A 50,246-nucleotide genomic window follows, 5' to 3' on the forward strand; every position below is an offset into this window, starting at 1 on the left:
TGGCCGCATGCAGGCATGCAATGGCGGTGAAGGCGACGATGGCCGTATGCGACACCAGACGCATGCCCAGTCGCTCGACGATCCGCGAATTGGTGAAGGACGACGCCGCCATGAACAGGGCGATCCCGGCAAAAAGCAGCGGGAAGGAAGAACCCGTGTCGAACACCTCGACGAAGATCTGCTGCGCCGAATTGATGAAGCCGAACAGGCAACCCATCACTGCAGTCGCCGCCAGCGTATACCCGAGGCAGGCCCGGTTGGTGGCGGCGATGCGGAACGCGCCGACGACCGCCGAAAAGATGATCGGCGAGCGGTTCTGAGCCGGCAGCGTCTCGGGCAGGCGCAGCCAGACCCACCCCGCCAGCAGGAAGCCGAACAGGCCGAGCGCGAGGAATATCCACTCCCATGGCGCAAAGGCGACGATGGCCTGCCCGAAGCTGGGCGCGATCACGGGGACGGCTATGAACATGATGAAGGCGATCGACATCACGCGGGCCATGTGCCGGCCCGAATAACAGTCGCGCACGATGGAGACGGCCAGCACGCGCGTCGCGGCGGAGCCGATCCCCTGCACGATCCGCGCCGCCATCATCTGGTCGAGCGAGGACGCCATCGCGGCGGCGCAACCGCCGATCGTGTAGACCGCAAGGCCGAACAGCAGCACGGCGCGCCGGCCGAACCGGTCCGACACCGGGCCGTAGAACAATTGCGCCACCCCGAAACCGAGAAGGTAGGCCGTGATGATGAGCTGGCGCTGGTTGTCGTCCGTGATGGACAACGCGTCGCCGATCTGCGGCAGCGCCGGCAGCATGGCATCGATGGCCAGGGCGTTGACGGCCATCAGCGAGGCGACGATGGCGACGAACTCGCGAAATCCCATGCCGGCATGCGGCGACGCAGGGGGCAGCCTGTCGGCTGTTTCCTGTGAACTTGTCATGAGGTTCGATTACCTTTTTCGGCCGGCGCGGAATGGCGCGGACCTGCGTCCTTTTAATCGTAAGTCAGGCATAAGGCCAGCCCGTACAAATCCGCCGGAGCACGCGCGTATCCTCTTTTCAGCGGTTGCGCCCCGGTATATGTGCACAACCAGAAAGCATAGGGACTCTGTGATGAAGCCGCAGGCATATCCCCGGGATGATCTGTCCGCCAGCGGGCCGGCAACGCCATCGCCCACGGTGGCGCGGGTTACGGTGCCGCCGATCCCCGAGGCGCAGGGCTGGCTTGCCGCTTACGATGGCAGCCATGGACCCGTCGTGGACATGAGCCAGGCCGTGCCCGGCTATGCACCTGCCGCTTTTTTCACGGAGCGTTTCGGCGAGGCGGCTGCCCGCGCCGACGATGCGCGCTACGGGCCCATCCTCGGCAATCCCACCCTGCGCGCGGCCTATGCGGAGCATGTCGGCACGCTCTATGGCGCCGACGTCGGGCCGGCCTCCACGGCCATCACGGCCGGTTGCAACCAGGCCTTCTTCACCGCTTCCATGGTGGTGGCCGGCGCGGGTGACTCCATCCTGCTTCCGACGCCCTGGTACTTCAACCACCAGATGACGCTGGCGATGCTCGGCATCGCTCCCACCCCCGTCGAGACGCAGGCCATGGATGGCTTCATCCCGACGGTCGAGGCCGTCGAGGCAGCCATCCTGCCGTCCAGCCGGGCGCTGGTCCTCGTTACGCCGAACAACCCGACAGGGGCCGTCTGCCCACCCGAGCGTATCGAAGCCCTGTTCGAGCTGTGCCGCCGTCGCGGCCTGTACCTGATCCTCGACGAGACCTACCGCGATTTCCTCAAGCCGGACGGCGGCGCGCCGCACGGTCTTTTCGGTCGTCCGGACTGGCAGGACACGCTGATCGCGCTGTACTCGTTCTCGAAATCCTACGCCATTCCCGGCCACCGGCTCGGAGCCATAACAGCGGGACCGGGCGTTCTGGCAGAGGCCGAAAAGGTTCTGGACTGCGTGCAGATCTGCCCGCCCCGTCCCAGCCAGGCGGCGCTTGCGCCCAGCATCGCAGGCACGGCCGAGTGGCGTGCCGGCAAATCACGGGAGATCCGGGACAGGGCCGGCACGTTCCGCAACGCCATGGCGGCGGCCAAGGGTTGGGATATCGTGCAGGCCGGCGCCTATTTCGCCTATGTGCGCCATCCATACGGCGGCAGGGATGCCCGCTCCGTCTCGCGGTTCCTGGCGCAGAGCCTGGGCCTTCTGACCTTGCCGGGCAGCTATTTCGGCCCCGGCCAGGACGGCTATCTGCGCATTGCATTCGCCAATGTCGACGATACCGGCATCGCCGCCTTCGCGGCACGCCTGGCGGCGCATGGCATGGACGGACCACTGGAGGGCGCGACATGAGCGCGAACGACTTGAAGCTGGACGATCTTCGGCAGCGTTTCGGCGGTGCCAACGAAAGCGTCATCCACGATCCGCATTTCGCGGCGATGGCGCGGCAGGTCATCGATGCCGGGGGCACCCGGCAGGCGCCCTATGCCGGCATGCCGACCCTTCTGGACGTGCCGTTCCGGCCGGTGGACTGGACCGGTCCCGACCTGACCGGGCTGGATGTCGCGATGATCGGCGTTCCGATGGATCTGGGCATCACCAACCGCAACGGTTGCCGCTTCGGCCCGCGCGCCATCCGCGCGATGGAGCGCGTCGGCCCGTACAACCACGTCCTGCGTACCATGCCGGCGCGCGAGCTGGCGGTTGCCGATGTGGGCGACATACCCTTCCGCTCGCGCTTCGACCTTGCGGGCTCGCACGAGGATATCGAGGCGACCATCGGCAAGATCGTTGCAGCGGGCGTCATCCCGCTGTCGGTCGGCGGCGATCACTCGATCTCGCTGCCGATCCTGCGCGCCATCGGCCGGGACCGCCCCGTGGGCATGATCCATATAGACGCGCATTGCGACACGTCCGGCCCCTTCGACAATTGCCGGTTCCACCATGGCGGGCCCTTCCGGCAGGCGGTCCTGGATGGCGTTCTGGACCCCGCGCGTACGATCCAGATCGGCATCCGGGGCGCGTCCGAATATCTGTGGGAGTTTTCCTACGCGTCGGGCATGAGCGTCATCCATGCCGAGGAGGTGCAGGCGCTGGGTACCGATGCCATCGTGCAAAGGGCGCGGGCGATCGCCGGCGAAGGGCCGGTCTACCTGTCCTTCGACATCGACAGCCTGGATCCCGCCTTCGCGCCGGGCACGGGCACGCCCGAGATCGGCGGCCTGACCACGCGCGAAGCGCAAGCGATCCTGCGCGGGCTGGCGGGCCTCGACTTTGTCGGCGGCGACGTCGTCGAAGTGGCGCCTCAGTACGATGCCACCACCAATACGGCCCATGCCGGCGCTCAGATGCTGTTCGAGATACTGAGCCTCATGCCCTTCACCCCGGCGCTCGCCGCCAAAAAGGAGACCATCGGATGACGAAGCCCTTTTCCCTGACGCGCCGCAGCCTGATGGCAGGCTCCGCGGCGGCGGCCGCCAGCCTTGCCATGCCCTCCATCGTGCGCGCTCAGGACCGCTCGCTGAAGGTCGGCGTCTATGGCGGGTACTTCAAGGATTCCTTCGACGAGCACATCTTCCCGGCATTCACCGAAGCCACCGGCATCGAGGTGGAATCGATCGCCGAGCCGACGGGCGAGGCCTGGCTGGTACAGCTGCAGCAGGCCGCGCGCGCCGGCATGGCGCCGGCCGACGTTTCGATGATGTCGCAGACGGCGCTGCGCAAGGGCATCGCAACGGAGCTCTGGACGCCGGTGGATACCGCCCGGATCGAGCGATTCAACGAGATTCTACCGCCCTTCGTCGCCGCTTATCCGGATGACCGGGTAGCCGGGGTGGGTGCCGTGTCGTGGTACATCACGCTCGTCTCCAACACGGAATCCTACCCGGAGGCCCCGGAAAGCTGGGCCTTCCTTTGGGACCCGTCGAACGAGGGCAAGCTCGGCCTGCTGGCGCTCGCATCCAACAGCTTCCTGCTCGAGGTGACGGCCAAGACCTTCTTCGGCGGCACCGACAAGCTCGCCACCGACGAGGGCGTCCTGGAGGTGATGCAGAAGCTGGCCGAGTTGAAGCCGAACGTGCAGCTTTGGTACCGCGACGAAGCTCAGTTCGAGCAGGCGCTGAAATCCGGCGAAATCCCGATGGGACAGTATTATCACGACGTCACCGGCCTTGCCGCCAAGGAAGGCTTCCCGGTCCGCTCGACGTTCCCGAAGGAGGGCGGCATCTCGGATTCGGGTTCCTGGGCCATTTCCAGCGCCTCGGAAAAGGTGGACGAAGCGCATGAATTCATGAACTTCACCACCACGCCGGAGATACAGGCGCTCATGGCGCGGCAGATCGGCACCGCCCCGATCATCCGCCGCGAGCTTCTGGACCTGACCGACGAGGAGTTCAACGCGGTGTCGTCGACCATCGACCCGATCGTCCCGCGCTACGAGCTCTATGTCGACAAGGCAGACTGGGTGAACCAGAAGTGGACGGAACTGATCGTAAGCTGATGAGCGGCCTTGTCATCACCAACCTGACGCGCCGCTACGACAGCGTCACCGCAGTCGACGGCGTGGACCTGACGGTCGAGCCGGGCAGCTTCGTCTGCCTGCTCGGCCCTTCGGGCTGCGGCAAGACGACGCTCCTGCGCATGATCGCCGGCCTGGAGACGCCCAGCGAAGGCGCCATCGTCTTCGATGGGCGGGACATGACCCGCCTGCCCGTCCACCAGCGCGACATCGGCATGGTGTTCCAGTCACTCGCCTTGTTCCCGCATCTGTCGGTTGGCGACAACATCGCCTATCCGCTGGCCATCCGCGGCGTCGGCAGGGCCGACCGGGACCGGCGCGTGGCCGAGCTTCTGGATCTCGTCCGGTTGCCGGGCGTCGCCGGCCGGGCGATCACGCAGCTTTCGGGCGGGCAGCGCCAGCGCGTCGCCATCGCCCGCGCGCTTGCCGTCTCGCCGCGCCTGTTCCTGCTGGACGAACCGCTTTCGGCACTCGATGCCAAGCTTCGCGAGGCGATGCAGGTCGAGCTTCGGCAACTCCAGCAGCGGCTGGGCATCACCACCATCGTCGTGACCCACGACCAGCGCGAAGCGATGACCATGGCCGACCGCATCGTGGTGATGCAGGCGGGCCGGGTGCAGCAGGCGGCCCCGCCGGTAGAGGTCTATCGCCACCCCGCCACGCCCTTCGTCGCGGACTTCATCGGACAGACGAACATCGTCACCGTGGAAAGCGGTCCCGGTGGCGCCCGCATGCTGGGCATCGACGTCGGCCAGCGCGCGGCGGGCACCGCCTCCATCCGGCCGGAAGACATCCTCCTGCATGCCGAAGGCCAGGGGCAGGTTGCCGCGACGGTGGACTTCGTCCGCGACATCGGCTCCAGCGTGGAAATCCACCTGACCGCCGCAGGGCAACGCGTCGTGGCGCTCGCCCCCGCCGGCTTTCACCCCTCGGTGGGTGACACGATCTCGCTCGGCGTGCGGCCGGACAGCCCCACCTTCTTCCCGGCGGCAGGCGCCTGATGCGGGCAGGCGCCGCCGGCAGCGGTCCGCTGCGCGACAACCTTCCGCTGATTTTTCCGGCGGCGATGCTGATCGCCTTCTTCATCGTGCCCTTCGCCACGATGATCTCCGTCTCGCTGTTCGAGCGTGCACAGGGCGGCTTCTACGAGCCCAGCCTGACGCTGGAGCATTACCAGCGCTTCTTCACCCTGTTCTTCGGACGCATTCTCGCGTTCTCGCTGGGCCTTTCCGCGCTTGTCGCCGCCCTGAGCATCGCCATCGGCGTTCCCTTCACACGGGCGCTGACGCGCCTCCCGCGCCGGAGGCAGGTGCCGTGGCTCGTTGCGCTGCTGGCCGTGCTGTCGCTATCGGAAGTCATTATCGGCTTCGCCTGGTCGACGCTCCTGTCGCGAACGGCCGGCATCTCCAACCTGTTCGTGTTCCTGGGCCTGGCCGATACGCCCACGGCCTATTCGCCCGGTTTCGTCGCGGTGCTGCTCGGCATGACGTATCAGGCATTTCCCTACGCCGTCCTGGTTCTCTATCCCGCCTTCTCGCGGCTCGACCCATCGCTCGCCGAATCGGCGCAGACCATGGGGGCGACGCCCGTACGCGCCTTCCTGACGGTCGTGCTTCCCGCCCTGCGGCCCGCCATCGTCGCCACCTTCATCCTCATCTTCGTCTTCGCGCTGGGCAGTTACCTGCTGCCGCAGCTCCTTGGGCGTCCCCAGCACTGGACGCTGTCGGTCTTCATCACCGACCAGGCGATCTACCAGTCCAACATGCCCTTCGCGGCGGCGATGGCCGTCTTCCTCGTCATAACCAGCATCGCCCTCGTCTCGCTGACGGCGGCCATCGGGCGCGGACGCGGGGTCGCCAGATGAGGGGCTTGGCCAATCGCCTGCTGTTCATCGCCGTCGGCCTGTTCATGGCGGCGCCCCTCGTCGTCATTGCCGGCGTGTCGTTGAACGAAAAGCGCACGCTGACCTTTCCACCGCAGGGCCTGTCGCTGCGCTGGTATGGCGACATCTTCACCGACGATGGCTGGCGCGCGGCGCTGACGGCCTCCGTCACCGTTGCGGCGCTGGCCGCGGCGTTGAGTGTGCTGATCGCGCTTCCCATCGCCTACGCCCTCTGGCGTCGCACCACGCGCCTAGGCCGCCTGATACAACTACTGGGTGTTTCGCCCTTCGTGCTGCCACCCGTCATCACCGCACTCGGCGCCCTGTCCTTCTGGATCACGGCCGGCTTCTACGGCCGGCACTTCACGGTGGTGATCAGCCACGCAATCTTCTTCACCTCGCTGCCGCTCGTCACGCTGACGCTCGGCTTTGCGACGATCGACAAGGAGATGGTGGAGGCATCGAGATCCATGGGGGCGAACGAGCGCACCGTCCTGTCCACCATCGTGCTGCCGATGATCGCGCCGTATCTGATCTCAGGCTTCGCCTTCGCCTTCGTCCTGTCGCTCAACGAATACATCGTCGCCTACATGACCGTCGGTTTCACGCTCGAGACGATCCCGATCAAGATCTTCAACGCGCTGCGCTACGGTTATACGCCCGTCATGGCCAGCGTGACGGTGTTCTTCGTGCTGATCGCCGTCGCCGTTTACAGCGCTGTTGCACGCTTCGGAGACCTGCCGCGGCTTCTGGGCGCATGGAAGTCGAACGAGCGCTGACCGCCTTGCCTTGAAATGATCCCGATTGCGCGGTTCATGCAACCACAGGGACGCGTGGAATACAGGCTGATGACATGTCGCAAGCTGCCGATGGGCTGAGTTCCCTCATCGAATCGCCACTGACTTCCCTGATGCTCAACATCATCGGCGCGCTTGCCGGCGCAGCGCTCGTGTCGCTCGCCATCAAGACGCTGGCCCGTACGGTGTCGTCCTTCGCCTGGATCAAGGCGAACCGCGAGATCGCCAAGGGCGCCAGTCTTGCCGCGCGGCTGCGCGAACGCGATCCGACGCGCATGCAGATCGCGCTGATCGTGCAGCAATTCTCGGTCTATATCGTCCTGTCGCTTCTCATGATCGGCGCAGCCGTCGCCTGCCTCGCCTCGCAGGGCAGCCGTTTCGACGCCTGGTTTCCGCTGTGCATCGGGCTGATCGCGCTTCTGTTCCAGAAGACGCACGAGGATTACGCGCGCAGTTCCGATCTTTTGCAGATGAAGCATCCGGGCATCGCCCCAATCGAGGCGCGCGTCCATGTTTTCTATCTGGCGTTGACGCCGGAGCAGAAGCACCAGATGGACCATCGCCTCAGCGATCTGCGGGCGAGTTTCGCCAGCCTGCGCACCGGCGGCGCTGCCAACGGCCGGAAGAACTCCCCCGGCGCTCAGCCGGCCTGATCGAGGGCGGCGCGCAACTCGGCAATGAAGGCCGTTGCCTTTGCATCGGAAGGCGCGCGCCAGTCCCCGCGTGGTGACAGGGCGCCGCTGGACGACACTTTCGGCCCGTTCGGCATCGCCGTCCGCTTGAACTGGCTTGTCTGGAAAAAGCGGAGCAGGAAACTTTCGAGCCACCGGGCGATGGTCGGCAGATCGTAAGCGCGCCGCGCCTCGGCCGGGAAATTGGCCGGCCATTGCCCGGCCTCGGCATCGCCCCAGGCCTCGAGCGCCAGAAACGCGACCTTCGACGGAGCCTGCCCGCAGCGCATGATATGGTACAGGAAGAAATCGTGCAGCGCGTAGGGCCCGATCCGGTCCTCCGTGCTCTGCATGCGCCCCGCCGCATCCGCCGGCACCAGCTCGGGCGAAATCTCGGTATCGAGAATATCCGCCAGCACGGCATCGGCCTCCGCGTCGAACTGGCCGCTGGCGATGCACCAGCGGATCAGATGCTGGATCAGCGTCTTGGGGACGCCGGGATTGACGGCGTAATGGCTCATCTGGTCGCCGACGCCATAGGTGCTCCACCCGAGCGCGATTTCCGACAGGTCGCCCGTGCCGATCACGAAGCCGCGGCGCTGGTTGGCGAGGCGGAACAGATAATCCGTCCGCAGGCCCGCCTGGACATTTTCGAACGTCACGTCATAGGCCGGCTCGCCGGCGGCGAACGGGTGGCCCATATCGGCCAGCATCTGCCGCGCGGCCGGGCGGATGTCGATCTCTTCACCGGTCACGCCGAGAGCCTGCATCAGCCGCCACGCATTGGCCTTGGTGGCCTCGCCCGTCGCAAAACCGGGCATGGTGAAGCCCAGGATCCGCTCGCGCGGCAGGCCCATCCGGTCGCAGGCCTTGGCCGCGACGATCAGCGCATGGGTGGAGTCCAGCCCGCCCGACACGCCGATCACCATGGTGTCGCCCTGTGTCGATTCGAAACGCCGGATCAGCCCGTGCACCTGGATATTGAAGGCCTCGTAGCAATCCTGGTCGAGCTGTTCCGGCCGGTTGGGAACAAAGGGAAAGCGGCGGATGGCGCGCTTGAGCGCCATCCTTCGCCCGTGCGGCGCATGGGCGAAGGCGACGCGCCTGAACGCAATCTCCGGATCGCCCGCTGCCCGGACCGCATCGTTGAACGTGCCGTTGCGCAGGCGTTCCTGGCGGATGCGAGCAAGATCGACATCGGCCAGCACGAGGCTCCCTTCCAGGGAGAACCGCTCCGATTCCGCCAGGAGATCGCCGAGTTCGTGCACCATGCCCTGCCCGTCCCAGGCGACATCGTTGGTGCTTTCGCCAGCGCCCGCCGCCGCGTAGACATAGGCGGCCATGCACCGCATGGACTGCGATGCCGCCAGAAGATGCCGCTCGGCCGACTTGCCCACCGTGATGTTCGAGGCCGACAGGTTGCAAAGCACGTTTGCGCCCGCAAGCGCGCCCACGGTGGATGGCGGCGTGGGTGCCCAGTAATCCTCGCAGATCTCGACATGGAAGACGAAGTCGGCAAGATCGGTGGCGGCGAAAAGAAGGTCCGGCCCGAAGGGCACGTCCTGCCCGGCCAGTTCGACGGACAGTCCGGCAAGGCCGATGCCGGGCGCGAACCAGCGCTTTTCGTAATATTCCCGGTAATTGGGAAGGTAGGATTTCGGCACGACGCCGAGGATACGCCCACGCGAGATCACCACCGCGCAATTGTAGAGACGGCCATTGCGGCGCAACGGTGCGCCGACCAGGAGCACGGGTGACAGGTCTTGTGTGCCCTCAACCACCGCGGCAACGGCGTCCTCGACGGCGTTCAGCAAGCCGTCCTGCATGTGCAGGTCGTCGATCGAATAGCCGGAAAGCCCGAGTTCGGGGAAAACGACGAGGTCGGCGCCTTCATCGGCGGCCTTGCTGGCAAGCTGCAGGGTCGAGCGGGCATTTACCAGCGGATCGGCCAGCGCCACGCGCGGCGTCGCCGCCCCGACCCGTACGAAGCCGTGCCTGTGGAATGCGCCGAAGGGCATGGTGCTTGACTGCGGCGACACGCAGGAACCTCGCTGTGCGGACATCGGTGTCCGAGATCTAGAGCATCCACCCATGCTGTGGAAGCGCCTGGCGCACTTGACCTCTCTCGCAGATGCGACATGTCCGCATCCTGACTTCGAGGGGAACACGATGGCAGCCATCCGTACAAGCAGGACCACGACTTTCGCAGCCGCCATCGCAGGGCTTATCGGCCTCGCCCTTGCAGTCGGCGGCATCTGGCTGATCGCGGTCGGCGGATCCTGGTATTACCTTGCGCTCGCCATTGGCTTCCTCTTGACCGCGATCCTGCTGCACCGCCGCCAGCCGGGGGCGCTCGCCGTGTACGCCCTCATCGTCATGGGAACGCTTGTCTGGGCGCTCTGGGAGGTCGGACTGGACTGGTGGCCGCTGGCGGCGCGGGGCGGCCTGATCGTGGTGCTCGGCTTCCTGCTGCTGCTTCCCCCCATTACAAGGCGCCTCGGGCTGCAGACCCTGCCGCAGGCGCTGGACGGCGTACCGGGGCACGCCTCCGCGTTCCGTGGCAATGGCCTGGCGCTCAGCCTGTCGCTGGGCGTCGCACTGGTGGCCGCCGTCGCCTCCTGGTTCACCGACCGGCACAGCGTAGTCGGCGAAGTGGGCGGCGCCGTGGCGCAGGCCCCCGACGACCTTGGCGTCCCGCCGGGCGAATGGCATTCCTATGGCCGCACCAAGCAGGGGCAGCGCTATTCCCCGCTGACCGATATCACGCCGGAAAACGTCTCCGACCTGGCAGTGGCCTGGCATTACAAGACGGGCGACATCAGCGAACCGGGCGATCCGGAGGAAACCACCTTCCAGGTGACGCCCCTGAAGATCGGGGAAAGGCTGTATCTCTGCACGCCGCATCAATCGGTCATCGCGCTGAACGCAACCACGGGCGACGAAATCTGGCGCTACGATCCGCAGATCCGCGGCGAACTGGCGCTCCAGCATCTTACCTGCCGTGGCCTGTCCTATCAGCCGCCGTCCGGTACGCCCGCCGGAGCGGCGGCCGCACAGCAGCCGGCCCAGACGCCCCTGCCGGCGCAAGCCGTACAGACCCTGCACCCGCAGGGCGAGGCCGCGGACGAGGGCGCCACGCGTGCGCCGGTCGACGGCGCGACGGCCGAGCGGCCCTTGCCGGACCTGCCGGTGGCGATAGACGGGCAAGTCCCCGCCTCGGCCTGCGATGCCAAGCTGTTCATGCCGACAGCGGATGGCCGGGTCATTGCCGTCAACCCCGAGGACGGCTCCGTCTGCTCCAACTTCGGAGGCGGCGACGGCCAGATCGACCTGTGGCGCAACATGCCGAACGTCAATCCGGGCTCCTACTACTCTACATCGCCCGTCATCGTGGCAGGGGACAGGATCATCGTCGGCGGCACCGTCCTCGACAACGTGTCGACGACGGAGCCTTCCGGCGTCATCCGCGCCTTTGACATCGCCAGCGGCGAGCTCCTCTGGAACTGGGACAGCGGCAACCCGGACGACACCGGGCCGCTTTCGCCCGGCCAGACCTATACGCCGAACTCGCCCAATAGCTGGTCCATCTCCAGCCTCGACGAGGAACTCGGCCTCGTCTACGTGCCGCTCGGCAACCAGCCGCCGGACCAGTGGGGCGGCAATCGCAGCGAATCGGTGGAGAGATACTCGTCCTCCGTCGTGGCGCTCGACGTCGCCACCGGCGCGGTACGCTGGGTGTTCCAGACCGTGCATCATGACTTGTGGGATTATGACGTCCCTTCGCAACCGACCCTGGTTGACATTGCGGTGGACGGCACCCTCGTGCCCGCCCTCGTGCAGCCCACCAAGCAGGGAGAAATCTTCGTGCTCGACCGGCGCACCGGCGAGCCGATCCTGCCGGTGACGGAACGGCCGGCACCGCAGGGTGCCTCCGAGGGCGATTTCACCGCGCCGACGCAGCCGGTCTCGGCCATGTCCTTCGATCCGCCGCCGCTGACCGAAAAGGACATGTGGGGCGCAACGCCCTTCGACCAGCTCCTCTGCCGCATCGCCTTCCATAAGCTGCGCTATGAAGGCCGCTTCACGCCGCCTTCGGAACAGGGGACGCTGGTCTATCCGGGCAATTTCGGCGTGTTCAACTGGGGCAGCATCGCGGTCGACCCGGTTCGCCAGGTGGTCTTCGCCACGCCCGCCTATCTGGCATTCACCTCGCAGCTGTTCCGCCGCCAGGACGATACGTCCCTGGTCGTCAACGCGCAGCCGCCCGCTGGCGCCTTGCCGGCCTTGAACGAGAATTTCGGCGGCCCCTTCGCCGTGCAGATGGGTCCCTTCCTGTCGAAGCTCGGCATTCCGTGCCAGTCGCCGCCCTGGGGTTACGTCGCCGCAGCCGACCTGCGCACCGGCAAGGTGATCTGGCAGCACAAGAACGGTACGGTCCGCGATGCCTCGCCCGTTCCGCTGCCGCTGCGTCTCGGCGTGCCGAGCCTTGGTGGTCCGATGGTGACTGCGGGCGGCGTGGCGTTCCTGTCCGGCACGATCGACGACTATATCCGCGCCTATGATTTGACGACCGGCGCCGAGATCTGGAAGGACAGGCTGCCGGCGGGCGGTCAGGCAACGCCGATGACCTACACCGGCGCCGACGGCCGGCAGTATCTTCTGGTGGTTGCCGGCGGCCACGGCTCGCTCGGCACCAGGCGCGGGGACGACGTGATCGCCTATGCCCTGCCCCGTTAAGGGGCAGGCAACGACTTAGAACGAATGGCCGATCCGGAAGCTGATCGTCTCGTCCCGTCCATCGTTGTTGAGGACATTGCGGTACTCCAGCCCGGCCGACCATTCGTCGCCGAATTCGGCCTTGATGCCGGGCGCAACCGTCAGCTGCTCGCGGCCGATACCCGCCGATGCGAAGTCCGGCAGGCTCAACCCTCCCCCGGCCATCGGGGAAACCCGGCTGGCACCGGAAACCTCGTGCGTCAGTTCGGCACGCGCGCCCGGCTTGATGACGAGTTTGGGCAACTCGATCCTGTATTCGCCACGCACCGCCAGAATGGCCAGCACGCTGTCGACCGTCTGCTCGCCGAGCGTCACGTCGGTTTCGCCGATCCGCTGGTGCATCGGGTCGAACCGGGTGTGCGACACTTCGAACCGTCCATAGGGCGACAGCAGGAACCCGTCATCGCGCAGCTCGTAGCCGGCCGATATGGAGCCGAAGCCTTGCGCGGCAGCGCGCGAGCCATAGTCGAGGACGTCCGCCTGCACGGCGTAACGGGCATTGGAAAAATCCAGCCACGAGCCGCCGGCCGCCACGTCGACGAAGGTGGACGAGGTTGGATTGTAGCTGCCGTACAGGGCGGCGCCGAGCCCCAGACCCCGCGCGCGCGTTCCGAACGATCCCGCTTCGCCGATCGCGCGGTCGAAGCTCAGGCCCATTCCCAGCCTTGCCTGTTTCGACAGTTCCGCATCGAAGCCCGAGGCGATCCCGACGCTGGTCCTGTCCAGATCGATCATGCCGTTGGTGCGTCGTCCGAAATCGACGGAGCCCGCGGACCACAGCGCATGCCCCTCATCGGTGAAACGGCGCCGGGCCTGCATTTCGTCGGGCCGGTCCCCGCGCCAGGGTGTCTCGTCGACACGGTAGGCTGCCGGCAACTCCGATTCCAGTTCGCGCCACTCGCGCTCGAGCGCGGTTTCCTCGGCCGGTCCATCCGACGCGCCGATCCGGATGGAATATCCGCTCGTCTGGCGGTCGGTGGCATCGCGCAGGACTTCCATGCGCTCATGCAGCCGCCGCGACTGCACGCGCGCAAAACGGCGGCCGATGTCCACCTGTGCGCCGACAAGCCCGGAAATTTCCTTCTGGTCGCTCGTCTCCTGGGCACGCGCCGGCACGGCCGGCGCCGCCATGAGAAAACCCATGGACAGGATCGTTGCCAGAAACGGGCGCGTACGCGAGACGGCCCGCAAACGTGCAGTCTGCGTTGGCAAAGCTCACATCACTCATCAGTGGTTGATGAGGCGAACATGGCCGCGCTTTTGCTGCAGCGCAAATCACAATGATCAGAAAGAGGCTCGCAGGGCTGCTGCGTTGCAAAAAGTCAACAAATCCGGCCACAGTTGGGACAACATACTTAAGAATGTCCTAACGTTGCTGAATATCTGTGCGACTGCGGCCCTGCTGCGTGCAGAAACGACAAGGGGCGGCAGCGCCGCCCCTCCTGTTCATCTCCGTCCTTGGGCGATCAGCCAAGCGATACGAGATTGCGCCGGTCGAACTGGTAAAGCCACGTCTCCGTCAGCGGCTTGCCGTTCAGCGCCATGAACATGCGCAATTCCGCGATCTTGTCGGGCTCGATCTCGAGATCGAAGGTCGCGCGCCAGACATTGCCGTTGGGCACCGGTTCGGCGAACGGACGGACGACGGTGCCGCTGGAGGTGGTGACACTGACGTCCGGGAAGACACCGTAGGGAATCTGGGTCATGACGGCGGGACGGTCGAACTCGACCGCGAACTTGAAGACGTTGTCCGGCCGGGGCTTGCCCGGCTCACCGCCGCGGCCGATACGCGTCGCGATGGTCTGGGCGACATTCTCGGCCGGGTGCGGCTCGTTGTCCTTCCAGAACAGGCGGTAATGAAGCTTGTACTCCGAACCCTTCGTCGCCGGCGCGTCCGGAACCCAGAACGCCCCGACATTGTCGTGGATCTCGTCGTCGGTGGGAATCTCCAGCAGTTCGACCCGCCCGGCGCCCAGCGGCTCGACCGGCTCCACCCACAGGCTTGGACGCCGGTCGTACATGACGCCGTCCTGGTAGTGGTCGAAATTCCGGTCCCGCTGCAGAAGGCCGTAGCCGCGCGGATCGGTGTCGCTGAAGGACGATACCGTGGTGAAGGGCGGATTGTTGAGCGGCCGCCAGAGGCGCTCCCCATTGCTCATCCACAAGGCGAGACCGTCCGAATCGTGCACTTCGGGCCGCCAGTCGTTGAGGCGCTCGCGTCCGTATTCACCATACCAGAACATGGATGTCAGCGGCATCAGCCCGAGACGCTGGATGTCCTCGCGCAGGAAAAGCGCCGCCTCCACATCCATCTCGACGCCCTGCCGCCGATCGAGGCCGCGCGTCAGGTAGAAGCGGAAGGCGCCGGTGATGCTGGGCCCGTTGAGGAAGGCGCAGACCACGACAGGCTGCGCCGGATCCTGCGCCTCGTCGATGTAGAACTCGGTGAAATCGGGGAATTCCTCGTTCACGCCGGGCACGGCGGCGTTGATGACGACGCCCCGCGCCGACAGGCCATACTGGCCCGAAGCACCGATGGCGCGGAAGTAGGAGGCACCCAGGAACGCCACCCAGTCCTGCGTGCGCCAGTCTTCGGCGCCGTTCCACTCCTGCAGGCGGAAGCCGGCAAAGCCTGAATCGGCGGGCAAATCGTGCGCCGGGGAATCGGCGGGCATCTCGAACAGGTCGGGCGAGTATTTGAACTCCCGCGCCTGGCCGTTGACGACGACGTGCATGGCCACCGCCTTGCCGAAGAACTGGCCGAGGTGGAAGAACGTGGCCGGGTAGGCGCCGTCACTGCCGGCAAACGGCGCGTCCGACGTCTTGAACTTCAGCTTGCCATGCTGCTCGTAGTCGATCTTCTGGACGACTTCCGGGTCCGGCCGGTACGGCGGCTCATAGGGTTTGGTCGCGGAATCGCGCGCTCGTTCCACGAGTTTTTCATAGGAGAACTCGAACGGCTCTCCCATGACGGCCGCCGCGGCGGCGGGGCGCAGGGCGCCGGACGCCGCCGCGAGGGCAGCGAGTGCGGCGGAAGAATAGAGGAAATTCCGTCGGTTCAGCTTTGCCATCGGTTCCATCGGTTGTTGCGTGTGCACACTCTTGTCATGCGACGTTACGCCGCCATCCGGCAAGTCAGGAAGCGGCCAATCAGGGCACGATGATGGCCGACATCCCTCGAATTTCAAGTTGGAGGCCCTAATTCCGGCACTTGGCCGCGCTTGGATGCGCAACCCTGGATTGAAATTGGCTTGGAAGAGACATGAACAGGCTCGGGTTCATCGACGGGTTACGAGGCTATTTCCTCGTTTTCATGATGATCAACCATCTCAACTTCACGGGCGGGTACTGGCTGGTCAAACTCAACCACAACCAGCTCGCCTTCGTTGAGGATGCACAGGGATTCATTTTCCTTTCGGGTCTGCTCGTCGGCCTTGTCTACGCCCGGAAGATGCTGAAGGGCGGTTTCATGGCTGGCGCTCAGGCAGTCTGGAAGCGGGCCCGGCAGTTGTATGTCTACGTTCTCGTTGCCCTGGCGATCCTGCTCGTGGCGGCCGCCACGCTTCCGCAGGCGGCACAGTTGTGGGCTCCCTGGATGGGCGATCTGTCGATCACCGATCCGGTACGGGTAATCTCGGCCATGCTGATGATCTACCAGCCGACCTATATGGACATCCTGCCCCAGTACATCGTGTACATGCTCGTTTCGCCGTTCGCGCTCTGGCTGTGCCTTCACAAGCGCTGGGGTGTCGTCGCCCTCGTATCGTTCATCGCATGGCTGGTCGCGCAGCTGGGCCTGCATACCGTGCTGACCGGGCCCCTCGACCGCGCGTTGGCCGGCGACGGCCCGGTCGGCATCCGGGCGCATTTCAACGTCCTGGCATGGCAGGTCGTGTTTTTTTCCGGGGTTGTCATGGGCGCGATGACGGCTCAGAAGAAGATCGCCTGGGATCGCATCTTCCGCCCCGATCGCAGTATCCTGCCCGTCGCGGCCCTTGTGATCTGCCTGTTCTTCCTGCCCCTGCGCGTCGCCACCGGCTACGGACTGATGTCGGAAGAACTGCTGCACAGCTTCATGCCCTTCGAGGTCCGCGCGACCTTCGGCCTTGTCTATCTGGCAAACTTCGTCGCCGCCGGCGTCGGCGTCGCCTGGCTGGCGATTGCCGGGCCCAGGCATCGCAATGCCACGGTGCGGTGGATCGCGAATGCCCTGCATTATGTGATGACGCTGTCCTTCCTGCGCCTGATCGGCCGACATTCGCTGCAGGTCTATGCCTGGCACATCATCATCGTCTACGGCCTGATCTATGTGGATCTGCGCACGCCCGAATTCAGCGAGGTCACGAAGACGCTCATCGCCATCTTCGGCATCTCGCTCCTGGCTATACCGGCGATGTGGCGCGAGCGCGGCTCGTCGGATGACGGGCCTACGCCGACAGCCCCCATCGCACGCTGAGCCATAAAAAAGGGGCGTCCCGGCAGGACGCCCCTTGAATGCGAAGACGGGTGGCGCGGCTCAGGCCGCGGTCGACTTCAGATGGGCCCGAAGCATCCAGGCGAACTTGTCGTGAACCTCGATACGGCCGGTCGCCATATCGTTCGTGGCCCAGTCGCCATGTTGCTCGGCAACCTGCGCCAGGGCGGACAGGGTGGAAGACAGGGTCTCCTGGTCGGCCAGAAGCAGTTCCACCATGGTCTTGGCGTCCGTGTGGCCGTCATGCTCGACGATTGCGCTGCGGTCCAGATAGACCGAGTAGCGCCCTTCGGCATGGGCGTCGAAGGCCTTGATGCGCTCGGCCAGAAGGTCCTGCGCCTCGAAATGGTCCTCGTAGATTTCCTGGAAAAGCGCGTGCAGCGGCCCGAAGGACCAGCCCGTGACATTCCAGTGGAAGTTCTGCGCCTTCAGCGTTTCGATTGCCGTCTCAGCCAGCGCCTGGGTCAGGCCGTTGACGATTTCTTCCTTGGCATTCGGTTCGATCTTTGCGGCGATCAGGCCCATTGTCGTAACTCCGATCCGGCCGGTCATCGACGCTCGCGCATGACCCGGCGCTCCTGTAATTCTGGAACGATTACAAGGTAGCTTCGTCCGCTTCCTCTTTCAACCCCTTCTTAGAACTTTTCTAAACTAGGTCGCGGTCACCGTCATCGCACGCCGGTTCGCCGAAATGGCCACGCCGGATCGAGTCCAGGCCAAGCCAGTAATCGGCTGCCCGGATACGCGAGGCAAACCCGGCCAGCGCCACTGCGGCGCTGATCGGAACGAGTACGGAAAGTATTGCGGTCGGAGACAATGCGATCATCGGTGCCCTCTTCGCCGTGTCCATCCATCTGTAAAGTGGATAAACACTTTCATGTTTTTGGCAAGAGGATTCCGGATCGTGTTGGCCTGCAGGGTCAGACGGTGCCGACGACGGCGGCGCAGTCTCCTGCTTTCACGAGGCCCGGAAAATGTCGTGCCGCGAGGATGCCGGAAAGGCCGGCACGCAGGTCCACGACGTCCGCCCCCGTACGGTCCACCCTGTGGATGCGAGCCACGACGTCGCCCTGCTCCACCGGCATTCCCAGATCGACGAGCGGTTCCATCAGCCCGTCATGCTCGGCGAAGGTGAAACAGTCGCCGGAGGGCATGTCGAGCCAGCGCGTCGGCGCCGGCTCCGGTTCGCCGGACAGGATGCCGGCATGCCGCAGCACATTGGCGGCACCGCGCCGGGCGATTCCCACCGTGTTCGCGGTCGACGTGCCGCCACCGCCGAGTTCGGTGGTCACGAAAATCTTGCCCTGCTCCTCTGCCGCGGTGTCGTACATGCCGACGGCGTCGATCTCGAGCATCTTCATGGAATAGGGCGCGCCGAAAGCCGCCACGGCGGCGAAGCTGGCCGCCTCCTGCCCCTTGTCGGGCAGGATGTGAGCAGCCGCGAAGGGCACGAAATCCAAGGTCCGGCCGCCGGAATGGAAATCCAGGACGATATCGGCCATCGGCAGTAGATGACGCTGGAAGAAGTCGGCGATCTTCTGAGTCACCGTGCCGTCCGGCCTGCCGGGAAAGGTTCGGTTGAGGTTGCCCCTGTCGATGGGAGAGGTCCGCGTGCCGGCACGAAAGGCCGGATAGTTCATCGCCGGCACGATGATGACCCGGCCGGACACTTCTTCGGGCCGCAGGCGACGGGCCAGGTCGAACAGGGCGATGGGCCCCTCGTACTCGTCGCCGTGGTTTCCACCGGTCAGGAGCGCGGTCGGCCCCTCGCCGCTGGCCACGACGGTAATGGGGATCATGACCGATCCCCAGGCGGAATCGTCACGGCTGTACGGCAGGCGCAGGAAACCGTGCCGCACCCCCGGTGCGGCAAGGTCGATGGTCGGCACGACGGGCGATGGAGGCAGGTCTGGCGTCATCAGCATGGCCTAGTCCTTGATGAAGAGCTGACGGGGCACGTCCGCCAGGATCTCCACGCCCGTATCCGTGATGGCGATGGATTCGGTGATTTCCAGCCCCATGTCCTCCAGCCACAGGCCGGTCATGAAATGGAAGGTCATGCCCGGCTGGAGCACCGTCTTGTCGCCGGGGCGAAGGCTCATGGTGCGCTCGCCCCAATCCGGCGGATAGGACAGGCCGATCGGATAGCCGGTGCGATTGCCCTTGACGATTCCGTACTTGCGCAGCACCGCATAGAACGCGTTGGCGATATCCTCGCAGGTGTTGCCGGGCCTCGCCGCCGCAAGGCCCGCCTCCATGCCTTCCAGCGTCGCCTTTTCCGCATCCAGGAAGGCCTGCGTCGGCTTGCCGAGGAAGACCGTGCGCGAGAGCGGGCAGTGATAGCGCTTGTAGCAGCCGGCGATCTCGAAGAAGGTGCCCTCCCCGGTCCGCATCGGCCTGTCGTCCCATGTCAGATGCGGCGCGGAGGCATCCGCCCCCGAAGGCAGCAGCGGCACGATGGCCGGATAATCGCCGCCGAAGCCGTCGATGCCACGGGTGCCCGCATCGTAGATCTCGGCCACAAGGTCGCATTTGCGCATCCCGGGTTCGATCGTATCGACGATCCGCTTGTGCATGGCGCCGACGATCTTCGCCGCGATGCGCATGTAGTCGAGTTCCTGCGGACTCTTGACCGCGCGCTGCCAGTTGACGAGCCCCGTCGCATCCACGAAGCGCGCGTCCGGCAGATGCGCGCGCAGCGAGGCGTAGGCCGCGGCGGAAAACCAGTAATTGTCCATCTCGACGCCGACCGTCAGGCCGTCCCAGCCGCGTTCCCGCAGCACCTCGGACAGGTAGTCCATCGGATGCCGCTCGGTGGACTGCACGTAATGGTCGGCGTAGCCGACGATATTGTCGTGCGACAGGTATGCCGTGCGCTTTGCGCCATTCGCGTCCTGGCCGCGCCCGTACCAGACGGGCTCGCCCTCGGGCGGCACGATGACGCCCTGGTGCACGTAGAAGGACCAGCCGTCATAGCCGGTCAGCCACGCCATGTTGGACGGGTCCGACACGTAGAGAAGGTCGATGCCCTTGGCCGCCATGGCCTTGCGCGTCTTCTGGAGACGGCTGGCATATTCGGCGCGGGTAAAATTGAGCTGCGGCTCTGTCATGGTGCACCCTGAGAAGGAGGATCAGCTGGTAAAGCGCGTACCCGCGCCGGCCGACATGGCGCGGGCATGGGCCAGCGTGGCGATGGCGGTATCCTGCACACCGGTTCCGGTGAGGTCCGCGAAGGTGATGGAGTGGGCATCGCGGCGCCCGGGCGCCTGCCCCGCGACGACCTGGCCAAGCTCGGGAAAGAGCGTGTCGCCGGCGACGAGGCCGGCCGCGATGGCGTGATGCAACTCGCCCAGGATGCGCGTCTGCGTCAGCCTGTCGGCGACGTAGTGGGCGGCCGCGACGAGCGTGGGGTCCACTTCGTTCTTGTGTTCGGCATCCGAGCCCATGGCCGTGACATGGGTGCCGGGGCGCACCCAGCCGCGCTGCAGGATCGGCGCCTGCGACGGCGTCGTCGTGACGATGATGTCGGCGCGCCGCGCCGCCTCCTGCGGGTCGCGGGCCGCTTCGACCGGCAGGCCGATCGCCTCGGTCATCTCGGCGGCGGCGGCCTCGGCCCGCGCTTCGTCGCGCGCCCAGATCGTGGCCCCCCGCAAGGGGCGCACCATGGCCAGCGCCCGCAACTGCAGGCGCGCCTGCATGCCGGCGCCGAAGATGGTGGCATGGCATGCGTCCGCCCGCGCCAGGTGGCGCGCCGCCACCGCGCCGGCCGCTGCCGTGCGAATGTCGGTCAGGTAGCCATTGTCGAGGAGCAGCGCCTGAACCAGCCCGGTGCGGGCCGAAAGCAGCACCATCATGCCGTTGACGCTGGGCAGTCCCAGTTTGGGATTGTCGAAAAAGCCCGGGCTGATCTTGATGGCGAAGCCGTCGATGCCGGGCACGTAGGCGGTTTTCACGTCCACCTCGCCCTTATGCTCCACCAGATCCAGGCGCAGGATGGGCGGCATGACGACCGCCTCTTCCGCAAGGGCGCGGAAAGCGCGTTCCACCGCTTCGATGGCGTCGATGTCCAATGGCACCAGCCTGCGCAATTCCGGCTCGGTCAGGATCAGCATGTCGGGCATCAGGCCGCGTCCCCCAGCCCGCTGGCGCCGGCAACCACCCGGCGATGCAGGTCCATGTCGATATTGCGCCCCGAAACAAGGGCGAGCACCGGGCCGGAAGGTCGTATCCGCCCGGCCATCAGGGCCGCGATGCCGACGGCACCGGCACCCTCCACGACTTCGCGCTCTTCGAGATAGGCATGGCGTATCCCCGCCGCGATCTCCGCTTCCGTGACAAGGATCACATCGTCGACCAGATCGCGTACCATGGAGAAAGTGTAGCGGTTCGCTTGGCCCACCCCGCCACCGAGCGAGTCGGCAAGCGTGCGCAGTTCCTCGACCTCGACCGGCTTGCCGGCCTGAAGACTGGCCGCCATGGCCGCCCCGCGCTCCATCGAGATGCCGACGATGCGCACGCTGGGGCGCAGCACCTTGATCGCACAGGCGATACCGGCGATCAGTCCGCCGCCGGACAAAGGAACCAGCACGGTCTCGGCCTCCGGCGCCTGCTCCAGGATTTCCAGCCCGATCGTCCCCTGGCCGGCGATGACGTCGGGATGGTCGAAGGGTGGCAGGGAAACGATCCCCTCCTCGGCGACCATGCGGTCCACCTCACGCTGCGCGTCGTCCTGGCTGCGACCGACGATGCGCGCCTCGGCGCCCAGCGCGGAGATCGCCTTGACCTTGTTCATCGGCACCAGGCTGGACATCGCGACGATGGCGCGCGCGCCGGCCCGGCGCGCCGCATAGGCCAGAGCCCGGCCGTGATTGCCGGTCGACGCGGCCGCCACGCCGCACGCCCGCTCGGCCGCCGACAGGCGCTCCACGGCATTGGCCGCCCCACGCAGCTTGAAGGCGCCGGTGATCTGCCGCTGCTCGTGCTTCAGGAACACCGGTACGCCAAGCCCCTCCGACAGGCTTTCCGACTGGTCCACAGGCGTCTCCCGCACGATGCCTGCAATGCGCCGGCGGGCTTCCTCGATATCCGAAAGGGCGATCATGCGGCCTCCGGCATGGGGAGGCGCATCAACCGGCCGGCGGCCCGCGCGCCGGCCGTCAGGCCACAATGATTGAGAGCGGCCCAGGCGCTGGCCTGGTTGCTCGTCACGACCGGACGGCCGATCCGCGCTTCGATGTCGTCGATGACCCCGGCCGCGCGGACGGCCGTGCAGGAGATGAACAGCGCCTGTGCATCGTCCGCCGTGGCGGCGACGGCGGCCTCAATAATGCTTTGCCGGCTTATTCTCGCCATCTGCCGGTCATCGGTCAGGCCCAGGCAGGTAACGCCCGCGAGCTCCAGCCCCTTCTCCTCGAAGTAGCGGGCCATCGGCACGCTGGTCTCGACCGTATAGGGTGTCAGAACGCTGACACGGTGCGCGCCAAGGGCCGCCAGGCCCAGGACCGCGGCCAGCGGTGGCGTGACCACGGGCACGCCGGGCTTGCCGCGCGCGATGGCCTCGGCCACCGCCACGTCGCCGATGACGACCGAAGCCGAGGTGCATGAGAAGACGATCGCATCGAGGGTCTCGTCCGGCAGCAGCAGGGCGGCCGCCTCCGACAAACGCGGTGCCGCCGCGGCAAGGTTCTCGGGCGTTGTCGGGTTGGCATAGGCAATCCGCGCGGCATGCAGGGCCACCCCGGGCGCCGCCACCAGACGCACGAAATCGGGCTCGCTCGTCAGGTCCGTCGCCAGCAGGATCAGCCCGATCCGCCTGTCGACCGGTTGTGGATCGAACCGCAGGGGAGCCTTGGCCAGACGAACCGTTGACGACATGTCAGGCGACCTTTCCATAACGCCGTTCGAGATAGCGGACGCCGAAGACCGAGATGAGCGAGATGACCAGGAAGAAGGCACCGACGAGCGTGATCGGCTCGATGTAGCGATAGTTGTAGTTGGCGATAGAGCGCGCCTGGTTCATCAGTTCCAGCACGGTGATGGCCGACAGCAGCGGCGTTTCCTTGAACATGGCGATGAGATAGTTGGCCAGCGCCGGAACCATCGGCGCCACGGCCTGCGGCAGGACGATATGGCGCCAGGTCTGGCCGCCGGTCATGTTGCAGGCCTTGGCCGCCTCCCACTGGCCGCGCGGCACGTTCTCGATGCCGGCGCGGTACACTTCCGCCGTGTAGGTGGCGTAGTGCAGCCCGAGGCCGATGACGCCGGCAACCAGCGGCGCCAGCGTGATGCCGATATCCGGCAGGATGTAGAAGAGAAAATAGAGCTGCACCAGCAGCGGCGTGCCGCGGATGAATTCCACAACCAGCGAAACGGGACGCGCCAGCCAGGGGTTCGGAGACCGCCGCGCAACGGCGAAGACCAGGCCGAGCACGGCGGCCAGCACGAAGCCGAGCAGCGTCGCGACGACGGTGATCTTCGCGCCCTCGACCAGGGTCGGCATGATCTGCCAGACGAAATCCCAATCCCACTCCATCGCGTCAGGCCCTCACGCCGTCGAGGCCGCGGGCCAGCCGCCGTTCCAGAAACCGGATTCCGGCGGTGATGACCGACGCCATCGCGAAGTACAGGATAAGGATGGTGATGAAGGGGACGGCGGTATTGCCGGTCTGCGCCCGCACCACCTGCGCCTGGAAGGTCATGTCGGCCAGCGAGATCAGCGACACGATGGCCGTCGCCTTGAGAAGCTCGATAGCGTTGTTGTTGAAGGTGGGTAGCATGATCACCAGGGCCTGGGGCAGGATGATGTGGCGCATGGCCTGGGAGCGCGTCAGGTTGAGCGCCACGCAGGCCTCGCGCTGCTCGCGACCTATGGCGCGGATGGCGCCGCGCACCACCTCCGCGCCATAGGCACCGACATTCAGGCCCAGCGCCAGCACGCCGGCCTGCATCTCGCTCAGGGTCAGGCCCATCAGCGGCAGGACGTAATAGGCCCAGAAAAGCTGGACGAAGATCGACGTGCCGCGAAAGAACTCGACATATGTGGCGGCCAGCGCCCGCACCCACCAGTACTGCGAAACGCGCCCCAGACCGGCCACGAAGGCGACGATCAGGGCGAAGAGACAACCATAGACCGTCAGCTTCACGGTTACGACCGCGCCGTCCAGTATCAGCTGGAGATAGCCGAGCCACATATCCATCGAGGGTCTACTTCAGCCGGGCTTATTGCTGGGCGCAGAGCTTGTCGCGCGTCGTCGACATGGCCGCCTGCGCCGAGAAGCCATAGGGCTCGATGATCTGGGCGAACTCGCCCGAAGCCTTGATGGCCGCGAGTTCGCGGTCGAAGGCATCGCGCAGTTCGGTCTGGTCCTTGCGGAAGGCGGCGCCGTCGCAATAGACCGGCGCGCCCTCCACCGGGGCCACCACTTCCAGGCTGGTATCGTTGGCTTGCTTGACGAGCGCGTTGATCGACAGGACCGGCAGCGAATAGACGTCGATGCGCCCCTGCTGCAGCATGGTCAGGCCGCTTTGCGCGTCCGGCACCACGATGACGCGGTCGCGCGGCACGCCGGCCTCGAGGGCCAGGCGCTCTTCGGTGCCGCCGCCCGGCGCGCCGATGCGCAGTTCGGCGTTGTCGGCAATGTCCTTGTAGGATTTCAGGCCATGCGGGTTGCCGGCCTTGAGCAGGAAAGCCTCGGCATCGCACAGGACCGGTTCCGAATAGGCGACGGCGGCGCAGCGCTCGGGCTTCATGAACAGTCCCGCGGTCACGGCATCGAAGCGCCGCGCCTGCAGGCCGGGGATCATCGCGCCATATTCCGAGATCGAGGCGACCACATCCTCGACGCCAAGCCGCTTGAAGACGGCCCGGGCGACATCGGGTGCCGCCCCCGATACGCTCCCGTCCGGGTTGACGGCCGTGAAAGGCGGCTCGTTGGCGATGGCGATGCGGGCAAAGCCCTGCTCCTTCAGGGCGTCGAGCGCCTCCTGGGCCTGTGCCGGCAGGGCCGACAGGGCAAGCGCGCCCAGCGATGCACCGAGGATGGCGCGGCGGATCTTGGCAGTCGGCATGAATGTGGCTCCGTTGGCAGATGCATGTCCGGCCGCGGCGGAGACGCCGCGACACCGAAGGATGCGATGACTTTTCAACCGGCGCTCAAACGCGCTGGCCGGCGGCGACGACCTTGCGAAGGAACGCCTGCGTGCGCTCCTCCTTCGGGTTGGTGAAAATGGCGTCCGGCGGACCGGACTCGACGATGCGGCCCTTGTCGAAAAACAGGACACGGTCGGCAAAATCGTGGGCAAAGCTCATCTCGTGGGTCACGAGCAGCATGGTCATGTCCGTCTCGCGTCCGAGAAGGCGCATGACGTTCAGCACCTCCTCGACCAGCTCCGGATCGAGCGCGGACGTCACCTCGTCGAACAGCATGATGCGCGGGTTCAGGGCCAGCGCGCGGGCAATCGCGACCCGCTGCTTCTGCCCGCCGGACAGCTGCGACGGCATGGACTTGGCCTTGTCGGCCATGCCCACCATGTCCAGCAGTTCCAATGCCCGCTTCTTCGCATCGGCGGGCTTGACGCCCTGTGTCAGCACCGGTGCCAACGTGACGTTCTCGCAGACGCATTTGTGCGGAAACAGGTTGAAGTGCTGGAAGACCATACCGATCTTGGCCCGCATCCGATGCAGGTGCTTCTCGTCGGCGGGCTTCAGCGCACCCTCGCTTCCCATATGGAAAAGGTGGTCCCCGTCTACCTTGATATGGCCGTCGGTCAGGTCTTCCAGCGTCATCAGAATGCGCAGGATCGTCGTCTTGCCCGAGCCGGACGGACCGATCAGCGCGATCTTCTCGCCGGGCAGGACGTCGAAGTTCAACCGGTCGAGCACGGTCAGCTCGCCGAAGCGCTTGGTCACGTTTTCGAACTGGATGATCGGTGACGACACGTAGCATCCTCCGATTGAGGCCATCGAGTGACGCAACGATGGGACCGCCGCAAAATCATGTCAATTGACAAAATCAAATCATGACAATTTAGCCGAGGATGCTGATTTTGGATGCAAGCGCCGCTCAGTCTCGCGGCGCTTCAGATTGCCAGCAGCAACGGCTCGGGGTCGGACCGGTGGAGATTGGCGATGATCTTCAGTCCTGTTCGCAACTCCGCCTCCGTGGTCGAGCCGACCGACACGCGCACGGCGGGTTGCCGGATCGCACCCATCTGGAAGGAGCGGCCCGGAGCAACGGCCACGCCCCGCAGGCGCGCCTGCGCCACGAAAAGCTCTTCCGCCTCGGGCGTCTCCAGCGGCAGCCACAGATGCAGTCCCTCGCGGTGCGCCCTGTAGGGAATCCCGGCCAGCATTTCGGCAACCACCTCCTGGCGCCGTCGCAGGGCCTGCCGCTGCCAGCGCACCAGCTCGAGGGCGGTGCCGTCGGCCACCCAGCGCGTGGCAAGCTCGGCTATCAGCGGCGTGGCGATCCAGTTGGTCACGAGGTGCCGGTTCATTACGGCCGAAAGCATCCTGTCCGGCACGGCCAGATATCCCGTCCGAAGGCCCGGAAGCACCGTCTTGGTGAAGGAGGTGACATAGAGCGTCCGCTCGGGAGCGAAGGCGGCAACGGGTGGCGGCCTGTCCTCGATCAGGGGCCCGAGAACGTCGTTCTCGATGATGGCGATGTCGTGCCTGCGCGCCACCGCCGCGATGGCGGCGCGCCGGCCCTCGCCCATCAGCGCCGCGGTCGGGCCGATGACGGAGGGCTGCAGGAACACCGCGCGGATGCCCTCGTGCCGGCATGCGGCGTCGAGCGCGTCGGGCAGGATGCCCTCGTCGTCGATGTCCAGCGCCGTCAGCTTGAGCCCGAGATAGGTGGCCAGCGGAACCAGCGTGTGGTGGCCGATCGCTTCCGTCCCCACCGCGCCGCCGGCGCCCGCAACGCTCATGAGTGCGATGGTCATTCCCGCCGTCGCCCCGTTGGTCAGGCAGATATTGGCCGGCGCCACGGACATTCCGCAACGGCGCAGCCAATCCACCGCGACCGCCTTGTGGCGCGGGAACACGACATTGGGACGGAACGACAGGACGGTCGACGGCGGCAGGCTGCCGGCCAGATCCACCAGGGCAGCCTGCATGCGCTCCACATGCATCGTCTCGCAGACCGGCTTGAGGATGGACAGATCGACGATCTCGCCCAGCCGCTCCGGAATGTAGGGCAGGGTCCCTTCCGGCTTGTCGCCGCGCACGAAGGTGCCGCGCCCCGTTTCCCCCGACACGAGCCCCCGGCGTATGAGTTCCTCATAGGCGCGGCTGACGGTCTGGACGGACAGCTTCAGCCCGTCGGCCATGACCCTGTGGGGCGGCAGGCGCACGCCCGCCGCCAGCCGCCCATCGCCGATGGCGCGGCCGATCTGATCGGCAAGGGACTGATAGTAGGGCCGCCTTAAGGCAGGCCGGTCGATGTACCACATTGTCATGAATCGACCTTTGCCGAAATCATGACAATTCACAATTGGAAAATGCGGCAATTGGGCTTAAACAGCCAGTCTCGACCGACTGGAGGGCATGGAGCGGCATGAAGCTCGACGCGGCGGATCTGCGCATCCTCAAAGAGATCCAGAACGACGGCCGGATCACCAAGCTGGCGCTGGCCGAGCGCGTCGGCCTGTCGCCGACGCCCTGCTGGAACCGGCTGAAGAAGCTGGAGGACTCGGGCATCGTGATGGGCTACCGGGCGCGGATCCGCATGCGGGCCATCGCGCCGATCGCCGAGGTTCTGGTGGAAGTGACGCTCGGCAACCATCGGCAGGCCGATTTCGACCGTTTCGAGCGGGCGATCCGCGAGGCCCCGGAGGTCGTGTCCTGCTGGTCGGTGGGCGGTGGCGTCGACTATATACTGAAGGTGGTAAGTCCCGGCATCGACCACTATCAGCGGCTTGTGGACGGCTGGCTCGCCCGAGAGATCGGAATCGCCCGGTACTTCACCTACATCGTAACCCGCACGGTCAAGGAGGAGATCGACGCACCGGTGGAATTGCTGGCCTTGAGGCCTTCTAAGGAGTAGTCGTTGCCACACGCGCAATGGAGATGGACATGAACCGACTGATCCGACCGGAAGACAAGGACGCGTGGCTGACCCTGTGGGAGAGCTACCAGCGATTCTACAAGGTCGAGATTCCACGGGACGTTTCCGAGAAGACGTTCGCGCGGCTGCTGGACCCGGCCGAGCCGATGTTCGGCGTGCTCGCCTTCGAGGACGACAAGCCACTCGGCCTCGTCCACTACATCTTCCACCGTTCCACGTGGACCGTCGGCGACTATTGCTACCTGCAGGACCTCTTCGTCGCCGAGGGCATGCGCGGGCGCAGCCTTGGCCGCACGCTGATCGATTTCGTCTATTCCGAAGCGGCCAAGGCCGGCGCATCGCGTGTGTATTGGCTGACGCACGAAACCAATCGTGCCGCCATGAAGCTTTACGACCAGGTGGCCGACCGAACGGGCTTCCTGCAATATTCCAAGAGCTTCTGATCCCCGGGCGGACCGGAGAGACTTTCTCTGACCCGGCGACGGTCTTGAGAGACTGTCTCCGCGGGCGGACCCCAGAAAAGACCAAACACGACGGCGCTCCCGCCTAGGCTCGAATTTCCACTACAAGGGGATTCGACGAGATGAGCGCCTGTTTCGCCCGACACCAGAGCCATGCCGCGCTGGACCGCCTGTCCGACAAGCGCCTCCTGCGGGAGAACGCCTATTGCGACGGCCGCTGGGTGCGCGAGCCGTCCGGCGCTGCCTTCCCCGTCACCGACCCGGCTACCGGGACCGTCCTTGCCCACGTCTCGACGCTCGGGGCAGAGACGACCGCCAGGGCCATCGACGCCGCGCAGGCGGCCCTGAAGCCGTGGCAGGCGCTGGCGCCCCAGGCCCGTGCGGCAACCCTGATGCGCTGGCACGACCTCATCCTGGCCGCCCGCGACGATCTGGCCCTCATCATGACCCTGGAGCAGGGCAAACCGCTGGCCGAGTCGCTGGGCGAGATCGACTATGCCGCCTCGTTCGTTTCCTTCTATGCGGAGGAGGGCAGGCGCATATCGGTGGAAGGGGTCTCCAGCCATCTTCCCGGCGCCGTCATGAGCCTGTCGCGGGTGCCGGTCGGCGCCGTCGGCCTCGTCACGCCGTGGAATTTTCCTTCCGCGATGCTGACGCGCAAGGCTGCTGCGGCGCTGGCGGCAGGCTGCACCGTGGTTGCCCACCCCTCCTCCCATACGCCGCTTTCCGCCCTGGCCCTTGCCGAACTGGCCGAGCGCGCCGGTTTTGCCCCGGGTCTGTTCAACGTCCTGACAGGCGAGGCCGCCACGATCGTGGGTACGATGTGCGCCGATACGCGCTTGCGCGCCATCAGCTTCACCGGCTCCACCGAAATCGGCCGGATGATCGCCGCGCAATGCGCCCCGGGCGTCAAGCGGCTGGTGATGGAACTCGGGGGCCATGCTCCGCTCATCGTGTTCGACGATGCGGAGATCGAGCGGGCCGTCGATATCGCCATGGACGCGAAATTCGCGACATCGGGCCAGGACTGCCTTGCAGCCAACCGCATCTATGTCCAGCGCGGTGTATACGAAGCCTTCGTCAAGCGTTTCGCGGACCGTACCGAGGCCCTCAAGGTCGGCAACGGGCTGGACGCCGGGGTCGACATCGGCCCGCTGATGCACGCGCGTGCGGTCGCCAAGGCAGCCGAGCATGTCGCCGACGCACTGGCGCACGGGGCACGCCTTCTGGCCGGTGGAACGGCGGGCCGGCCGGGCCCGCTGCATTTCGCCCCCACCGTTCTCGCGGACGTGCCGGACGATGCCCTCATCATGCGCGAGGAAACCTTCGCGCCGGTTGCCGCCATCACCCCCTTCGACACGGAGAAGGAGGTGATCGAGCGGGCGAACGACAGCGAATACGGGCTCGTCGCCTATGTCGTGACGCGCGATGGCGCCCGTGCCGCGCGCCTGTCGGCGGCACTGGAATACGGCATGGTCGCGGTGAACCGGGTCAAGATCACGGGTGCTCCCGTGCCCTTTGGCGGCGTCAAGCAATCCGGCCTCGGCCGCGAGGGGTCACGGCACGGCCTGGAGGCTTTCACCGACCTCAAATATGTCTGCCTCGACCTCGCCTGAGGACAAGGCTTTTCGAAATCTGATCCAGGAGATCGCCATGATGCTCGACCAGGCCAGCCGCGACAACGAATTGAACGCCTACGACCGTGATCATTTCTTCCATCCCTCGACGCATATGGGCATGCATGCGCGGGGCGAAACGTCCAACCGCATCATCGAAGGCGGACACGGCTGCACCATCGTCGACCGCGACGGCCGCGAGAGCCTCGACGCCTTCGCGGGCCTCTACTGCGTCAATGTCGGCTATGGCCGGCACGAGATCGCCGAAGCCATCGCGGAGCAGGCCCACAAGCTCAGCTATTACCACGCCTATGCGGGGAACGGCTCCGAGCCCTCGATTCGCCTTGCGAAGATGATCGTGGACCGCGCCCCCGCCAACATGAGCAGGGTGTATTTCGGCCTGTCGGGCTCGGACGCCAACGAAACGAACATCAAGCTGATCTGGTACTACAACAACGTGCTGGGTCGGCCGGAGAAGAAGAAGATCATCTCGCGCTGGCGCGGCTATCACGGGTCGGGCGTGATGACCGGCTCCCTCACCGGGCTGCAGCTCTTCCACGACGCGTTCGACCTGCCGCGCGCGCCCGTCCTGCACACGCAGGCGCCCTATTATTTCCGCCGCGAGGACCGCTCCATGAGCGAGGAGCAGTTCTCGCAGCATTGCGCCGACACGCTGGAAGAGATGATCCTTGCCGAAGGGCCGGACACGGTAGCCGCCTTCATCGGCGAGCCGGTGCTCGGCACGGGCGGCATCGTGCCGCCGCCCGCCGGCTACTGGCAGAAGATCCAGGCCGTCCTGAAGAAATACGATATCCTTCTGGTAGCGGACGAAGTGGTTACCGGTTTCGGCCGTCTCGGCTCCATGTTCGGATCGGACCATTACGGCATCGAGGCCGACCTGATCACGATCGCCAAGGGCCTCACGTCCGCCTACCTGCCGCTGTCGGGCACGATCGTTTCCGACAAGGTATGGAACGTGCTGGTGCAGGGCTCCGACGCCAAAGGCGTCCTCGGCCATGGTTGGACCTACTCGGCACACCCCCTGTGTGCGGCGGCGGGCATCGCCAATCTCGAACTGATAGACCGGCTGGATCTCATCGCGAACGCCCGGGACACCGGTGCCTACCTGCGCCAGGCGCTGTCAGCGGCGGTGTCCGGCCACAGGCTGGTCGGGGACGTGCGCGGCGAGGGCATGCTGGCCGCCGTGGAATTCGTCGCCGACAAGGATGATAGGATTTTCTTCGATCCGGCGCTGAAGGTCGGTCCGCGCATCGCCGCCGCCTTGCTGGAGCGCGGCGTTATCGGGCGTGGCATGCCACAGGGCGACATATTGGGTTTTGCGCCGCCCTTCTGCCTGACCCGCGATGAAGCGGATCGGATAGCGCAGGCCACGAGGGATGCCGTCGAGGCGGTCGCAGCAGAGCTGTAAGGGCCCGGGCCGCCTGTCCACGCGGTCAGGCGGCGCCCAGCTTGGAGACGATTTCGTCCGGCATATAGGGCTTGGTCACGAAACCGAGCGGCTTGGTATCGGCGGCGACCGATTTCAGCTTTTCGTTGATCTGGGCGCTGACGAACAGGGATGGAATGTCGAGTTCGGCACGCAGGCGGCGTGCCGTATTGATCCCGCAGGTGCCCCGCGCCAGATTGACGTCCATGATCGCCGCGTCCACCTTCCGGCTACGCGCCAAGGCCAGGGCGGCTTCCGTATCGCTGGCTATTCCAACGACCTCGAAGCCTGCATCGGACAACAAGTCCTCAAGATCCAGGGCAATCAGGAACTCATCTTCGACGATCATGATGCGATAGGACATGCGGCAGGCGTTCCTGGTTGTGGTCGGACTTATGTTCCCGACTATCGACCTGATAACGGCGAACCCTTCAAAAAGTGCCAAACGCGTGAGAACCTTTTTGTCGCATCGCTGTTTGACGAGGACTCTATAGATTGATATCAACGTAATATTCCAGGAGGAGAACGACCGTGCCAATGATGATCTTCGTAAACCTTCCCGTCCGCGACCTGGCGAAATCCAAGCAGTTCTACGCGGCGGTCGGCGCTCGCAACGAACCGCGCTTCACGGATGATACTGCCGCGATGATGGTCCTGTCCGAGACGATATCGATCATGCTGCTGACACATGAGCGGTTCCGTGATTTCACGCCGAAGGAGATTGCAGACGCCCGTAAGGTAAGCGAAGTTCTGATTGCACTGTCGGCCGATAGCCGCGATGCCGTCGATGCCACGATCGATCGAGCCGTCAAGGCAGGCGGTACTGCCGATCCGAGCCCGACACAGGACTACGGCTTCATGTACGGCCGATCCTATGAGGACCTGGACGGGCACATCTTCGAGGTCATGTGGATGGACGCTTCGGCATTGGAACGCCCGGCGGACTGAAGCGGCGTTTTCGCAATCAGACAATTTGCCTGCGCCATGCGTCAACTGGCACAGGAAAAAGCCTATAAGTTTTTCGCACCATACGCCTTCAAATCCCGCGATCTGCGTTTCGACGCACAGAAGAAGGAAGTGCGAATGATGCGGCTGACACCTGCCATCCTTGCAACCATGTCCATCCTTGCAGTGCCGGCGGCGGCCGCCGACGGTGCCACCTGCACCGCGCCGAAATTTTCCGACGTCGGCTGGACGGACATTACCGCCACGACGGCCGTCGCCAACGAACTCCTGACTGCCCTCGGCTACCGCCCGGACGTGTCCGTGCTTTCGGTGGCAATCACCTTCCGGGCGCTCGAGCAGGGCGACACCGACATCTTCCTGGGCAACTGGATGCCGCTGCAGGAGCCGATCGCGACGCCGCTGATCGAGTCCGGCGCCATCGAGGTTGCCGCCATCAACCTGACGGGTGCGCGCATCGGCTTTGCGGTCCCGCAGTCCACCTACGATGCGGGGCTGAAGACCTACGCCGACATCGACGGCTTCAAGGACAGGCTGGAAGGGCAGATTTACGGGATCGAGGCCGGCAGCAGCGCCAACGAGACCATCCAGAAAATGATTACCGACGATACGTTCGGCCTCGGTGATTTCACCCTGGTCGAATCCAGCGAACAGGCCATGCTGGCGCAAGTGTCTTCGCGGATACGCCAGGATGGCGACGTCCTGTTCTTCGGCTGGCAGCCGCACCCGATGAATCTCAATCACGACATCGCCTACCTGGCAGACGGCAACGACGTCTTCGGCCCCGATGACGGCGGAGCCACGGTGCAGACGGTGACCCGGAAGGGCCTGTCCACCGATTGCCCGAACCTCGGCGCGTTCCTGTCCAACCTCGTCTTCGACGTCGCCATGGAAGACCGGTTGATGAGCGACATCATCGACAAGGGCATGCAGCCGGACGCCGCCGCCGTGGCATGGTTGCGGGAAAATCCCGAGACGCTCGCTCGATGGCTCGATGGCGTGACCACGCTGGATGGGCAACCGGGCCTTGCCGCAGTGGAAGCCAGCCTCGGCGGCTGATCAGCCACGCGCCCTCCGCGCCGCGGAGGGTGCTTGCCCGTAGTGGCGGCGGAACGCGCGCGACAACGCCGAAATGGACGAGAAGCCGCTGCGGTCGGCGATTTCGGCCATCGACAGATTGGTATCCACCACCAGGCGGCGGGCCTGCGCGATCCGCAATTTCAGGAAATAGGCCGCCGGCGACATCTCGACCATACGCCGGAACAGAAGCTCGAGATTGCGTGTGGAAAGGCCGACGCGCAGGGCGATGGCGGCCATCGTCAGGGGGTGGTCCAGATGGGTCTCCATGATGCGGATCGCCTCGGCGACGCGCGGCTCGTGCCGGCGGATACGCCCGAGGGAAACGACCGGCTGGGTATCGCCCGCGGCCCGCATCTCCTCGTAGATATACAGGCTCGCCACGTCGAGCGCTGCGGAATAACCGTTGCGCGCGCGGATCAGCGTCAACATCAGGTCGAGCGCCGGCGTGGCGCCGCCCGTCGTGTAGATGGCCCCGTCGCCGACGAACCGGTCGGGGACCACCTCGACATGCGGAAAGCGCGCCGCGAAATCTTCCAGGTCTTCCCAATGGGTCGTGGCGCGCCGTCCGTCCAGAAGGCCGGCCAGCGCAAGCACCCAGGCGCCGGCCTCGACGCCGAACACCATGTCGGCGCGCCGGACGCCTTTTCGTACCGCCATCAACGTGTCGGGTGTCGCCTGCCGCTCGGCCCCGAAGGCCGCGACGAGAACCAGCAGCGGGCCGCAGGCATCGGCATCGAAACGGCCTTCGACGGCCACCGGCACGCCGCAACTGGCGCAAGGCGCCGTTCCATCCATGGAAAACAGCCGCCAACGATAGGCTTCCCGGCCAAGAACCCGGTTTGCGCCCCGCAGCGGATCCAGCGCCGTGGCAAGCGACATCAGGGAAAAGCCCGGAAACAACAGGAGGGAAACGTCCAGCGTATTGTCGGTCTCGGTGAAGATCATCGCATCGCATAATGTCAAACGGGTTTCGCAGGCAGTGTGATGCGGCATCCACGTCTCGTCCACCCTTTCCCCAGCATTTCCTGCAACGGAAGGTTAGACGATGCCGCTTTCCATGAACCGCGACGTCTTCATCACTTGCGCGGTGACAGGCTCCGGCGACACGGCCGGGCGCTCGCCGCATGTCCCGGTCACGCCGGCCGAGATCGCCGCATCGGCCATCGAAGCGGCCAAGGCCGGCGCGGCCATCGTGCATTGCCACGTCCGCGACCCGCAAACGGGCAGGCCCGCCCGCGACAGCGAACTCTACCGCGAAGTCACCGAGCGGATCCGCGACGCGGATGTGGATGTCGTGCTGAATCTGACGGCGGGGATGGGCGGTGATCTCGTCTTCGGAAGCGTCGAACGCCCCCTCCCCGTGAACGAGGCAGGCACCGACATGGCCGGGGCCACGGAAAGGCTCGCCCATATCGCCGAATGCCGGCCGGAGATCTGCACGCTGGATTGCGGCACCATGAACTTCAACCTCGGCGACTATGTCATGGTGAATACGCCGGGCACGCTGCGCGAGATGGCCCGACAGATCACCGCGCTGGGCGTGCGCCCCGAGATCGAGGCCTTCGATACCGGCCATCTCTGGTTCGCGCGGCAACTGGCAGAGGAGGGCCTGATCGAAGACCCGGTCCTCATTCAGCTCTGCATGGGTATTCCCTGGGGCGCGCCCGACGACCTCAATACCTATCTGGCGATGGTGAACAATCTGCCGGCCGGCTGGACCTTCTCCGCTTTCGCCATTGGCCGCAATGCCATGGCCTGGCCGGCCGCCGCGGTACTTGCCGGCGGCAATGTGCGCGTCGGACTGGAGGATAATCTGCGCCTCGGCAAGGACAGGTTCGCCACCAATGCCGAACTGGTGGAGTCTGCCATGCGCGTGGTGGAGGGTATGGGGGCCCGCATCGTCGGGCCGCAAGCCGTCCGGGAGAGGCTCAAGCTTACCAAACGCGGGGTCGTGCGATGACGGGCCCGGCGATCGGACGCGCTGCCTGTATCGGCGGCGGTGTCATCGGCGGGGGCTGGGTAGCCCGGTTCCTGCTCGCCGGCATCGACGTGGACGTCTTCGACCCCCACCCGGACGCGCAGCGCATCGTCGGCGAGGTGGTGGCCAATGCCGAGCTCGCCTATGCCATGCTGACTTGCGCGCCGCTGCCGCCGCGCGGCCGCCTCGTCTTCCACGACAGCCTCGCCGAGGCGGTGGCGGCCGCGGACTGGATACAGGAAAGCGTGCCGGAACGGCTGGACCTCAAGCGCGGCGTTCTGGCTGAGATCGATGCCGCCGCCCGGCCGGACGCGATGATCGGATCGTCGACGTCGGGCCTCCTGCCCACCGACCTGCAGGCCGCAATGGCGCATCCGGAGCGGTTGTTCGTCGCCCATCCCTACAATCCTGTCTATCTGCTTCCGCTGGTGGAACTGGTGGGCGGACGGCAGACCGACAAGGCCGTCATCGGCCGTGCACAGGCCGCCCTGCAGGCCATCGGCATGAAGGGCGTCGTCATCCACCGGGAGATCGAGGCCTTCGTCGGCGATCGGCTTCTGGAAGCCCTGTGGCGCGAGGCGCTGTGGCTCGTCAAGGACGATGTCTGCGATGTGGAAACGCTGGATGACGTGATCCGCTATTCCTTCGGCCTGCGCTGGGCACAGATGGGCCTTTTCCAGACCTATCGCATCGCCGGGGGCGAAGCGGGTATGCGGCATTTCCTCCAGCAGTTCGGACCGTGCCTCGCCTGGCCATGGACCAGGCTGACCGACGTGCCCGAGATGGACGCGGCCCTCGTCGACAAGATCGCCGCCCAGTCGGACGCCCAGGCCGGCGGGCTGTCCATCCGCGAGCTGGAACGCCTGCGCGACGAGAACCTTGTCGGCATTCTGCAATCCCTGAAGGCCGGCGATGGCGGCCGGGGCTGGGGCGCGGGCCGGCTGCTGGCCGAGTTCGAGCATGAATTGCAGGCGCGCGTATCGCCGGCGCCCGACGAGGACGGTCGTCTGAAACTGCTGTCGGCCACGGTCAGCCCCGCCTGGATCGACTATAACGGCCACATGACGGAGCACCGCTATCTCCAGCTCTTCGGCGAGGCGACGGACGCTTTCCTGCGGATGATCGGCGTCGATGCAGACTATGTGGCGGGCGGAAGCAGCTATTACACCGTCGAGAGCCATCTGCGTCATCTGGGTCAGGCGCGCGCCGGCCAGCGCCTCGATGTCGAGACCTTCCTTCTGGGGCATGACGCAAAGCGGCTGCACCTTGCGCATGCGATCACGGACGAGGCCGGGGCGACACTGGCGACGGCGGAGCACATGCTGCTTCATGTCACGGGCCAGCGCGCCGCGCCGGCACCCGCCGCGGTGGCGGCGGCGCTGGACGGCGTGATGCGGAGCGGCGCCCACCTGCAGCGCCCGGACTTCGTCGGCCGGGCCGTCGCCATGCCGCCCGTCAAGCCATGATCAGAGGATGGTGCGCAGCCGATGGCTTTGCGGATGCACCATCCGCACATGGGTGATCGGCCGCGTCAGGATGAAGGTCAGCCGCTCTGCGACGAACACCGGCTGGCCGGGTGGCAGGGCCAGATAGCCGGCCTCCGCCTCGGTTGCGGCAGCGGCCAGGAAGCTGAGTTCCGCATAGGAGAAGGGCGCGTTGTTGACCAGCCATTCATTGGGGCCGACGGAACGGAAGGCTTCGTCCCGTGCTGTCGGGACTGCATCGAGGCTGATGAGCCTGTCCTCGTACTGATAGGGTTTCCCATCCGCGCGGTGCAGGCATGCGATGCTGAGGACGGGCCGCCCCACGGGCACGCCCAGCCGGCGCGCATCGGCCGGGCCGGCGGCGTGCTCGGTGCGCGTCAGCAAAGCATAATCATAGGTCTGGCCCAGTGCCGCGATCTCTTCGCCCACGATGGGAATGGACAGCCGGGCCTGCCGGACGGGGTTGAGGGCAACACGGGTGCCGGCCTTGCGCTTGCGCTCCAGAAGGCCCGTGCGCGCCAGCTCCTGCAGGGCGCGGTTGACGGTGGCCCGCGCCGCGCCGAACTCGTCCGCCAATGCCGCCTCGCCGGGGATGAGCGTGCCGGGCGGCCAGACCTTGTCGCCGATGCGCCGGGCGATCTCGTCCTTGATGGTGCGGAAGGATACGCGCTCGTTCATGAAAGGTCGGTCAGCCGCGACAATGTCCTGGCGTAGCGCGCCGCGAGGGCCGCGCGCGCCACATGCCGCCCGGCCTGCACGCTGTGGCGCCCGGCCGACCATACATCCGTTACGGCGCTCCGGTCGGCGGTGAAGACGAACGCGTCGATCAACCCGTCCCCCTTGCGGGAGCCCGACAGGACGTTGGCATCCAGCGCGACGAGGTCCGCCCACTTGCCGGGGGCGATGGCTCCGCTGTCTCGCCCGAGCGCCTGCGCGCCGCCGGCCAAGGCGATATCGTAAAGGCGTCGGCCGACGGAGCCGCCGGGCTCCGCGAGCACGGCACGGCCCCGATGCTTCAGCCTCTGGGAATATTCGAGCTGTCGCAATTCCTCTCCCGTCGAGATGCGGATGTTGGAATCGGAGCCTATGCCGAAATGGCCACCGGCCGAAAGATAATCGACGCCGTTGAAGATGCCGTCACCCAGATTGGCTTCGGTTACCGGGCACAAGCCGGCCACCGCGCCGCTGCGCGCCAGCCGCTCCGTTTCGTCCGGCGTCATGTGGGTCGCGTGGATCAGGCACCAACGCGCATCCACGACGTGGTTGTCGAACAACCACTCCACCGGACGCCGGCCCGTGGCGGCCACCACCTCTTCTATCTCGAGTTCCTGCTCGGCGATGTGCATGTGAAGCGGACCGGATCCCCGCAGGGCCACGGCCTCGCCGAGGCTTTCCGCCGATACCGCCCGCAGCGAATGGGGCGCGATGCCCAGCGCCGCATCGCCCGGCAAGCGGGCGAGCGCCGTTTCGGCAGCGCAGACGAGCCGCAGGAAGGAGTCCGTATCGTTGAAAAAGCGCCGCTGGCCACCGGCCAAGGGGCGGCCATCCAGGCCGCCCTGCTGGTACAGCACGGGCAGCAGCGTCAGGCCGATGCCGGTATCGGCCGCCGCGGCGATGATCCGCTCCGAAAGCTCGGCCCGATTGTCGTAAGGTACGCCACCCGGCGCACGATGCAGATAATGGAACTCGGCGACGGCAGAAAAACCCGCTTCCTGCATCTCCATGAAGGCGAACGCCGCGATGGCTTCGATCTCGTCGGGCGTCAGCACGTCGAGAAAGCGGTACATCAATTCGCGCCAGGTCCAGAAGCTGTCGCGTCCGGCCGGCCCCCGCCATTCGGTCAGGCCTGCCATGGCACGCTGGAACGTGTGGCTGTGCAGATTGGACAGGGCCGGCAGCAGCACGGGGACGGACAGGTCGGACGGCTGATCCTTAGCCGGCTCGACGGCTTCGATCCGGCCGTCGCCGCCGATCGTGACGACTATGTCGTTGCGCCATCCGTCCGGTGTCAGGGCCGTTGCGGCTTCGATACGCATCTGCTGCCTCCATCGCGTCAGGCCGGGATTATGCCCGATTGACTTTTTATGTCTATACATAATAGCGTTTCACGTGAAATGGACACATCAGGGAGATGAGCCATGGCTCTGCGCCTTCTGACCGATCTAACGCTCTGTACCATGGCCGGGCCCGAGCCCTATGGGACAGTGGAGGACGGCGCGCTGGCGCTGGAGGACGGCCGCATCGCCTATGCCGGTCCGATCGCAGACCTGCCCGAGCGCTTTCGCGGCGTGGCAGCGGAAAGCCAGGAAGGCCGCGTCGCGACGCCGGCCCTGATCGACTGCCATACGCATCTGGTCTTCGGCGGCGACCGGGCCCGCGAGTTCGAGATGCGGCTGACGGGGAAATCCTATGAGGAGATCGCCCGGGCCGGCGGCGGCATCGTCTCTACCGTAGCGGCCACGCGTGCGCTGGACGCGGCAGCACTTGCAGACGCCGCCAGAACCCGCCTGGACGCACTCCTGGCGGAAGGCGTCGGCACGGTCGAGATCAAGTCCGGCTACGGGCTGACGATCGACTCCGAGCTCGCCATGCTGCGCGCCGCCCGGCAACTCGGCCGCGACAGGCAGGTCCGGGTGCGGACCACCTGGCTTGCCGCGCACAGCCTGCCGCCCGAGTACAAGGGGCGCGCCGATGACTACATCGCGGACGTCGTCCTGCCCGGCATGGATGCCGGTGCGGCGGAGGGGCTGATCGATGCCGTCGACGCCTTCTGCGAAGGCATCGCCTTTTCCGTCGCCGAGGTTTCCCGCGTTTTCGAGCATGCCAGACAGCTCGGCCTGCCGGTCAAGCTGCATGCGGAGCAATTGTCCAATCTCGGCGGCGCAGCGATGGCGGCCGGCTTCGGCGCCCTGTCGGCCGACCATCTCGAATATCTGGACGATGCCGGCGTCGCGGCCATGCAGCGGGCCGGCACCGTGGCGGTCATGCTGCCCGGCGCCTACTACACGCTGCGCGAAACGCAGGCCCCGCCAGTGGCCGCCCTGCGTGCGGCGGGTGTGCCCATGGCGCTGGCGACGGACTGCAACCCCGGCACATCGCCCCTCACCTCCCTGCTCATGGCCATGAACATGGGCGCGACCCTGTTCCGCATGACGCCCGAGGAAACGCTGGCGGGCGTAACGCGCCACGCCGCTAGGGCATTGGGGCTGGAGGACGAAATTGGAACGCTGCAGGCAGGCAAGCGCGCCGAGATCGCCATCTGGTCGATCGACCATCCCGCCGAACTTTCCTACCGCATCGGCTTCAATCCTCTTCACGCAATCATTCTCGGGTCATCGCAATGAGCATTATCCTCACACCCGGCAAGGTCACATTGGCGACCCTGGAATCCATCTATCGTGGCAGCGGGCCCGTAACGCTCGATGCCGCCTTCCGGCCGGCCATCGCGGCGGCGGCGGCCCGCATCGCGGAGATCGCCGGCGGTGACGAGGCCGTCTATGGCGTCAATACCGGCTTCGGCAAACTGGCCAGCGTACGCATCGCGGCCGGGGACGTTGCGACGCTGCAGCGCAACCTGATCCTGTCGCATTGCTGCGGCGTCGGCGAGCCATTGCCCGACCCCATCGTGCGACTGATCATGGCAACGAAGCTGATCTCCCTCGGGCGGGGCGCGTCGGGCGTACGACCGCAGATCGTCGAGTTGATCGAGGCCATGCTGGCGCACGGCATCCTGCCGGTCATCCCCGGCCAGGGCTCGGTGGGTGCATCGGGCGACCTTGCCCCGCTTGCACATATGGCCGCCGCGATGATCGGCGAAGGCAGGGTGCGGGTGGCCGGCGTCGACATGGCGGCCGGCGACGCCTTGCGGCAGCACGGGCTGGAGCCGGTGGTGCTGGCCGCCAAGGAGGGGTTGGCCCTCATCAACGGCACCCAGGTATCGACGGCGCTGGCGCTGGCGGGATTGTTCCGGGCGCATCGGGCATCCGCGGCGGCGCTGGTGACAGGGGCACTGTCCACCGATGCGGCGATGGGCTCGTCCGCGCCCTTCCACGAAGAGATACACATCCTGCGCGGCCACCAGGGGCAGATCGATGCGGCGACGGCCCTGCGCGGGCTTCTCGCCGGCTCGCAGATCCGCGACAGCCATCTGGAAGGCGACGAGCGCGTCCAGGATCCCTATTGCATCCGCTGCCAGCCGCAGGTCGACGGCGCTTGCCTGGATCTCCTGCGGCAGGCGGCGCGCACGCTGCGCATCGAGGCGAATGCCGTAACCGACAACCCCCTCGTCCTCTCCGACGGACAGGTCCTGTCGGGTGGCAATTTCCATGCCGAGCCCGTCGCCCTTGCGGCCGACCAGATTGCCCTCGCCGTATGCGAGATCGGCGCCATAGCCCAAAGGCGCATCGCGCTTCTCGTGGACCCCGCCCTGTCGTTCGGCCTGCCCGCCTTCCTGGCGCGCAATCCCGGCCTGAACTCCGGACTGATGATCGCGGAGGTCACCTCGGCCGCGCTGATGTCGGAGAACAAGCAGATGTCGCATCCCGCATCGGTGGATTCCACGCCCACCTCCGCCAACCAGGAAGACCATGTCTCCATGGCTTGTCACGGTGCGCGGCGGCTTCAGCTCATGACGGCCAACCTGTTCGGGATCGTCGGCATCGAGGCGCTGACGGCCGCCCAGGGCATCGAGTTCCGCCACCCGCTGAAAACGGGTACGGAACTTCTGAAGGCGCAGGCCGTGATCCGCACCCGCATACCCGCGCTGGACGAGGACCGCTACATGGCCGACGACCTGGCTGCCGCCGCCGCGATGGTGGAGGATGGCAGCCTTGCCGATGCCGTGTCCGCCGGCCTTCTGCCAATACTGGAGGACGCAGCATGAGCGTCTTCAAGGTCACGCAGGGCGACGGGCCCGTCATCCTCGCCTATCCCCATTCCGGTACGCTGGCTCCCGAGGAGATCACCACGCGCTTCAACGCGGAGGGGCGGTTGCTGCGGGATACGGACTGGCACCTGCCCACGCTGTATGACGGCCTGCTGGCGGGCGCGACGCATGTGGAGGCGACGTTCCACCGCTATGTCATCGATGCCAATCGCGATCCGTCGGGAGCAAGCCTTTATCCGGGGCAGAACACGACCGGGCTGATCCCGCTGACGGATTTCGACAACCAACCGATATGGAAGCCGGGCGAGGAGCCGACGGAGGAGGACCGGACCTTAAGGCTGGAGCGGTTCCACGCGCCGTATCATGCCGCCCTCCGCGCCGAGATCGAGCGCGTGCGCCGGCGGCATGGCGTTGCCATCCTCTATGACTGCCATTCGATCCGCTCGGTCATCCCCCATCTGTTCGACGGTCGTCTGCCGGACCTGAACATCGGCACTGACAACGGCCGTACGGCAGCGCCCTCGATCCAGCAGGCGGCGGTGGACGTGGCGGCCGCCGCCGCGCCCACCTTCACCCATGTCGTCAACGGACGCTTTCGCGGCGGCTGGACGACGCGTCATTACGGCCAACCGCAGACCGGGGTCCACGCCATCCAGATGGAACTGGCGCAGGCCACGCATCTTGCCGCCGAAAGCCCTCCCTTCGCCTACGACGCCGCCCGCGCCGCACCGCTTCGCGAGACGCTGTCGGCACTTCTCAACCGCATTAATGCCCTCGCCGCCGAACTGAAAGGTGATGCATGACCACGGATCCCCGCCGCCACAATACCCGCATTGTCCGCGCCCCCCACGGGCCCGAGCTGACGGCCAGGAGCTGGATGACGGAGGCCCCGTTGCGCATGCTGATGAACAACCTCGATCCGGAGGTTGCGGAAAATCCCAATGAGCTGGTCGTCTATGGCGGCATCGGCCGGGCAGCCCGCACCTGGAACGATTTCGACAAGATCGTTTCGGCGCTTCGCCAGCTTGCGGACGACGAGACGCTGCTGGTGCAGAGCGGCAAGCCGGTGGGCGTCTTTCGCACCCATGCGGATGCGCCGCGCGTGCTGATCGCCAATTCCAACCTGGTGCCGCACTGGGCCACCTGGGATCATTTCAACGAGCTGGATCGACGCGGCCTTGCCATGTATGGCCAGATGACCGCCGGCTCGTGGATCTATATCGGCACCCAGGGCATCGTTCAGGGCACCTACGAAACCTTCGCGGAAGCGGGGCGCCAGCATTATGGCGGCAGCCTCCGGGGGCGCTGGGTGCTGACGGGCGGGCTTGGCGGCATGGGCGGCGCGCAGCCGCTGGCCGCCGTCATGGCAGGCGCCTCGTGCCTGGCCGTCGAATGCAATCCGGAGTCGATCGATTTCCGCCTGCGCACCCGCTATGTCGACGAGAAGGCAGAAACGCTGGACGAGGCGATGGAGATGATCCAGCGCTGGACGGCCGCCGGCGAGGCGAAATCCGTCGGGCTTCTCGGCAATGCGGCCGAAATCCTGCCGGAGATGGTCAAGCGCGGCATCCGCCCGGATATCGTGACCGACCAGACCTCCGCGCACGATCCGATCAACGGTTATCTTCCCGTGGGCTGGAGCATCGCCGAATGGAAGGCGAAGCGCGAAAGCGATCCCAAGGCGGTGGAGAAGGCGGCGCGCGCTTCGATGCGCACGCATGTCGAGGCCATGCTGGCCTTCCATGAGGCCGGGGTGCCGACGCTCGATTACGGCAACAACATCCGCCAGGTGGCGAAGGACGAAGGGTTGGAGAATGCCTTCGCCTTTCCCGGCTTCGTGCCGGCCTATATCCGTCCGCTGTTCTGCCGGGGCATCGGGCCCTTCCGATGGGCGGCCCTGTCGGGCGACCCGGAAGACATCTACCGCACCGACGCCAAGGTGAAGGAGCTGCTGCCCGACAACCGGCATCTGCATCGCTGGCTGGACATGGCACGGGAGCGGATCGCGTTTCAGGGGTTGCCGGCGCGCATCTGCTGGGTGGGTCTTGGAGATCGCCACAAGCTTGGTCTCGCCTTCAACGAGATGGTCGCCAGCGGCGAGTTGAAGGGGCCTGTCGTCATCGGCCGCGATCATCTGGACTCCGGCTCCGTCGCCTCGCCCAACCGGGAAACGGAGGCGATGAAGGACGGCTCTGACGCCGTTTCGGACTGGCCGCTGTTGAACGCCCTGTTGAATACCGCATCGGGCGCCACATGGGTCAGCCTGCATCATGGCGGCGGGGTCGGAATGGGCTTCTCGCAGCACTCCGGCATGGTGATCTGCTGCGACGGCAGTGCCGATGCGGCGCGCCGCATCGAGCGTGTCTTGTGGAACGACCCTGCGACCGGGGTTATGCGGCATGCAGATGCGGGTTACGAGATCGCGTTGGATTGCGCGCGGGAGCAGGGGTTGAACCTGCCTGCGATCCTTTAGGCTGAGTGAAGCCGGGTGAAGCTGGTTAAAGCGAGGGGGCGGAAGCGCGGGGTTTCCCGCCCCGCCGCCCACCTCTAGTAATATGTCACTTCCCAATCGGCGAGGACGTGCGTGAGGCACTCTTTTGCCAATTCCAGGCGCATTCGGTTGAGATGCGTCTGGCGGACCTGCCACCGTTGCTGGTCGGCGGTTTTCACCAGCTTTCGTGCGATGGTGAGCAGGTCTTCGGGAACGATTCTGTGGGCGATGCCCGTGAATGCGTCCACCGGCAGGAGACAGCCGTCATCGGTCTCGATGAGACGTCCGGGGACGAGCCTCCATTCGCCGGTTTTGAACCGGACGTGCATTACCGCAACGGGTGCGTTGAAGGTGATGCAGAGGGTGGAGGATATATGCTAAAGGCTCGGTCAGCCATGGTGCTCTTTCTTGGTTATGAGCGTTATGGTCAGGCCCGGTGCGGGAGGTGCGAACTCCCCATCGGGCCGATTACGTTATAGGTTTAACGTTGCAGGAACGCAATGCCGCTGTGCGGCGATGGCTTGCCTGAGTGGCGGCCAATGCGTTCCGGGGGGTATGGCGCCCTCGCCTATATGCGGAAGCGATTACAGTTGTGATCCGCAGAGAGGCGTTCTTGGCCCCACCTTGCCGATATGACGCCTTCCCGAGAGCAACCGCGTCGGCTTGCACCACCGGCGAATACTTGCGCCACGGTGAGCGCTCTGTGGCAGCTCTGCTGCCTTTGCCCATGACTGGACGCCAATCGTCGTGACGGCGCGCCAGCGCCCTAGCCCTGCCCTGGGATCGTGGACTTCCGCCCTGCTTACTGGCGTGAGCCTTGGGTGCGGCTTTGCCGCAGCTGGCTTGTATGGGGAGAGGTACGCCGGAGCGACGTTCTGGAGCGTTGCCGCCCCTTTGCCTGCCTGCTGCGCCTGTTTATGGAGATCGGGGCTGATCCGGGTCGCTCTGGCGTGAACCGCGTCTTCGGAACAGCCCTGACGATGCCCCCGCGTTCTAATCCGGATTGAAGTTCGTTCTGGCCGATTGAGAGGACCAGGACATGAAGCGCAGCCGCTTCTCTGAAGAGCAGATCATCGGAATTCTGAAGGAACACGAGGCGGGAGTTTCAGTGGCCGAGCGGTGCCGCAGGCACGGGGTCGGTGACGCCTCGATCTACGATTGGTAAGCCCGCTTCGGCGGGATGGACGTCTCGGAGGCGCGGCGGCTGAAGGCGCTGGAGGACGATAACACCCGGCTGAAGCGTCTGCTGGCCGACGCCATGCTGGACAACGCGGCGCTGAAGGATCTCGTGGGAAAGAAATGGTGACGCCCGCGGCCAAGCGGAGAGCTGTCGCTCGCCTGAAGGATGCCTTCGGGATGAGCGAACGGCGGGCGTGTAAAGCCATCGGCTGCTGCCGCATGACGGTTCGCTACGAGACCAGCCGTACCGGGCGACGGCGAAGTCCGCGAGCGCATGAGGGCGATCGCGCAGGAACGGCGCCGGTTTGGCTGCGGCGTTTTCTCGTGATGCTGAGGCGGGAAGGCCTTGTCGGGAACCACAAGAAGCTGTTCCGGCTCTATCGGGAGGAGAAGCTCGCCGTTCGTCGCCGTGGCGGGTGCAAGCGAGCGATCGGGACCAGAGCACCGTTGCTGGTACCGCTGCGCGCCGACGAGCGTTGGTTGCTGGACTTCGTCTCCGGCACGCTCACCGACGGCCGTCGCTCCGCATCCTTACGATCGTCGACGACTGCACGCGCGAATGCCCAGCACCGATCGTCGACAACTCGAGCCCGGGCGAACGCGTCGCCCGCGAACTCAACATCATCGCCGAGTATCGCGGCTACTCCTGCATGATCGTGTCGGACAACGGCACCGAGTTGACCTCGAACGCCATCCTGGCCTGGGCCAACCAGAGCCGCGTCGAGTGGCACTACGTCGCGCCGGGCAAGCCGATGCAGAACGCCTTCATCGAAAGCTTCAACGGTCGGCTGCGGAACGAACTGCTTGACGAGACCCTGTTCACCTCGCTCGCTCGGGCATGCGTGGAAACTGCCCTCTGGCGTGCCGACTACAACACGGACCGCGCGCATTCCCAGATCGCCTGGCAGACACGGGACGAGTTCGCCAGCACTTTCACCCCGCGACGGCCGCTCGCGCTGTGCTACCCCAACAGCTCCGCGCCAGCGCCCGCCGCTTCACCCGCCCAGCAGGGCAAAACCACCGCCGGAGACAAATTGAGAACTGGATAGAAACTGGAGGCGACGTCACATGGGCTTCCGCCCTGCTTACTGGCATGAGCCTTGGGTGAGGCTTTGCCGCCGTTGGCTTGTATGGGGAGAGGTACGCCGGGGCGACGTTCTGGAGCGTTGCCGCCCCTTTGCCTGCCTGCTGTGTCTGTTCATGGAGATCGGGGGCTGATCGGCGTGACCCGGCTCGCTCCGGCGTGACGCGTCTTCGGAACAGCCCCTTTCCCGCCTGTGGTTGGACGGCACCGAAGCTTGTGCCTGTGGCGTGCCTTTGCGGCTTTGGGCGGATCATAACGTCCCGCATTTCGCTTTGTGTGGCTCAGCCGCCCCTTTGCCTGCCTGCTGTGTCTGTTCATGGAGATCGGGGGCTGACCCGGGTCGCTCTGGCGTGACGCGTCTTCGGAACAGCCCCTTTCCCGCTTGTGGCAGGCATCTCCCGGAACTCGTGCCTGTGGCCGTGCCTTTGGCGCTTTGGGCGGATCATACCGTCCAACATTTCGCTTTGTGTGGCTCAGCCGCCCCTCTGCCTGCCTGCTGCGCCTGTTCATGGAGATCGGGGGGCTGATCGGGGTCGCTCTGGCGTGACCGCGTTCCGTTGTTGCCACGGGGGGATCATTGCCGCGGTGCGATGGCGGGAGGGACTTGAGGGATTTTGAACGCGGACGGCCGGGCTATTTGCGTATTGGCTTGGGTTGCAGCGCGAACGCGGACGGCCCCGCTTTGGGGCGGGGCGTTTTGTGATGTGTGTTTGTATGTGTTGGGAAGCTGGTTTGTTTTGATGATGTGAAGAGAGAGATGCACTTAGCAGACCTGGCAGCGACCGACTTTCCCGCGTCTTGAGACGAAGTATCATTGGCGCGGAGGGATTTCACGGCCGAGTTCGGCATGGGATCGGGTGCAGGGCCCTCGCAATGACCACCAGGTCGGCTAAGTGCATTGGAAGCTGTGTCTTTTTGGGAATGGGCATTGGCGAATGAGAACGATCAAGCCGATCGAGCTATTAGTACCGGTAAGCTTCACGAGTTACCTCGCTTCCACACCCGGCCTATCGACGTGGTGGTCTTCCACGGCTCTGATAGGGAACACTCGTTTTCAGGTGGGTTTCCCGCTTAGATGCCTTCAGCGGTTATCCCGACCGTATATAGCTACCCTGCTATGCGGCTGGCGCCACAACAGGTCCACCAGAGATACGTCCATCCCGGTCCTCTCGTACTAGGGACAGATCCTGTCAATATTCCTACACCCACGGCAGATAGGGACCGAACTGTCTCACGACGTTCTGAACCCAGCTCACGTACCGCTTTAATTGGCGAACAGCCAAACCCTTGGGACCTGCTCCAGCCCCAGGATGCGATGAGCCGACATCGAGGTGCCAAACAACCCCGTCGATATGGACTCTTGGGGGTCATCAGCCTGTTATCCCCGGCGTACCTTTTATCCGTTGAGCGATGGCCCTTCCACGCGGGACCACCGGATCACTATGACCGACTTTCGTCTCTGCTCGACTTGTCTGTCTCGCAGTCAGGCGGGCTTATGCCATTGCACTCGACGAACGATTTCCGACCGTTCTGAGCCCACCATCGCGCGCCTCCGTTACTCTTTGGGAGGCGACCGCCCCAGTCAAACTACCCACCATACACTGTCCCGGACCCGGATGACGGGCCGCGGTTAGACATCCATGACGATAAGGGTGGTATTTCAAGGATGGCTCCACGAGAGCTGGCGCCCTCGCTTCAAAGCCTACCACCTATCCTACACATGCCGACACGAATGCCAGTGTAAAGCTATAGTAAAGGTGCACGGGGTCTTTCCGTCTGACCGCAGGAACCCCGCATCTTCACGGGGAATTCAATTTCACTGAGTCTGCGTTGGAGACAGCGGGGAAGTCGTTACGCCATTCGTGCAGGTCGGAACTTACCCGACAAGGAATTTCGCTACCTTAGGACCGTTATAGTTACGGCCGCCGTTTACTGGGGCTTCGATTCAGAGCTTGCACCCCTCCTCTTAACCTTCCAGCACCGGGCAGGCGTCAGACCCTATACGTCGTCTTGCGACTTCGCAGAGCCCTGTGTTTTTGATAAACAGTCGCTACCCCCTGGTCTGTGCCACCCCATACCGGTTGCCCGATAAAGGGTCACGCTTCTTCCGAAGTTACGCGTGCAATTTGCCGAGTTCCTTCAACGCAGTTCTCTCAAGCGCCTTGGTATACTCTACCAGTCCACCTGTGTCGGTTTCGGGTACGGTCTATTCGGTGGGGCTATTTCCTGGGACCCCTTCGCCGCCGAGACAATCCGTTAAGCCTCGACAACACACAGGATCCGTCACTCACCACCAGGCCCACGATTATTAACGTGGTTCCCATCGACTACGCCTTTCGGCCTCGCCTTAGGGGCCGGCTAACCCTGCTCAGATTAACTTTAAGCAGGAACCCTTGGACTTTCGGCGAGGGAGTCTCTCACTCCCTTTATCGTTACTCATGTCAGCATTCGCACTTCCGATACCTCCAGCGCCCCTCACGGGTACGCCTTCACAGGCCTACGGAACGCTCCGCTACCGCTCACTCCTAAAAGTGAACCCACAGCTTCGGTGTATGGCTTGAGCCCCGGTACATTTTCGGCGCAAGAACCCTTAATTCTAGACCAGTGAGCTGTTACGCTTTCTTTAAATGATGGCTGCTTCTAAGCCAACATCCTGGTTGTTTTGGGATTCTCACATCCTTTCCCACTTAGCCATAACTTGGGGACCTTAGCTGGTGGTCAGGGTTGTTTCCCTCTCCACGACGGACGTTAGCACCCGCCGTGTGTCTGCCGGACAGTACTTCCAGGTATTCGGAGTTTGGTTAGGTTTGGTAAGACGGTGAGTCCCCCTAGCCCATCCAGTGCTCTACCCCCTGGAGTATTCATCCGACGCTCTACCTAAATAGATTTCGCGGAGAACCAGCTATTTCCGAGTTTGATTGGCCTTTCACCCCTAGCCACAAGTCATCCCAATCTATTGCAACAGATGCGGGTTCGGTCCTTCAGTGCGTGTTACCGCACCTTCAACCTGCTCATGGCTAGATCACTCGGTTTCGGGTCTAATCCGACGAACTGAACGCCCTGTTCAGACTCGCTTTCGCTACGCCTACACCTACCGGCTTAAGCTTGCTCGCCAGACTAAGTCGCTGACCCATTATACAAAAGGTACGCCGTCACCCTCGCGGGCTCCGACTGTTTGTAGGCATCCGGTTTCAGGTTCTCTTTCACTCCCCTTGTCGGGGTGCTTTTCACCTTTCCCTCACGGTACTGGTTCACTATCGGTCATGCACGAGTACTTAGGCTTCGAGGGTGGTCCCCCGAATTTCAGACAGGATTTCACGTGTCCCGCCTTACTCATGGACCATACAGGACATTACGCGTACGGGGCTGTCACCCATCTTGCCAAGCTTTCCAGCTT

General features: G+C 65.3%; 41 protein-coding genes, 2 rRNA genes and 1 pseudogene (2 of these 44 cut by a window edge). 22 read left to right on the forward strand and 22 right to left on the reverse strand.

The features are described from left to right. Positions 1-937: the 5' portion of a multidrug effflux MFS transporter gene (locus tag IGS74_RS01640; protein ID WP_197057531.1), read on the reverse strand. It extends 347 nt beyond the left edge of the window; only the first 937 of its 1,284 coding nucleotides appear in the window; the start codon lies at positions 935-937; its stop codon lies beyond the left edge, outside the window. Positions 938-1,109: 172 nt separating this feature from the next. Between IGS74_RS01640 and IGS74_RS01645 the strand changes: the two genes are divergently transcribed. From IGS74_RS01645 to IGS74_RS01675, 7 genes are all read left to right on the forward strand, one after another. Beyond that, positions 1,110-2,348: an aminotransferase gene (locus IGS74_RS01645; RefSeq protein WP_192388825.1), complete on the forward strand. Its 1,239-nt coding sequence runs from the start codon at positions 1,110-1,112 to the stop codon at positions 2,346-2,348. Continuing rightward, positions 2,345-3,415, forward strand: a complete 1,071-nt coding sequence (speB, locus tag IGS74_RS01650) for an agmatinase (RefSeq protein WP_192388827.1) — start codon at positions 2,345-2,347, stop codon at positions 3,413-3,415. Before IGS74_RS01645 ends, speB begins: the two co-directional genes overlap by 4 nt. Continuing rightward, positions 3,412-4,494, forward strand: a complete 1,083-nt coding sequence (locus IGS74_RS01655; protein ID WP_039194598.1) for an extracellular solute-binding protein — start codon at positions 3,412-3,414, stop codon at positions 4,492-4,494. Before speB ends, IGS74_RS01655 begins: the two co-directional genes overlap by 4 nt. Continuing rightward, the gene (locus tag IGS74_RS01660) at positions 4,494-5,513 is read left to right on the forward strand and encodes an ABC transporter ATP-binding protein (protein WP_192388829.1); all 1,020 of its coding nucleotides are present in this window, start codon (positions 4,494-4,496) and stop codon (positions 5,511-5,513) included. Before IGS74_RS01655 ends, IGS74_RS01660 begins: the two co-directional genes overlap by 1 nt. Continuing rightward, complete coding sequence (locus tag IGS74_RS01665) at positions 5,513-6,376, forward strand: ABC transporter permease (RefSeq protein WP_039194595.1); 864 nt, start codon at positions 5,513-5,515, stop codon at positions 6,374-6,376. Before IGS74_RS01660 ends, IGS74_RS01665 begins: the two co-directional genes overlap by 1 nt. A gap of 44 nt (positions 6,377-6,420) precedes the next feature. Further along, entirely contained in the window at positions 6,421-7,173 is a 753-nt protein-coding gene (locus IGS74_RS01670) for an ABC transporter permease (RefSeq protein ID WP_246723222.1), read from the forward strand. Between the two features lie 74 nt (positions 7,174-7,247). Next, positions 7,248-7,844, forward strand: a complete 597-nt coding sequence (locus IGS74_RS01675) for a hypothetical protein (protein ID WP_192388833.1) — start codon at positions 7,248-7,250, stop codon at positions 7,842-7,844. Here the strand turns inward: IGS74_RS01675 and IGS74_RS01680 are convergent. Next, positions 7,832-9,880 carry an NAD(+) synthase gene (locus tag IGS74_RS01680; RefSeq protein WP_192391296.1) on the reverse strand — a complete coding sequence of 683 codons (2,049 nt, stop codon included), beginning with the start codon at positions 9,878-9,880 and terminating at the stop codon, positions 7,832-7,834. The genes IGS74_RS01675 and IGS74_RS01680 overlap by 13 nt on opposite strands. 151 nt (positions 9,881-10,031) lie before the next feature. Here IGS74_RS01680 and IGS74_RS01685 point away from each other — a divergent pair, with 151 nt between their 5' ends. Beyond that, positions 10,032-12,599: a glucose/quinate/shikimate family membrane-bound PQQ-dependent dehydrogenase gene (locus tag IGS74_RS01685; RefSeq protein ID WP_192388835.1), complete on the forward strand. Its 2,568-nt coding sequence runs from the start codon at positions 10,032-10,034 to the stop codon at positions 12,597-12,599. Between the two features lie 15 nt (positions 12,600-12,614). On the opposite strand, the gene IGS74_RS01690 is transcribed toward IGS74_RS01685, so the two are convergent. After that, complete coding sequence (locus IGS74_RS01690; protein ID WP_192388837.1) at positions 12,615-13,781, reverse strand: autotransporter outer membrane beta-barrel domain-containing protein; 1,167 nt, start codon at positions 13,779-13,781, stop codon at positions 12,615-12,617. A 323-nt stretch (positions 13,782-14,104) separates the two neighbouring features. Continuing rightward, a complete protein-coding gene (locus IGS74_RS01695; protein WP_192388839.1) occupies positions 14,105-15,709 on the reverse strand; it encodes a glucan biosynthesis protein D in 1,605 nt (534 codons plus the stop codon). 191 nt (positions 15,710-15,900) lie between these two features. On the opposite strand from IGS74_RS01695, the gene opgC reads away from it, so the two are divergent. After that, a complete protein-coding gene (gene opgC, locus IGS74_RS01700; RefSeq protein ID WP_192388841.1) occupies positions 15,901-17,094 on the forward strand; it encodes an OpgC domain-containing protein in 1,194 nt (397 codons plus the stop codon). Positions 17,095-17,154: 60 nt separating this feature from the next. On the opposite strand, the gene IGS74_RS01705 is transcribed toward opgC, so the two are convergent. The 11 genes from IGS74_RS01705 to IGS74_RS01755 all read right to left on the reverse strand — a co-directional run bounded on the left by IGS74_RS01705 (position 17,155) and on the right by IGS74_RS01755 (position 27,573). After that, positions 17,155-17,637 (reverse strand): DNA starvation/stationary phase protection protein, encoded by a 483-nt coding sequence (locus tag IGS74_RS01705; protein WP_039194590.1) that lies wholly within the window; start codon positions 17,635-17,637, stop codon positions 17,155-17,157. Positions 17,638-18,032: 395 nt separating this feature from the next. Continuing rightward, positions 18,033-19,037, reverse strand: a complete 1,005-nt coding sequence (gene doeB, locus IGS74_RS01710; protein WP_192388843.1) for a N(2)-acetyl-L-2,4-diaminobutanoate deacetylase DoeB — start codon at positions 19,035-19,037, stop codon at positions 18,033-18,035. Positions 19,038-19,040: 3 nt separating this feature from the next. Further along, complete coding sequence (doeA, locus tag IGS74_RS01715; RefSeq protein ID WP_192388845.1) at positions 19,041-20,222, reverse strand: ectoine hydrolase DoeA; 1,182 nt, start codon at positions 20,220-20,222, stop codon at positions 19,041-19,043. A gap of 21 nt (positions 20,223-20,243) precedes the next feature. Then, positions 20,244-21,233, reverse strand: coding sequence for an ectoine utilization protein EutC (eutC, locus tag IGS74_RS01720; RefSeq protein WP_192388860.1), 990 nt, complete (start codon positions 21,231-21,233; stop codon positions 20,244-20,246). Then, the gene (gene eutB / locus IGS74_RS01725; RefSeq protein WP_192388862.1) at positions 21,233-22,213 is read right to left on the reverse strand and encodes a hydroxyectoine utilization dehydratase EutB; all 981 of its coding nucleotides are present in this window, start codon (positions 22,211-22,213) and stop codon (positions 21,233-21,235) included. Before eutB ends, eutC begins: the two co-directional genes overlap by 1 nt. Beyond that, positions 22,210-22,986: an ectoine utilization protein EutA gene (eutA, locus tag IGS74_RS01730; RefSeq protein WP_192388864.1), complete on the reverse strand. Its 777-nt coding sequence runs from the start codon at positions 22,984-22,986 to the stop codon at positions 22,210-22,212. The genes eutB and eutA overlap by 4 nt, the downstream gene beginning before the upstream one ends. 1 nt (position 22,987) lies before the next feature. Next, positions 22,988-23,644: an ectoine/hydroxyectoine ABC transporter permease subunit EhuD gene (gene ehuD / locus IGS74_RS01735; protein ID WP_192388866.1), complete on the reverse strand. Its 657-nt coding sequence runs from the start codon at positions 23,642-23,644 to the stop codon at positions 22,988-22,990. Positions 23,645-23,648: 4 nt separating this feature from the next. Then, positions 23,649-24,308, reverse strand: a complete 660-nt coding sequence (gene ehuC / locus IGS74_RS01740; protein ID WP_192388869.1) for an ectoine/hydroxyectoine ABC transporter permease subunit EhuC — start codon at positions 24,306-24,308, stop codon at positions 23,649-23,651. Between the two features lie 22 nt (positions 24,309-24,330). Continuing rightward, positions 24,331-25,179, reverse strand: coding sequence for an ectoine/hydroxyectoine ABC transporter substrate-binding protein EhuB (ehuB, locus tag IGS74_RS01745; protein ID WP_192388871.1), 849 nt, complete (start codon positions 25,177-25,179; stop codon positions 24,331-24,333). Positions 25,180-25,264: 85 nt separating this feature from the next. After that, entirely contained in the window at positions 25,265-26,050 is a 786-nt protein-coding gene (gene ehuA, locus IGS74_RS01750; RefSeq protein ID WP_281413031.1) for an ectoine/hydroxyectoine ABC transporter ATP-binding protein EhuA, read from the reverse strand. 140 nt (positions 26,051-26,190) lie between these two features. Then, positions 26,191-27,573: a PLP-dependent aminotransferase family protein gene (locus IGS74_RS01755; protein WP_192388873.1), complete on the reverse strand. Its 1,383-nt coding sequence runs from the start codon at positions 27,571-27,573 to the stop codon at positions 26,191-26,193. Positions 27,574-27,671: 98 nt separating this feature from the next. Between IGS74_RS01755 and IGS74_RS01760 the strand changes: the two genes are divergently transcribed. The 4 genes from IGS74_RS01760 (at position 27,672) to IGS74_RS01775 (ending at position 31,687) form a co-directional block, all read left to right on the forward strand. Beyond that, positions 27,672-28,160, forward strand: coding sequence for an Lrp/AsnC family transcriptional regulator (locus IGS74_RS01760; RefSeq protein WP_039194570.1), 489 nt, complete (start codon positions 27,672-27,674; stop codon positions 28,158-28,160). A gap of 29 nt (positions 28,161-28,189) precedes the next feature. Next, entirely contained in the window at positions 28,190-28,624 is a 435-nt protein-coding gene (locus IGS74_RS01765) for a GNAT family N-acetyltransferase (protein WP_348641880.1), read from the forward strand. A 140-nt stretch (positions 28,625-28,764) separates the two neighbouring features. Beyond that, complete coding sequence (locus IGS74_RS01770; RefSeq protein ID WP_192388877.1) at positions 28,765-30,258, forward strand: NAD-dependent succinate-semialdehyde dehydrogenase; 1,494 nt, start codon at positions 28,765-28,767, stop codon at positions 30,256-30,258. A 40-nt stretch (positions 30,259-30,298) separates the two neighbouring features. Next, the gene (locus IGS74_RS01775; RefSeq protein WP_192391298.1) at positions 30,299-31,687 is read left to right on the forward strand and encodes an aspartate aminotransferase family protein; all 1,389 of its coding nucleotides are present in this window, start codon (positions 30,299-30,301) and stop codon (positions 31,685-31,687) included. Positions 31,688-31,712: 25 nt separating this feature from the next. On the opposite strand, the gene IGS74_RS01780 is transcribed toward IGS74_RS01775, so the two are convergent. Next, the gene (locus IGS74_RS01780) at positions 31,713-32,069 is read right to left on the reverse strand and encodes a response regulator (RefSeq protein ID WP_192388879.1); all 357 of its coding nucleotides are present in this window, start codon (positions 32,067-32,069) and stop codon (positions 31,713-31,715) included. A 167-nt stretch (positions 32,070-32,236) separates the two neighbouring features. Here IGS74_RS01780 and IGS74_RS01785 point away from each other — a divergent pair, with 167 nt between their 5' ends. Next, a complete protein-coding gene (locus IGS74_RS01785) occupies positions 32,237-32,653 on the forward strand; it encodes a VOC family protein (protein WP_192388881.1) in 417 nt (138 codons plus the stop codon). A 135-nt stretch (positions 32,654-32,788) separates the two neighbouring features. Continuing rightward, positions 32,789-33,727 (forward strand): choline ABC transporter substrate-binding protein, encoded by a 939-nt coding sequence (gene choX, locus IGS74_RS01790; RefSeq protein ID WP_192388883.1) that lies wholly within the window; start codon positions 32,789-32,791, stop codon positions 33,725-33,727. On the opposite strand, the gene IGS74_RS01795 is transcribed toward choX, so the two are convergent. Beyond that, positions 33,728-34,693, reverse strand: a complete 966-nt coding sequence (locus IGS74_RS01795; RefSeq protein ID WP_192391299.1) for a GlxA family transcriptional regulator — start codon at positions 34,691-34,693, stop codon at positions 33,728-33,730. A gap of 100 nt (positions 34,694-34,793) precedes the next feature. On the opposite strand from IGS74_RS01795, the gene IGS74_RS01800 reads away from it, so the two are divergent. Together IGS74_RS01800 and IGS74_RS01805 are read left to right on the forward strand one after the other, a co-directional pair. Beyond that, positions 34,794-35,708, forward strand: coding sequence for a 3-keto-5-aminohexanoate cleavage protein (locus IGS74_RS01800; protein ID WP_192388885.1), 915 nt, complete (start codon positions 34,794-34,796; stop codon positions 35,706-35,708). Further along, on the forward strand, positions 35,705-37,192 hold the full coding sequence (locus tag IGS74_RS01805) for a carnitine 3-dehydrogenase (protein WP_192388886.1): 1,488 nt from the start codon (positions 35,705-35,707) through the stop codon (positions 37,190-37,192). The genes IGS74_RS01800 and IGS74_RS01805 overlap by 4 nt, the downstream gene beginning before the upstream one ends. Here the strand turns inward: IGS74_RS01805 and IGS74_RS01810 are convergent, their stop codons facing one another. Then, positions 37,193-37,888: a GntR family transcriptional regulator gene (locus tag IGS74_RS01810; RefSeq protein ID WP_192388888.1), complete on the reverse strand. Its 696-nt coding sequence runs from the start codon at positions 37,886-37,888 to the stop codon at positions 37,193-37,195. It abuts the gene before it with no gap. Continuing rightward, positions 37,885-39,246, reverse strand: a complete 1,362-nt coding sequence (locus tag IGS74_RS01815) for a formimidoylglutamate deiminase (protein ID WP_192388890.1) — start codon at positions 39,244-39,246, stop codon at positions 37,885-37,887. The genes IGS74_RS01810 and IGS74_RS01815 overlap by 4 nt, the downstream gene beginning before the upstream one ends. Positions 39,247-39,348: 102 nt before the next feature. Between IGS74_RS01815 and hutI the strand changes: the two genes are divergently transcribed. Genes hutI through hutU form a run of 4 tightly spaced genes read left to right on the forward strand, consistent with a single transcriptional unit; the run spans position 39,349 to position 44,568 of the window. Next, entirely contained in the window at positions 39,349-40,554 is a 1,206-nt protein-coding gene (gene hutI / locus IGS74_RS01820) for an imidazolonepropionase (RefSeq protein ID WP_192388892.1), read from the forward strand. Further along, positions 40,551-42,092: a histidine ammonia-lyase gene (gene hutH / locus IGS74_RS01825; RefSeq protein WP_192388894.1), complete on the forward strand. Its 1,542-nt coding sequence runs from the start codon at positions 40,551-40,553 to the stop codon at positions 42,090-42,092. Before hutI ends, hutH begins: the two co-directional genes overlap by 4 nt. Further along, positions 42,089-42,898: an N-formylglutamate deformylase gene (gene hutG, locus IGS74_RS01830; RefSeq protein ID WP_192388896.1), complete on the forward strand. Its 810-nt coding sequence runs from the start codon at positions 42,089-42,091 to the stop codon at positions 42,896-42,898. Before hutH ends, hutG begins: the two co-directional genes overlap by 4 nt. Continuing rightward, entirely contained in the window at positions 42,895-44,568 is a 1,674-nt protein-coding gene (gene hutU / locus IGS74_RS01835; RefSeq protein ID WP_192388898.1) for a urocanate hydratase, read from the forward strand. The genes hutG and hutU overlap by 4 nt, the downstream gene beginning before the upstream one ends. Before the next feature lie 74 nt (positions 44,569-44,642). On the opposite strand, the gene IGS74_RS01840 is transcribed toward hutU, so the two are convergent. Next, on the reverse strand, positions 44,643-44,915 hold the full coding sequence (locus IGS74_RS01840) for a hypothetical protein (protein ID WP_192388900.1): 273 nt from the start codon (positions 44,913-44,915) through the stop codon (positions 44,643-44,645). A 710-nt stretch (positions 44,916-45,625) separates the two neighbouring features. Here IGS74_RS01840 and IGS74_RS01845 point away from each other — a divergent pair. Further along, positions 45,626-46,814: pseudogene (locus tag IGS74_RS01845) on the forward strand (IS3 family transposase). A gap of 805 nt (positions 46,815-47,619) precedes the next feature. Here the strand turns inward: IGS74_RS01845 and rrf are convergent. Together rrf and IGS74_RS01855 are read right to left on the reverse strand one after the other, a co-directional pair. Then, positions 47,620-47,734 (reverse strand): 5S ribosomal RNA (gene rrf / locus IGS74_RS01850). A 56-nt stretch (positions 47,735-47,790) separates the two neighbouring features. Continuing rightward, positions 47,791-50,246, reverse strand: a 23S ribosomal RNA gene (locus IGS74_RS01855); it runs 363 nt beyond the window's last position.

The sequence above is a fragment of the Aureimonas sp. OT7 genome (assembly GCF_014844055.1).
Classification (GTDB): domain Bacteria; phylum Pseudomonadota; class Alphaproteobacteria; order Rhizobiales; family Rhizobiaceae; genus Aureimonas; species Aureimonas altamirensis_A.

What these genes read in the sequence shown, in the direction of transcription:
- IGS74_RS01645 (WP_192388825.1), top strand. Translation starts at nt 1,110, where the DNA reads ATGAAGCCGCAGGCATATCCCCGGGATGATCTGTCCGCCAGCGGGCCG.
- speB (WP_192388827.1), top strand. Translation starts at nt 2,345, where the DNA reads ATGAGCGCGAACGACTTGAAGCTGGACGATCTTCGGCAGCGTTTCGGC.
- IGS74_RS01655 (WP_039194598.1), top strand. Translation starts at nt 3,412, where the DNA reads ATGACGAAGCCCTTTTCCCTGACGCGCCGCAGCCTGATGGCAGGCTCC.
- IGS74_RS01660 (WP_192388829.1), top strand. Translation starts at nt 4,494, where the DNA reads ATGAGCGGCCTTGTCATCACCAACCTGACGCGCCGCTACGACAGCGTC.
- IGS74_RS01665 (WP_039194595.1), top strand. Translation starts at nt 5,513, where the DNA reads ATGCGGGCAGGCGCCGCCGGCAGCGGTCCGCTGCGCGACAACCTTCCG.
- IGS74_RS01670 (WP_246723222.1), top strand. Translation starts at nt 6,421, where the DNA reads ATGGCGGCGCCCCTCGTCGTCATTGCCGGCGTGTCGTTGAACGAAAAG.
- IGS74_RS01675 (WP_192388833.1), top strand. Translation starts at nt 7,248, where the DNA reads ATGTCGCAAGCTGCCGATGGGCTGAGTTCCCTCATCGAATCGCCACTG.
- IGS74_RS01680 (WP_192391296.1), bottom strand. Translation starts at nt 9,880, where the DNA reads ATGCCCTTCGGCGCATTCCACAGGCACGGCTTCGTACGGGTCGGGGCG.
- IGS74_RS01685 (WP_192388835.1), top strand. Translation starts at nt 10,032, where the DNA reads ATGGCAGCCATCCGTACAAGCAGGACCACGACTTTCGCAGCCGCCATC.
- IGS74_RS01690 (WP_192388837.1), bottom strand. Translation starts at nt 13,781, where the DNA reads ATGGGTTTTCTCATGGCGGCGCCGGCCGTGCCGGCGCGTGCCCAGGAG.
- IGS74_RS01695 (WP_192388839.1), bottom strand. Translation starts at nt 15,709, where the DNA reads ATGGCAAAGCTGAACCGACGGAATTTCCTCTATTCTTCCGCCGCACTC.
- opgC (WP_192388841.1), top strand. Translation starts at nt 15,901, where the DNA reads ATGAACAGGCTCGGGTTCATCGACGGGTTACGAGGCTATTTCCTCGTT.
- IGS74_RS01705 (WP_039194590.1), bottom strand. Translation starts at nt 17,637, where the DNA reads ATGGGCCTGATCGCCGCAAAGATCGAACCGAATGCCAAGGAAGAAATC.
- doeB (WP_192388843.1), bottom strand. Translation starts at nt 19,037, where the DNA reads ATGCTGATGACGCCAGACCTGCCTCCATCGCCCGTCGTGCCGACCATC.
- doeA (WP_192388845.1), bottom strand. Translation starts at nt 20,222, where the DNA reads ATGACAGAGCCGCAGCTCAATTTTACCCGCGCCGAATATGCCAGCCGT.
- eutC (WP_192388860.1), bottom strand. Translation starts at nt 21,233, where the DNA reads ATGCCCGACATGCTGATCCTGACCGAGCCGGAATTGCGCAGGCTGGTG.
- eutB (WP_192388862.1), bottom strand. Translation starts at nt 22,213, where the DNA reads ATGATCGCCCTTTCGGATATCGAGGAAGCCCGCCGGCGCATTGCAGGC.
- eutA (WP_192388864.1), bottom strand. Translation starts at nt 22,986, where the DNA reads ATGTCGTCAACGGTTCGTCTGGCCAAGGCTCCCCTGCGGTTCGATCCA.
- ehuD (WP_192388866.1), bottom strand. Translation starts at nt 23,644, where the DNA reads ATGGAGTGGGATTGGGATTTCGTCTGGCAGATCATGCCGACCCTGGTC.
- ehuC (WP_192388869.1), bottom strand. Translation starts at nt 24,308, where the DNA reads ATGGATATGTGGCTCGGCTATCTCCAGCTGATACTGGACGGCGCGGTC.
- ehuB (WP_192388871.1), bottom strand. Translation starts at nt 25,179, where the DNA reads ATGCCGACTGCCAAGATCCGCCGCGCCATCCTCGGTGCATCGCTGGGC.
- IGS74_RS01755 (WP_192388873.1), bottom strand. Translation starts at nt 27,573, where the DNA reads ATGACAATGTGGTACATCGACCGGCCTGCCTTAAGGCGGCCCTACTAT.
- IGS74_RS01760 (WP_039194570.1), top strand. Translation starts at nt 27,672, where the DNA reads ATGAAGCTCGACGCGGCGGATCTGCGCATCCTCAAAGAGATCCAGAAC.
- IGS74_RS01765 (WP_348641880.1), top strand. Translation starts at nt 28,190, where the DNA reads ATGAACCGACTGATCCGACCGGAAGACAAGGACGCGTGGCTGACCCTG.
- IGS74_RS01770 (WP_192388877.1), top strand. Translation starts at nt 28,765, where the DNA reads ATGAGCGCCTGTTTCGCCCGACACCAGAGCCATGCCGCGCTGGACCGC.
- IGS74_RS01775 (WP_192391298.1), top strand. Translation starts at nt 30,299, where the DNA reads ATGCTCGACCAGGCCAGCCGCGACAACGAATTGAACGCCTACGACCGT.
- IGS74_RS01780 (WP_192388879.1), bottom strand. Translation starts at nt 32,069, where the DNA reads ATGTCCTATCGCATCATGATCGTCGAAGATGAGTTCCTGATTGCCCTG.
- choX (WP_192388883.1), top strand. Translation starts at nt 32,789, where the DNA reads ATGATGCGGCTGACACCTGCCATCCTTGCAACCATGTCCATCCTTGCA.
- IGS74_RS01795 (WP_192391299.1), bottom strand. Translation starts at nt 34,693, where the DNA reads ATGATCTTCACCGAGACCGACAATACGCTGGACGTTTCCCTCCTGTTG.
- IGS74_RS01800 (WP_192388885.1), top strand. Translation starts at nt 34,794, where the DNA reads ATGCCGCTTTCCATGAACCGCGACGTCTTCATCACTTGCGCGGTGACA.
- IGS74_RS01805 (WP_192388886.1), top strand. Translation starts at nt 35,705, where the DNA reads ATGACGGGCCCGGCGATCGGACGCGCTGCCTGTATCGGCGGCGGTGTC.
- IGS74_RS01810 (WP_192388888.1), bottom strand. Translation starts at nt 37,888, where the DNA reads ATGAACGAGCGCGTATCCTTCCGCACCATCAAGGACGAGATCGCCCGG.
- IGS74_RS01815 (WP_192388890.1), bottom strand. Translation starts at nt 39,246, where the DNA reads ATGCGTATCGAAGCCGCAACGGCCCTGACACCGGACGGATGGCGCAAC.
- hutI (WP_192388892.1), top strand. Translation starts at nt 39,349, where the DNA reads ATGGCTCTGCGCCTTCTGACCGATCTAACGCTCTGTACCATGGCCGGG.
- hutH (WP_192388894.1), top strand. Translation starts at nt 40,551, where the DNA reads ATGAGCATTATCCTCACACCCGGCAAGGTCACATTGGCGACCCTGGAA.
- hutG (WP_192388896.1), top strand. Translation starts at nt 42,089, where the DNA reads ATGAGCGTCTTCAAGGTCACGCAGGGCGACGGGCCCGTCATCCTCGCC.
- hutU (WP_192388898.1), top strand. Translation starts at nt 42,895, where the DNA reads ATGACCACGGATCCCCGCCGCCACAATACCCGCATTGTCCGCGCCCCC.
- IGS74_RS01840 (WP_192388900.1), bottom strand. Translation starts at nt 44,915, where the DNA reads ATGCACGTCCGGTTCAAAACCGGCGAATGGAGGCTCGTCCCCGGACGT.